This window comes from Streptomyces sp. NPDC048659 (assembly GCF_040650575.1).
In the GTDB taxonomy this organism is placed as follows: Bacteria; Actinomycetota; Actinomycetes; order Streptomycetales; family Streptomycetaceae; genus Streptomyces.
The window spans coordinates 138255-194690 of sequence record NZ_JBEZHM010000008.1; the positions used below are offsets into that span (position 1 = coordinate 138255).

Below are 56436 nucleotides of genomic sequence, written 5' to 3' on the forward strand. Positions count from 1 at the left end.
GGCCAGGTCTACCCGCGCTCGCTCGACTACGACGTGGTCACCACCCTGGTGCAACTGGCCGCCGCCCCGTCCTCGATCGCGAAGACGATCCGCCTGATGGCGGGCCACGAGCTGGTGACCGAGGGCTTCAAGCCCGGCCAGGTCGGCTCCTCGGCGATGCCGCACAAGATGAACACCCGCTCCTGCGAGCGCGTCAACGGCCTCATGGTCATCCTGCGCGGCTACGCGTCGATGACCGGCGAGCTGGCGGGCGACCAGTGGAACGAGGGCGACGTCTCCTGCTCGGTGGTGCGCCGGGTGGCCCTGCCGGACGCGTTCTTCGCCTTCGACGGCCTGCTGGAGACCTTCCTGACCGTCCTCGACGAGTTCGGCGCCTTCCCCGCGGTCATCGCCCGCGAGCTGGACCGCTACCTGCCGTTCCTCGCCACCACCAAGGTCCTCATGGGCGCCGTGCGCGCCGGGGTCGGCCGCGAGGTCGCCCACGAGGTCATCAAGGAGCACGCCGTCGCCTCCGCCCTCGCCATGCGCGAGCAGGGCGCCGAGCGCAACGAGCTGCTCGACAAGCTGGCCGCCGACGAGCGGATCCCGCTGGACCGGGCGGCGCTCGACGCGCTGATGGCCGACAAGCTGTCCTTCACCGGTGCCGCCGCCGACCAGGTCGCCACCGTCGTCTCCCGCATCGAGGAGATCGCCAAGCAGCACCCGGAGGCCGCCGGCTACACCCCCGGGTCGATCCTCTGACCGGAACCCCCCGGTTCTCCGCCGAGGAGCTCCAGGCCGCCCGCGACCGCGTCGTCCCCGACGTGGCCGCGGGCGGCCTTTCGGTGCTCCTGTGCGGGATCAACCCGGGGCTGATGACGGCCGCGACGGGCCACCACTTCGCCCGCCCCGGCAACCGCTTCTGGCCGGTGCTGCACCTGTCCGGCCTCACCCCGCGGCGGCTCGCCCCGGCGGAGCAGGACGAGCTCCTCGCGTACGGCCTCGGGATCACCAACGTGGTGGCGCGGGCGACCGCGCGGGCCGACGAACTGAGCGCCGAGGAGTACCGGGAGGGCGGCCGGATCCTCACGGAGAAGGTCGAGCGGCTCGCGCCGCGCTGGCTGGCGGTCGTCGGGGTCACCGCGTACCGCACGGCCTTCGGGGAGAAGAAGGCGGCGATCGGCCCGCAGGAGCGGACGATCGGCGCGACCCGGATCTGGGCGCTGCCCAACCCGAGCGGCCTGAACGCGCACTGGACGGCCGAGTCGATGGCGGAGGAGTTCGCCCGGCTCCGCGAGGCGGCGGGGCTGCCGGACCGGCGCGCGGCGGCCTGAGAACGAAGGCGCGGGGCCCTGGGCGGGCCGGGCGGTTCACGGCGGGTCCACCTCGGTGACGCAGACGAGCAGGGCGGGCGACTCCCCCTCGGCGCCCGTCAGGCCGAGGGCGATCCAGCGGCCCCCGACCCGCCAGAGCTCGACGTCCGGCACGGCGGTGCTCAGCAGGGCCCACGGCTCGGGCAGCGGCTCGCCCCGCTCCGCGCGCAGCGCCAGGGTGCCGAGGCCGAGGCGGTCGGGCGGGCCCCAGCGGGCGGCGAGCAGCCCGGCGAGGGCGGTGCGCTCCGCCTCCGCCTGCCCGGCGTCGGCGGGGACCGCGGTGGCTAACTCGGCCACGTGGTGGGCGCGGTCGCCGAAGGGGCGGTCGCGCAGCAGGTCGAGGGCGGCGAGGTGCCGGTCCAGGCTCATGGGTCCAGTAAAGCGGTCGGCACCGACAACCGACGGCCCGTCAGGCGGCCGGCGTCCGGTTCCGGGACGAACGGCACTCGCCCCGCCCGTGCCCCATTGAGTAACATCCGGGCAAAGAACGCGCACGAGCTGGGAGGACACACGGTGGGGCGGCTGACCGGCGGAGACCCGTCGCTGCTGCGGCGGATCAACTCCGCGGTGGTACTCCATGCGCTGCGGGGCTCCGACGCGCTCACACTCACGGATCTGACCCGGGTCACCGGGCTCTCCCGGCCGACGGTCGAGGGCGTGACCGAGGGGCTGATCGAGGGCGGTCTGGTCGTCGAGGCGGCGCCCGAGGAGGGCGAGGCGCGACGGCAGGGGCGGCCGGCCCGGAGGTTCCGCTTCCGGGCGGAGGCCGGGCATCTGCTGGGTGTCGAGATCGGCCCGCACCGGGTCGCCGCGCTCATCTCCGGCCTGGACGGGCGGATCATCGGCGCGGGCGCCCGCGAGGTGTCCGAGACGGCGCCCGAGGACGAACGGCTCGACCGGGTGCGGGCAGTGGTCGCCGACGTGCTGCGCAGGACCGGGGTGCCCCGGTCGAACCTGCGGGCGGTCGGGGTGGGTTCGCCGGGGATCGTCGAGGCCGACGGCACGGTCCGGCTCGGCACCGCGCTGCCCGGCTGGACGGGCCTGGCGCTCGGCGAGCGGCTGCGCCGCTCCTTCCGTTGCCCGGTGATCGTGGAGAACGACGCCAACGCGGCGGCGGTGGCCGAGCACTGGAAGGGCGCGGCCACCGACTCCGACGACATCGTCTTCGTCCTCGCGGGCCTGAGCCCGGGCGCCGGTTCGCTGATCGGCGGGCGGCTGCACCGGGGGTACGGCGGGGCCGCCGGCGAGATCGGGGCGCTGCACCTGCTGGGCCGGGGCGTCACCCCGGAGCACCTGCTGTCCACGACGGACGAGCCGCTGCACCCGCTGGACGAGCAGGCGGTGGCCGAGGTGTTCGCGCTGGCCCGGCAGGGCGACGCGCGGGCCGGGGCGGCCGTGGAGCGGTTCATCCAGCGCCTGGTGCACGACGTGGCGGCGCTGGTGCTCGCGCTCGACCCGGAGCTGGTGGTGATCGGCGGCTGGGCGGCCGGTCTGGACGGGGTGCTGCAGCCGCTGCGCGAGGAGCTGGCCCGTTTCTGCCTGCGCCCGCCGCGCGTGGTGCTGTCGATGCTGGGCGAGGCGGCGGTGGGCACGGGCGCGCTGCGGCTGGCGCTCGACCACGTGGAGGAGCAGTTGTTCGCCGTGGACGGCACGGTGTCGGCCCGCCGCTGACGCGGGCGCCGACGGCGCCGGGCCCGGGTCCGGCGCCGTGGGGACGGCGGCCGGACCCGGGCCCGGTGGCGCGCGCGGGGTGCGTGCGCGGGGTGGTGCGGGTGCGCGGTGGTGCGTGCGCGGGTGGTGCGGGTGCGGCGGGGTCAGGAGGCCATGACCAGGTCTCCGGAGTCGCCGAAGGTGAGCTTGCAGGTGTCCGCGCGGTACGTGGCGACGGAGACGGCGGCTGTGCCGCCCCCCGACAGGTAGCGGGTCGTGACGACGAGGACGGGCGCGCCCGGCAGGCGGTCCAGCTCCCGGGCGTCGTCGGCGCGCGCGGAGCCGAGCTCCACGGAGCGGTCCTGCCCGTCGAGGGCGAGGCGCTGGAGCTCGCGGAGCACGGAGCGGGCGCGGTCGACGCCGCCGGGCACGTCCACGGCACCGAGTCCGGGGACCGAGCCGGACGGCACGTACAGCAGCTCGGCGGCGACCGGCTGGCCCTCGGTCACGCGCAGCCGGCGCACCACGTGCACGGGCTCGTCGGCGGTGATCTCCAGGAGCCGGGCGACGGCGGCGGGCGCCGTGCCGGCGGCCGAGTCGAGGGACTGCCAGGTGGCCTCGCCGACACCGGGCCAGGTGTGCTGGGCGGTGGAGACGTCCACACCGACCCGGGGCGGGGCGACGGTGGTGCCGACGCCGCGGCGTCGCTGCAGGCGTCCTTCCAGCTCGAGCTGCTCCAGCGCCTGCCGGAGCGTGGCGCGCGCGACGCCGAAACGAGCGGCCAGTTCACGCTCGTTGGGGAGGATCTCCCCGACCGCGAAGTCCGAGTCGAGGGCTTCGCCGATCACGGTCTTGAGGTGCCAGTACTTCGGCTCCGGCACTGATTCCAGCTGCGTGGTCCCCACCCTGATCCTCCGCACATTCGCCGTGTCCCGCGGCGGTTTTCCGCGCCCTTGTTTATTAAAGGTTCCTGCACTAACTCTGCGACCATAAGGCGCCTCACACCCTTGGTCAAGACCAATCCTGCGCCGAACGAACCCGAATGTGACCCTCTGACCTAGATCGTTCACAGGACGTTCGCGTCGTGGAGAAGCCCCCGCAGCAAAACGGACCGCCCCGGACCGTTTTCGGGGTCCGGGGCGGGTCGGCGGGGGCGCGCGGGGCCTCAGTCGAGGATGAGGCCCTGGAGCTTGTCGGGGTTGCGCTGGATGTAGACGCAGGCGATCCGGCCGTCGCGGATCTCGATCTGGAAGACGCTGTCGACCTTGCCGTCGACCAGGGCGAGCAGCGCCGGGCCGCCGTTGACCTCCGCGAAGCGGAAGCCGAATTCCTCCTGGGCGCCCAGGGAGATCGCGACCAGGAAGCGGCCGACCTTGTCGGCGGTCTCCATGATCCGCAGCGGGGCCTTGGACTTGCCGCCGCTGTCGCCGACGAGCCGGGCGTCGGGCGCGAGCAGGGCGAGCAGCCCTCCGAGGTCGCCGCCGGACGCGGCGGCGAGGAACCGCTCGGTGAGCTCGCGCCGTTGGGCCGGGTCCACGTCGTAGCGGGGCCGGCCCTCGTCGACGTGCCGCCGGGCGCGCCCGGCGAGCTGGCGGACGGCCGCCTCGCCGCGGTCGAGGGCGGCGGCGATCTCGGCGAAGGGGAGGCCGAACGCCTCCCGCAGCACGAAGACCGCGCGTTCGAGCGGGGAGAGCTGCTCCAGGACGACGAGGAGCGCGAGGGAGACGGAGTCCGAGAGCAGCGCGCGCTCGGCGGTGTCGGGCACGGTGGGGCCGAAGTCGGTGACGATCGGCTCGGGCAGCCAGGGGCCGACGTAGGACTCGCGGCGGGACTGGACGTGGCGGAGCCGGTCGATGGCGAGCCGGGTGGTGATCCGGACGAGGAAGGCGCGGGGCTCGCGGACCTCGGAGCGGTCGTCGGCGGACCAGCGCAGCCACGCCTCCTGGACCACGTCCTCGGCGTCGGCGGCGCGGCCGAGCATCCGGTAGGCGACACCGGTGAGCATCGGGCGGTGTTCTTCGAAGAGATCGGTCGGGTCGGTGAGGATGTCGGTCGGCACGGCTCCATCCCAGCTCACGCGTCGGACCCTGTCCAGTCGGGGCTCCGGTCTTGAACTCGACTCTACCCACGGGTAATTGTTGCTGACAGGGTGTCTCACGGATTTCCACGACAGGAGCAGCCGATGACCGCACAGATCACCTTCCCCGTGGAGTCGCCCGGCGGGCCACGCCCGGTGACGGTCGCGTACGAGCGCCGGGGGCGCGGCGAACCGCTGCTGCTGCTCCACGGGATCGGCCACCACTGGCAGGCGTGGGAGCCGGTGTTCGACGTGCTGGCCACCGAGCGGGACGTCGTCGCGGTCGACCTGCCGGGCTTCGGCGCCTCCCCCGCGCTGCCCGAGGGGTACGGCTACGACCTGCCCACCGTCGTGCCGGTGCTCGGCGCCTTCTGCGCGGCCCTCGGCCTCGACCGGCCGCACGTGGCGGGCAGCTCCCTCGGCGGCCTGCTCGCCCTGGAGCTCGGCCGGGAGAAGCTGGCGCGCTCGGTGACCGCGCTGTCCCCGGCCGGCTTCTGGTCCGAGGCCGAGCGGCGCTACGCCTTCACCACCCTGCGCGCGATGCGGGCCGCCGCGCTCGCGATGCCCGTCCCGCTGATCGAGCGGCTGTCCCGCGGCGCCGCCGGCCGCGCCGTCCTCACCAGCACCATCTACGCGCGCCCCGGGCGCCGTTCACCCGAGGCGGCCGTCGCCGAGACGCTCGCGCTGCGCGCCTCGACCGGCTTCCACCAGACCCTCGCCGCCGGCCGGACCGTGCTCTTCTCCGACGACATCCCCGCCGTGCCGGTCACCGTCGCCTGGGGCACCCGCGACCGGCTGCTCCCGCGCCGCCAGGGCGTCCGCGCCAAGCGGACCCTGCCCGGCGCGCGCCTGGTCCGGCTGCCCGGCTGCGGCCACGTCCCCATGAACGACGACCCGGCCCTGGTCGCCCGGGTGATCCTCGACGGCAGCCGCGCCGTCTGAGCCCGCGCGGGAGGGGGTGACCGGGGCTTTGCGGGAGGAGGCATTTGGGGCTTTGTGGGAGGGAGCGTGCTGCCCCGCGCGGGAGGACGCGTCCGGGCCCTTGCGGGAGAACAGGCCCGTGCCCAATGCCGCCCCCGCCCCCACGAGGAGGCCGCCGGCGGCCTGGGGCAGGCCGAAGGAGCCGTGGGAGACCGCGACGGCGGTCAGCGCGGCGGCCACCGGGATCGCTCCCGTATAGAGCGTGGCCCTCTCCATGCCGATGCGCTGGACGCCCATGTAGAAGAGGACGAAGCCGACGACGGTCGCCAGGACCGCCTGCCACACCAGGGCCCCCGTCTCGACCGCCGTCGGCATCCTCAGGAAGGCGGTCCCGTCGACGGCCAGGCCGATCAGCGCCGACTCCACCGCCGCCACCCCGCACACCACCGCCGTCAGGAGCTTCGGCCCCAGCGGGCGCAGCACCGGCACCGCGAGCACCGTGAAGCCGACCTCGCCCGCGAGGGCCGCCACCGACCAGCCGAGGCCCGCGAGGTCCGTGCGGCCCCAGCCCTGCACGGTGAAGGCGCCGGCGGCGACCAGGAGGGCGCCGTACAGCACCGGGCGGGCGGGCCTGCGGCCCTCGGTCAGCGGGACCAGGACGGCGACGACGACCGGCGCGCAGCCCACCAGGACGCCGGGCACGGCGGGCTCGGCGGTCCGCTCGGCGGCGAGCACGGCCAGGTTGAAGCCGACCATCCCGACGGCGGCGATCAGGGCCAGCCGCCCCCACTGGCGCGCGGTCAGGGCCCGCAGCGGGGCGAGCCCGCCGCGCCCCAGCAGCGGCAGCAGGAGCAGACAGGCGGCGGCGTACCGCAGCGCCTGCCCGCCCGCGTACGGATAGGCCCCCAGCAGGGCGTTGGCGGTGAAGGAGGCCCCGACGAGGGCATAGGCGACGGTCACCAGGACGGCGCCGCGCAGGGAGTCGACGTTCATGGTCCCGACGGTAGGAAGCGGCGCTCTCCGCATTAAGGTCCACTTCCATGACGGCATCGGGGACCACTTGGGAGGACGGCCCGGCGGCGGCCCCCGGGGCGGCGCAGCCCGCCTGGGAGCTGCTCCTCCCGGCGGCGGGCGCGCCCGCGCGCGGGCGCGGGCGGGCGCTCCAGGAGGCCCTGCGGGAGGCGGTCCGCGCGGGACGGCTGGCCCCGGGCACCCGGCTGCCGTCGAGCCGCGCCCTCGCCGCCGACCTCGGAGTCTCGCGCGGTCTGGTGACCGAGGTGTACGAGCAGCTCGTCGCCGAGGGCTATCTGCGCAGCGACCGGGGCTCGGGCACCTGGGTGGGCGGCGCGGCGCGCTCGGCCGCGCGGGGTGCGCGGGGCGTACGGGACCTGGCGCCGGGCTCGTCGGGCGTGCCGGGTACGCCAGGCATCCGCGTGGACTTCCGCGCGGGGACGCCCGACCTGGCGCTGTTCCCGCGCGCCGCGTGGGGCGCGGCGCAGCGGGCGGTGCTGTCGGAGCTGGCCCACCGCGAGCTCGGCTACCCGGACCCGCGCGGGCTGCCGGAGCTGCGCGCCGCGCTCGCCGCGCTCCTCGCGCGCAGGCGCGGGGTGGTGGCCGGTCCCGAGCGCCTGGTGGTGTGCTCGGGGGTGGCGCAGGCGACGACGCTGCTGGGCTTCGTGCTGCGGGCGCGCGGGCTGCGCACCGTGGGTGTCGAGGACCCCGGCAGCCCGGAGCACGCCCGGCTGTTCGCCTCCACGGGGCTGGACACGCTCTGGCTGCCGGTCGACGGGGAGGGCCTGGAGCCGGGGCCGCTGGCCGCGTCGGGGGTGCGGGCGGTGGTGGCGACGCCCTCGCACCAGTTCCCGTCCGGGATCGCGTACTCGGCGGGGCGGCGGGCCGCGCTGCTGGACTGGGCGCGGGCGGTGGACGGCTACGTCCTGGAGGACGACTACGACGGCGACTTCCGCTACGACCGGGCCCCGGTGGGGGCGCTCCAGGGGCTCGACCCGGAGCGCGTCGCCTACGCGGGCTCGGTGAGCAAGTCGCTCGCGCCGGGGCTGCGGCTCGGCTGGATGCTGGTGCCGGAGGCGCTGCTCGACGAGGTGGTGGAGCGCAAGCGGACCATGGACCTCGGCAACCCCGCCCTGGACCAGGCGGTCCTCGCGCGCTTCGTCGCCGACGGCGGCTACGACCGGCAGCTCCGCCGCTGCCAGCGCGCCTACCGGGAGCGCCGGGACGCCCTGGTCGCCGCGCTGGAGCGGCACTTCCCCGGGAGCCGGGTGAGCGGCATCGCGGCCGGCCTCCACGTCATCGCCCACCTCCCCGAGGAGCACGGCCCGACCGACCGCTTCCTGGAGCGCGCCCGGGCGGCCGGGGTGGCCGCCCGCCCGCTGGCCGACTACGGCACGCGCCGCCCGCCGGACGGCACGGTCCGCCTGGTCCTCGGCTACGCCCACCTGACTCCCGGCGAGATCGCGCGGGGGGTGGAGCTGCTGGCGGCAACGGAAAGGCGGCCGAGGGCGACTGGCGGCGGATGACGGGGGCTGACAGCAGGCTGACAGCCACTCAGGATGGGGCCGGGCCCCGTCCCCGTACCGTTGTTCACACGGGGTTCGGCTGTGCGCCGTCCCCGGGCGCTAGGCATGGGGGCGTCCCTTTCCGCACGGTCCCCGGAGGCGCTCCGATGTCGCACCCCACGCCCGCTCCCTCTCCCGCACGCCGTACGGTGCTGCGCGGATCGCTCGCCGCCTCGGCCGCAGCGTTCGCCGTCGGCGGGGACGCGTTCGCGAGCCCGGCGCTCGCGCTCTCCGGGCGCCCGTCGGCCGCGTGGGGCGTGCAGGCCGGTGACGTGACGGCGAACTCCGGGCTCGTGTGGGTCCGTTCGGACCGGCCCGCGCGGATGATCGTGGAGACCTCGTCCGGGGAGTCCTTCCGGCGCGTCCGCCGCCACTACGGGCCGCTGCTCGGCCCCGGCACCGACTTCACCGGCACCACCGCGCTGCGCGGGCTGCCTGCGGGCGAGCAGATCCACTACCGGGTCACCCTCGCGGACCCGGACGACCCGCGCCGCACGGGCGCGCCGGTGACCGGCACCTTTCGCACCGCGCCCGAACGGCGCCGGGACGGCGTGCGGTTCCTGTGGTCCGGCGACATCGCCGGGCAGGGCTGGGGCATCAACCCGGACATCGGGGGCTTTCGCGCGTACGAGGAGATGCGCCGGCTCGACCCGGACTTCTTCCTGTGCAGCGGCGACACCATCTACGCCGACGGGGTCATCCAGCCCAGCGTGACGCTCCCCGACGGCCGGATCTGGCGGAACGTGACCACGCCCGAGAAGGCGAAGGTCGCCGAGACCCTCGCCGAGTACCGGGGCAACTTCCGCTACAACCTGCTCGACCACAACGTGCGCGCCTTCAACGCCCAGGTGCCGTCGATCGTGCAGTGGGACGACCACGAGGTGCGCAACAACTGGTACCCCGGCCAGATCCTGGACGACGCCCGCTACACCGAGAAGAGTGTCGACGTGCTCGCGGCCCGCGCCTCGCGCGCCTTCGCCGAGTACTTCCCCGTCTCCACCCTGCACGCGCGCGGCGCCGAGCGCCGGATGCACCGGGTGGTGCGGTACGGGCCGCTGCTCGACGTGTTCGTGCTGGACATGCGCTCGTACCGCAACGCGAACTCGCCGGGCCGGCAGGCCGACGACACCACCGGCATCCTCGGCGCGGAGCAACTGGAGTGGCTGAAGCGGGAGCTGAGCCGTTCGCGCGCGGTGTGGAAGGTGCTCGCCGCGGACATGCCGCTGGGGCTCGTGGTCACGGACGGCGCCACCGACTTCGAGGCGGTCGCGCAGGGCGACCCGGGCGCGCCGCTCGGGCGCGAGCTGCAGATCGCCGAGCTGCTCCGCTTCATCAAGCACCGCCGGATCACCGGCACGGTGTGGCTCACGGCGGACGTGCACTACACCTCGGCTCAGCACTACGCGCCGGAGCGCGCCGCCTTCCAGGACTTCGCGCCCTTCTGGGAGTTCGTCTCCGGGCCGCTGGCGGCGGGCGGCTTCCCGGCCAACGCGCTCGACGCGACCTTCGGACCCGAGCGGGTCTTCGTGCGGGCCCCGGAGCGGGCCAACCTGTCGCCGATGGAGAGCCCGCAGTACTTCGGCGAGGTGGACATCGACGGCGACAGCGGGGAACTGACGGTCCGCCTGCGCGCCGAGGGCGGCACGGTGCTGTTCAGCACGGTGCTCCAGCCGGGCCGGGTCGGGCAGCAACTCCGGTAGAACAGCAGGTCGGAGGCGGACCCGGCCGATTGTCAGTGCCGGGTCCTACGGTTTTTCCCATGACGCGATCCGTACAGGCGCTCGCCTACGCACGCCCTTCCGCACTGGAGTCCGGGGACTCCGGCCGGCTGCTCGGTCTGGAGACCTCGGGGGGTCTCACGCCGCGCGGCGCCGAGGCCCGGCCCCGGTTCTTCGCGGGCTTCCTCAGCTCCCCGCAGATCGCCGCGCGCGGTCTGCTCGCGGTCGCCGACGTGGCCGCCGCGCGCTACTACCAGCGGCTGCGCCCGGCCTCCCTTGACCCGGTGGTCACGGGGAACGGGGACCGGCTGAGGTTCGAGTCCTTCTCGGGCTGCGGCGGGGTGTACGCGCGACTCGACGTGCTGAGCGCGGGCCTGGACGGCGCGCAGACGGGCCACGGCACGACCAACGTGGACGTGAACAACCCGCTGCGCGAGGCGCTGTCCCGGCTCACCGGCGACGACCCGCTGCACCTGCGGGTCGGCCCCGAGGAGCTGGCGGTCACCACGATGGAGGGGCCCGTCGTGGAGAAGAAGGTGCCGCTGCCGGACCGCTGGCTGCGGGGCTTCGCCGAGGCGCAGGTCGCCTCCGCCGGTTTCGACCTGCGCGCCGAGCTGTCGGGCGCCGAGGCGGTGCGGTTCCTGCGCTCGCTGCCGCGCTCGCAGGCCCGGGGCGCCGCGCCGCTGTGGGTGACGCCCGCCGGCCGGACGCTGCGGCCCACCACCCGGCCGCTGCCCGGCTCCGTCTGCCTGGCCGGCCCGGACCGGCTGGTGGCCCTGGAGCGGGTGCTGCGGCACGCGACGGCGCTGCGGGTGTACGGGCCGGTGCCGGACGGCGCGCCCGCGCCGAGCGCCTGGGAGGTCGAGCTGCCGGGGATGCGGCTCACGCTGACGCTGTCGCCGGACCCGGCGCGCGGCTTCTCCGGCGAGGGCGGCGTCCTGGAGGCCCTGGCCACCGACGAGGCGGCCGGGGACGCGGAGCTGGTGTCGGTGCTGCTGGCCTGGGAGCCGCGCATCGACCCGGCCGACCTGGCCGAGCAGGCGGGGCTCTCCGTCGAGCGGGTGCGGGCGGCGCTGACGCGGCTCGGCACCGCCGGGCGGGTGGGGTACGACGTGGCCGACGCGGCCTACTTCCACCGGGAGCTGCCGTACGACGCGGACCGCGCCGAGCGGCACAACCCCCGGCTGGTCGACGCGCGCCGGCTGCTCGCCGAGGGGGCGGTCGCGCTGGACGGCGAGCTCGCCACGGTCGCCTCCGGGGAGCGGCGCTACCAGGTGCGGGAGTCGGGCGGGGGCCGGCTGCACTGCACCTGCGCCTGGTGGGCGGAGTACCGGGGGCGGCGGGGGCCGTGCAAGCACGCGCTCGCGGTCCGGATGGCCCGGCGCGGCGCGTCCGTCGGCGCGCCGGTCGCGGTGGGGGACGCGCGATGACGACGGCGACGGAGCGGGAGCCCGGGACGGACGGCGCGCCGGGGACGGGGACGGACAGGGGCAGGGGCGGGGACATGGGCACGGAGACAGGGGCGGGTACGGGGATGACGACGGCGACGGGCGGCACGACGGCCGCGGCGGCGGGCACCAGGGCCGAGACGGCGGGCGAGTTCGGCCTGCGGCGGCTGCTCGACGCCGTGCGGCAGGGGCGGCCGAAGGACGTGCCCGGACTGCTCGCTCCGCTGGACGCGGCGGCGCGCAAGGCGGCGGTGGCGGAGCTGAAGCTGATCCGCAAGGAGGTCCGGGGCTGGGACTGGGGCCGGTGGCGGGAGCAGCAGCGGGTGCGAAGCGCGCTGCGGCTCGCGGGCGCGGGCTGCATCACGGGGGCCGCGGCGGCGGCGGAGTGGATCGGCGGGCGCGAGTTCCTCGGGTGGGGCGATGAGAGCCGTCCGGTGCTCGGGGTGCTGGCGGGCCGTGACCACGCGTGGCTGACGGAGGTCGCCCGGCGGCTGGCCGAGCGCCCCACCGTGGCGGAGGACGAGTACGTGCTGGTCCACGGCCTGGTGCAGCTGACCGGCTGCCCCGCGCCCGCCACCGACGCCTACGTACGGGGCTGGACGGCGGCGATGAACGCGCGTGACCTGGCCGCGAGGCTGCGCGCCGACCCGCAGACACCGGTGCTGGTCGCGCGGCTCCTCGACATGACCGAGACGCCGGGCGCCATCGTCTGGCAGGCCGAGGCCCACGCCCAGGACCGGAGCGCCACGTGGCCGAGCGCGCTCGCGACGCTCGCGGGCGAGGGGCTGCTCGACCGGGCGGCGCTGGTCGACGCGTGCGCGGCCCGGCTGCTGCGCGGCGGCCGGGCGCGCGACCTGCGGCTGCCGCTGGCCGTCCTGCAGGCCGTCGGGACCACCCGCGAGGAGCGGCGGGCCCGGATCCCCGACTGGCTCGGCATGGTGGCCGACGGCCCCTCGCCGGTCGCCGGACACGCGCAGGAGGTGCTGGCGGAGCTCGCCCTGGAGGGGGAGCTGCCGGTGCGGGAGCTCGCGGAGCTGACCGGCTCGGCGCTGTTCCGCACCGAGAAGAAGCTGGTGCGGGCCCAGTTGACGCTGCTGACGAAGGCGCTGCGACGCGATCCGGGGGCGGCGGCCGAGCTGCTGCCGGCGGTGTCGGACGCCTTCGGGCACGAGGACACGGCGATCCAGGAGCGGGCGCTGAAGCTGGTGGGCCGCCATCTGGGCGCGGTCGACGAGCGGGTGCGCGAGGAGCTGGCGGGCGCGGCGGCGCTGCTGAGCCCGGTGCACCGGGCGGCGGCGGCCGGGCTGTTCGGCGCGGAAGCGGTCGGCGAGGACCTGCCGTACGAGGAGACGCTGCCGCCCGTGCCGGAGCCGCGCCCCGCGGTGCCCCCGGCCGCGTCGGTGGCCGAGCTGATCGAGGACCTGGTCACGGTCGTGCGCCGGGCGGACGAGCCGGAGGAGTTCGAGCGGGCCCTGGACGGCCTGGTGCGGCACGCGTACCGGGACCGGGAGGGGCTGCGGGCGGCGCTGCGCGAGACCTTCGGCGACGCGTACTGGATGACCGGCCCGCACCGCTTCACCCACGGGCCGGACGGGATCACGGTCGTGCTCGCCGCGCTGGCGGACACGGTGACCCTCGGGCGGCTCCACGAGGGGCGCAGGCTGGAGAAGGCGTCGTGCGGGCACCCGGGGCCGGGCGGTGTGGTGGAGGCGCGCCTGTGGGAGGCCGCGTGGCTGGTCTCCGACGGCGCTCCGGTGCCGTTCCTGCTGGCGACGCCGACCGCGCACACGGGCGTGATCGACGCGCCGGTGCTGCTGGAGCGGCTGCGGGGGTACAAGGACGCGGGGGCCGAGCCCGCCCCGGTCGACCTCGCGCAGGCGCTGCTGCGGGTGCGCCGGACGGGCCCGGGGGTGCGGGAGGCCGCCGAGGGGGCGGCGGTGCTGGGCACCCGCGCGGGCGACCGGCTGGCGGAGTGGCTGACGGCGGACGTCTCGCTCACCCCGGACGTGCGCTTCCTGAGCCGGGGCGCGGACGTCCGGTCCGGGCGGTGGTGGCTGGCGGACCGGCTCGTGGTGTCCTTCCGGGAGCGCCGGGCCATCCGGGAGGAGTTCCCGCCGGCGTTCCGCTGGCTGAGCGGCGCGTCCGGCGCGTCCCGGCACCGCTGCGACCACTGGTGGGGCCAGCAGCCGCACTGGCCCGGTGTGCTGCCGGAGGACCGGGAGGTCCTGGCGGTCTGGCTGCTGCCGAGCATGGTCAACGGGTCGGAGTGGGACTCGCGGGGCTCGACCTGGGGCCTGACACCGCTCGCCGAGGCCGGCGGGGCGGTCGGTCTCACGGTGCACACGGCGCTCGCGGTGGGGCTGGGCAGCCGGCACGCGGAGGACCGGCTCACCGCGGTCGACGCGCTCCTGGTGCTGGCCTCCCGAAGCGAGCTGGACGCGGCGCTGCTCGGGGAGCGGCTCGGCACGCTGATGGCGGAGGGGACGGTGAAGGCGAACCGGCTGGCGGACGCGGTGCGCACGGGGGCGGCGACCGGGGCGTACGGGACGGTCTGGGCGGTGCTCGCCGGGCTGCTGCCGGGGCTGCTCGCCGCGCCGAAGCCGCCGCACGGGCTCGGCGAGCTGCTGGCGGTGGCGGCGGAGTGCGCCGAGCGGTCCGGGGCCGGCCGGGGGCTGGGGCCGCTGCCCGGACTGCCGGAGGCGGCGGCGCGGCCGGGTTCCTCGCAGGCGGTGACGCAGGCGCGGCGACTGCTGAGCGCACTCGAACAGAAGGGCGATCAGAGCGCGACGTAATCGGTCGAAATCAGCCATAAGTCAAGCAGATCGGCACTTAACCCATCGGTCACAAAGCGTTTGTGATCACGCAACACCGCTGGGTCACAGTGAGGTCATGGATGCCATGACCCCCCGTAGGAACGCCCGCCCCGCCCACCGCTGGCGGCACGACGTGATCGAGCTGGCCGCGATGTTCACCGCCGTGGTGGTGGCGGACTCGATCGCCAAGACCATCGCCAAGGGCCCCGACGGACCCTACCTGCTGATCTTCTCGGCGATCGCGCTCGTCGCCACCGCCGGATTCCACACCTGGTGGGCCAGGAGGCACAGCCATGCGCCGCCCGCCGACGATCCCGGCGGCAGCGGGGGCTCCCCGCTGCCGCCGGACGCCGTCACCGGCACCGGCGCCGACACCGCTGCGGCGGACGGATCGACTCCGGTGGCCGGGGCGGCGGAGACGACGCTGTGGCGGATGCGGACCACCGTCCGCGACGCGCCGGGCAGCCTCGCCGCGCTGTGCACGGTGCTCGCCCGCCACGGCGTGGACATCCTGACCCTCCAGACCCACCCGCTCGCCGACGGGACCGTCGACGAGTTCCTGCTGCGGGCCCCCGCGAGCCTCCAGACAGGTGTGCTCACCCGGGCCGTGGCCGCCGCCGGCGGCAGCGACACCTGGACCGAGCGGGCCGACGCCCACGACCTCGTGGACACCCCGACCCGGGTCCTCGGCCTGGCCGCCCGTACCGCCCTCGACTCGGCCGAACTCCCGCTCGCGCTGCGCCAGCTGCTCGGCCGGTGCACGCTCCACTCCGTCCCCGCCGTCTCCCTCAGCGGGCGGCCCAACGGCGAGACCACGCCGGCGGAGGGGGTCCTGGAGGACACCACCATGCGGCTGCGCGACCCCCACGGAGGCACGCTGATCATCGAGCGGCCGTATCTGCCCTTCACCCCGACCGAGTTCGCCCGCGCCCGCGCGCTCGTCGAGCTCGACGCCCGGCTCGGCCCGCGCGTCCCGCGCGCCCACGACGTGCTCACCCTCCCCGAGGGCAACGCGATCACCGTCCGGCGCGCCGACCAGCGCGACCTGCCCGCGGCCCGCGCCATGCACGACCGCTGCTCCGAGCGGACCCTGCGGCTGCGCTACCACGGCCCCGTCGGGGACGCCGACCGCTACCTCGACCACCTGCTCAGCCCCCGCTTCGGCCGCACCCTCGCGGTCCAGACGGCCTCCGGCCGCGTCGTCGCCCTCGGCCACCTGCTCTGGGACGGCGACGAGACCGAGGTCGCCCTCATGGTGGAGGACGACTGGCAGCGGCGCGGCATCGGCGCCGAACTCCTCGGCCGGCTCGTCGCGATGGCCGAGGAGGCGGGCTGCGACAGCGTCTACGCGGTCACCCAGTCCTCCAACACCGGCATGGTCGCCGCCATGCGCGGCCTGAACCTGCCGCTGGACTACCAGATCGAGGAGGGCACCCTGGTCATCACCGCCCGCCTCGCCGGGCGCCCCGCCGCCCCGCGCCCGACCGCCCTCCACCCGGCCCAGGGGCGGACCGAGCACTGACAGCCCGGGGCACCCCGCCCCTCCGCACCGCCGCACCGCCGACCGGCCCCGTTCCCAGCCGCCCGGGGCCGGGCCGCCGCCGGGTCACCGCCTGGTCCGCACCGGGCCGCCGCCTGGTCCGCGCCGGGTCCGTGCCCGGTCCGTCCGGGTCCGTGCCGAACCGTGCCGCCGTCCCGCGCCGTGCCCAAGGCATGTTCCGTGCCGTCGGCATGTTCCGCGCCGGGCTCGTCACGTACGACTGGATCCGGCCAAACTCGGACGGGCTTCCGGAACTTCTCCGCCGCGCCCGGCGTGCCCCAGGCGGCGCGAACGTACCGGTCCGCTCTCCCCGCGCGCCCCGCCCCCGCGCGCGTCCCGGCGCCCGCCGGCCCCGGCCCGGACCGCCCGGCCGGTGCCGCGCCCGGCCCTCGCCGCCCCCGCCGACCTGCGACGTCCGACCCGTGAGCGGTCCGTACCACCGTCCGGTCCGTACCCCCCGCCGCCCCGGCCGCCCGCCCGCCGGGCCGCCCACGGCCCCCCGCACCCGCCCGCCCCCGGCGCTCAGTTGTCAGCCGCCCGAGATCGACTGAGGGTGACGCGGGGAGCGGGGACGGGCGAGGATGAGCCTCATGCCAGAGACTTCCAGCATCGTGCTTCCCCGTCAGGTCGCCGACGAATACGTCGACGCGCTCATCGAACTCGACCCGATCACCGGTACTTACCTGGGAGTCAAGGAGAGTTCGGGGCGTCTCCCCGACTTCTCCCCCGCCGGCCAGGAGGCCATGGCCGAGCTCGCGCGCCACACCCTCGCCCTCCTCGACGAGGCCGAGCGGCGGCCCGGCGCCGAGGACGAGGCGGAGCGGCGCTGCGCCCGGCTGCTGCGGGAGCGACTGGACGCCCAGCTGATCGTGCACGACGCCGGCGAGGGCCTGTGCGCGGTGAGCAACCTGCGCTCGCCCGCCCACAGCGTGCGCATCTCCTTCACCGTGCTCCCCACGGAGACCGAGGAGGACTGGGCGGCGGTCGCGCGGCGGCTGCGGGCCGTCCCCGAGGCCCTGGAGGGCTACCGCGCCTCGCTCGCCCTCGGCCTGGAGCGTGGGATGCCCGGCGGCCCCCGGGCCACCGCCACCTTCATCGGCCAGCTCACCGAGTGGGCGGGCGGCACCGGCGAGGACGGCGCGCCGCGCGGCTGGTTCGAGGAGTTCGCCTCCGGCGCGGGCGAGCGGGTCGACGAGAAGCTGCGCGGGGAGCTGGCGGCCTCGGGAGCGGGCGCCGACCTGGCCGTCGCCGCGCTGCGGGACTGGATGCGCGACGTGTACGCCCCGGCCGTGGCCGACGCCCCGGACACCGTGGGCCGCGAGCGCTACCGCCGCTGGTCGCGCTTCTTCAACGGCACCGAGCTGGACCTCGACCAGGCGTACGCGTACGGCTGGTCCGAGTACCACCGGCTGCTCGGCGAGATGAAGGGCGAGGCCGAGCGGATCCTGCCCGGCGCCGGTCCCTGGGAGGCGCTCGCCCACCTCGACGAGCACGGCACCCACATCGAGGGGGTCGACGAGGTCCAGGCGTGGCTCCAGCAGCTGATGGACGAGGCGATCAAGTCCCTGGACGGCACCCACTTCGAACTCGCCGACCGGGTGCGGCGGGTGGAGTCCAGGATCGCCCCGCCCGGCGGCGCCGCCGCCCCGTACTACACCGGCCCGTCCGAGGACTTCTCGCGCCCCGGCCGCACCTGGCTGCCGGTCGACGGGCAGACCCGCTTCCCCGTGTACGACCTGGTGTCGACCTGGTACCACGAGGGGGTGCCCGGCCACCACCTGCAGATCGCGCAGTGGGCGCACGTCGCCGACCGGCTCTCCCGCTACCAGGCCACCATCGGCAAGGTCAGCGCCAACACCGAGGGCTGGGCGCTGTACGCGGAGCGGCTCATGGACGAGCTCGGCTTCCTCGGCGACGCGGAGCGGCGGCTCGGCTATCTGGACGGCCAGATGATGCGGGCCTGCCGGGTGATCGTGGACATCGGCATGCACCTGCGGCTGGAGATCCCGGCGGACTCGCCGTTCCACCCGGGCGAGGTATGGACGCCGGAGCTGGCGCAGGAGTTCTTCCAGCGGCACAGCAGCCGGCCGCCGGCCTTCGTGGAGAGCGAGATGACCCGCTATCTGTCGATGCCGGGGCAGGCCATCGGCTACAAGCTGGGCGAGCGCGCCTGGCTGCTGGGCCGGGCCAACGCGCAGGCCGCGCACGGCGACTCCTTCGACGCCAAGGCGTGGCACATGGCGGCCCTGTCGCAGGGTCCGCTCGGCCTGGACGACCTGGTGGAGGAGCTGTCGCGGCTCTGAGCGCGGTGCGCCGGGCGGGCCGTCCACGGCGTGGGAAGTCCCCGGAAGCCGCTTGCGCTCCCGGGGTTTTCCCTGCAAGGTCACGCCCATGACCAGCGGATACATCCCGGACGCCACGGACTGGCGGATCCTCGACGCCCTTCAGGAACAGGGCCGGGCCAGCTTCGCCGAGCTCGCCCGCGCGGTGTCCATGTCGGCGTCGGCGGTGACCGAGCGGGTACGGCGGCTGGAGGAGGCCGGCGTCATCGCCGGCTACACGGCGGTGATCGACCAGGAGCGGCTCGGCCTGCCGATCCTGGCCTTCGTCCGGCTGCGCTACCCGCACGGCAACTACAAGCCCTTCCACGACCTCGTCGCGGCGACCCCCGAGATCCTGGAGGCGCACCACGTGACGGGCGACGACTGCTTCGTCCTCAAGGTCGCCACCCGGTCGATGAAGCACCTGGAGGAGATCTCCGGGAAGGTGGGCGCGCTCGGCTCGGTCACCACCAGCGTGGTGTACTCCTCGCCGCTCCCCCGGCGGGCCATCAGCCGCTGAGCGCCTCCGCGCCGGTGCGCAGCCGCACCGCGGAGCCGTGCCGGTCCTTGACGACCTCCAGCTGGGCGGGGACGCGGCGGCGCAGGTCGCCGACGTGGCTGACGATGCCGACGCTGCGGTCCCGTTCGCGCAGCGAGTCGAGGACGTCCAGGACCTCGTCGAGGGTCTGTTCGTCGAGGCTGCCGAAGCCCTCGTCGATGAAGAGGGTGTCGAGCCGTATCCCGCCCGCCTCGTCGGTGACGACGTCGGCGAGGCCGAGGGCGAGCGCGAGGGAGGCGAAGAAGGTCTCGCCGCCGGAGAGGGTGGCGGTGTCCCGCTCGTTGCCCGTCCAGGCGTCCACGACGTGCAGGCCGAGCCCGGCGCGCCGGCCGCCGCTGCGGGCGTCGGAGTGGACCAGGGTGTAGCGGCCGGAGGACATCCGCTGGAGGCGGGCGGTGGCCGCGGCGGCGACCTGTTCGAGGCGGGCGGCCAGCACGTACGACTCCAGGCGCATCTTGCGCTCGTTGTCGGCGGAGGTGCCCGCGGTGAGGGCGGCGAGCCCGGCCACCCGCTCGTACTCCTCGCGCAGCGGCCCGAGGCGGCGGGATTCGGTGTCGGCCTGCCGGGAGAGCCGGGCCAGCTCGGCGCGCCGCTCCCGGACGGCGGCGAGCGCGGCGGCGGCCCCGCGCAGCGCCCGCTCGGCGGTCGCGTGGGCGGCCGCGGCGGACGCCGGGTCGGCGGGCGGGAGTCCGGCGGCGGCGGCCGTGGCGGGCTCGGCGAGCCGGTCCGCGACGGCGGCGGCCTCGCCGTCCCACGCGTCCACCCGCTGCTGGAGCCCGCGCCGGGCGGGCTCGTCGAGGAGGGCGGCGGCGGCCTCGGCGGGGGTGGCGAAGCCGCCCCGGAACGCGGCGTCGGCCAGCCGGTCGTCGGCCCGCTTGAGGGCGGCGGCGGTCTGCTCCGCGGCCCGTACGGTGTCGGCGGCCTCGGTCAGCAGGGCGATGCGCCGCTCCAGGAGCGTGGCGTGCGCGGCGACGCTGCCGGAGGCGCCGCGGGTGCGGGCCAGCTCCTCCTCCAGCTCGGTGTGCCGGCGCTCCAGGGCCTCGCGGCGGGAGGTCCGCCCGGCGGCCCGCCGCTCGGCCTCGCGCTGGGCGGCGCGGCGCTCCTCGTACTCCCGCTCGGCGCGGTCCAGCGCCTCGCGGGCGGCGTGGGTCCGGGCGGCCAGGGCGTGGGCCTCGGCGTGCTCGCGGGTCAGCTCCTCGACGGCGCGGGCGAGCCCGGCGACGCTCGGCCCGTGCCCGGCCTCGTCGTCGGGGGGTGTCCCGGTGTCCGTGGCGCGGGCCTCCACGGCCGCCGCGTCCAGGGCGCGGGCGGTGCCCGCGACGGCGGTCTCGGCGGCGGTGCGGGCCTCGTCGGCGCGGGTGTAGGCGGCGTACGCGGCGTCCTCGGCGGCGCGGTCCACATGGCCGGCGGTGGTGCGGGCGGGGGCCGGGTGGGCGGCGGAGCCGCAGACCTGGCAGGGGGCGCCCGGTTCGAGCGCGGCGGCGAGCTCGGCCGCGATGCCGCGCAGGCGGCGGGACTTGACGTCCAGCCAGCTCTCGTGGGCCTCGTTGCGCCGCTCGCGGGCGGTGGTGAGGCGCTCGCGGGCGGCGGCGAGCTCGTGGGTCAGCTCCTCGCGGCGGCGGGCCGCGGCGAGGCGGCGGCGGGCCGGGTCGAGCCGTCCGGCGAGGTGCTCGGCGCGGGCCGTGGCGTCCTGGGTGACCGTCACCCGCCGCTGGAGCTCCGCGCGGTGCGGCTCCCAGTCGGCCAGCCAGGCGGCGGCGTCCTGGAGGGCCTCGTCGTCGGCGCGGGCCTCGCGCTCCAGGGTGGCGCGCTCGGCGGCGAGTTCGGCGGCGCGCAGCTCGGCGCGGCGGGCGGACTCCAGGCCGCCGAGCTCCTCGCGGAGCCGCCGCTCCAGGGCGGAGAGCTGGTCGGCGCCGGCCTCGGCGAGCTCGGCGGGCAGGCCCGCGCGGGCGCGGGCGAGGGCGGTGTCCGCCGCGCGGTGGGCGCGCTCGGCCTCCTCGCGCAGGTCGAGGGCGGGGGCGACCCGGTCGGCCTTGAGGGAGCGGTCCAGGGAGTGCTGCCAGGCGTCCCGCGCGGGGCGGCGGGCGGTGAGCTCCTCGCGGCGGCGGACCGCCTCGGCGTGCCGCCGCTGGAGCTCGGCGAGCTCGCGGGCCGTGTCGAGGGCGGTACGGGCGGCGGCCTCGCGGCGCTCGGCGGCGGCCAGCCGCAGGCCCGCGATGTCCAGGTGCTCGCGGGCCTCGCCGCGGGCGAGGGCGGCGCGGGTGCGGACGGCTTCGGCCAGGCCGGGCTCGCCGGGGCGCTCCTCGACGGCGGTGGTCCCGTCCCCGGCGGCCTGGGCCATCCGGTGGGAGAGGGCGAGGAGTCGCTCGTCGCCCTCGCGGACCTGGTGTTCGGCGGCGCGGCGCAGCTCGGCGAGGCGGTCCTCGACGGCGGCGAAGCGGCGGGTGTCGAAGAGGCGGCCGAGGAGCCGGCCGCGGGCCTCGGCGTCGGAGCGCAGGAAGCGGGCGAAGTCGCCCTGGGGCAGGAGCACGACTTGGCAGAACTGCTCGCGGCTCATGCCGAGGAGCTGGGTGATCTCCTCGCCGATCTCCTGGTGGGAGCGGCTGAGGCCGATCCACTGGCCGGTCTCGGGGTCGTGGTGGCGGAGCAGGCTCTGGGCCTTCTCGGTGGTGAAGCCGCCGCCGCGCTTCTTGGGGCGCTGCTGGGCGGGCCTGCGGGTGATCTCCAGGCGCCGCTCGCCCACGGTGAGGTCGAGGACGACCTCGGTGGGGGTGCCGGCGGGGGCGTGGTCGCTGCGCAGGCTGGTGCCGGGGTTCTGGCGGGCGCCGGGGACGGCCCCGTACAGGGCGAAGCAGACGGCGTCGAGGACGGAGGTCTTGCCGGCGCCGGTGGGTCCGTGGAGCAGGAAGAGCCCGGCGGCCGACAGGGCGTCGAAGTCGATCTCCTGGGTGGTGCCGAAGGGCCCGAAGGCGGTGAGGGTGAGGCGGTGGAGTCTCACCGGCCGTCCCCCTCCCGCTCGGCGGCGGCGGTGCGGACGGCGTCGAGGGCCCCGTACAGGACGGCCCGCTCGGCTCCGTCGGGGCCGCTGCCGCCGCGGACGTGGGCGACGAAGTCCTCGGCGATCTGCCGGTCGTCGCGGCCCCGGAGGCGCAGGGCGTAGGAGAGGAGCGGGTCGTCCTCGCCGCGCTCGGGGTCGAAGACCAGGTGGAGGGTGCCGGGGAAGCGTTCGCAGAGGCGGGCCATGGGCTCGGCGGGGCGGACCGGGTCGGTGAGGGTGGCCTCGACCCAGGAGTCCTCGTGGCGGGCGAGCGCGGGGTCGTCGAGCAGCTCGTCGAGGCGGCCCCGGATGCGGGCGAGCGGGCGGGGCACGGGGCAGTCGACGCGCTCGGCGGTCTCGACGGAGCCGTCGGCGCCGAGGTCGATCAGCCACATGGTCTTGCGGTGGTCGGCCTCGGAGAAGGAGTAGGCGAGCGGGGAGCCGGAGTAGCGGATCCGGGGGCTGAGGGTCTGGCTGCCGTGGAGGTGTCCGAGGGCGACGTAGTCGACGCCGTCGAAGACCCCGGCGGGGACGGAGTCGACGCCGCCGACGGTGATGTCGCGCTCGCTGTCGCTGGGCTCGCCGCCCGCGACGAAGGCGTGGGCGAGGACGACGGAGCGGGTGCCCTCAGGGCGGGCGGCGAGGTCGGCGCGGACCCGGTCCATGGCGGCGGCGAGCACCGCTTCGTGACCGGCCTTCTCGGTGCCGAACTCGGCGCGGACCAGGGCCGGTTCGAGGTAGGGCAGGCCGTAGAGGGCGACGTCGCCGTGCGTGTCGGCGAGGACGACGGGGGTGCCGGCGCCGGCCGGGTCGGTGCGCAGGTGGATGCCGGCGCGCTCGATGAGTCCGGCGGCGACGCCGAGGCGGCGGGCCGAGTCGTGGTTGCCGGAGATCATGACGGTCGGCACCCCGGCGTCGGCGAGCCGGTGCAGGGCGGTGTCGAAGAGCTCGACGGCGGAGAGCGGGGGCACGGCGCGGTCGTAGACGTCGCCCGCGACGAGGACGGCGTCCACCTCGCGGTCGAGCGCCGTCGCCACCAGGTGGTCGAGAAAAGCGGCCTGGGCGTCGAGCAGGGCGACCCGGTGGAACGCCCGCCCCAGGTGCCAGTCCGACGTGTGCAGAAGCCTCATGATCCCTGAGCGTATCGGTGGGGTGTGACAGCGGCGGCGGTCCGGCCCCGCGCGGGGTGCCGGGGCTCACGCATCGCCGTACGCCTCTCCCCCGAGCTCGAAGCCGGCGGCGCCGGCGGTGGCGTCGGCGAGCCAGGCCGTGAAGCGCGTCACGTCCGCGTCGGGGAGCCCGATCTCGATGGTGACCTCGGCCCCGTAGCGCACCTCGCGGACGGCCCGCCCGGTGGCCCGCAGGTCGTTCTGGAGCTTGCCCGCGCGCTGGTGGTCGATGGTGACGGTGGCGAGCCGGTAGCGGTGCCGGGTGACGGTGCCGAGCGCGTCGAGGGCTTCGCCGACGACGCCGCCGTACGCGCGGATGAGGCCGCCCGCGCCGAGTTTCACGCCCCCGTAGTAGCGGGTGACGACGGCGGCGACGTAACGCATCTCACGGCGCAGCAGCATCTGGAGCATGGGGACACCGGCGGTGCCGCCGGGTTCGCCGTCGTCGGACGCCTTCTGCACGGAGGCGTCGGCGCCGACGACGTACGCGAAGCAGTTGTGGGTGGCGGTGGGGTGCTCGCGGCGGATCCGGGCGACGAACTCCTGCGCCTCCGCCTCGGTGGCGACGGGCGCGAGCGCGCAGAGGAAGCGCGATCGGTTGATCTCGGACTCGTGGACGCCCTCGGCGGCGAGCGTGCGGTACTGCTCCTGCATCCCGCCAGCCTAAGCGCCCGGCCCGGGAACACCGTCCTGCCTGTCGTGGTTGCAGCCTGCGAAGACACCCGACGGCGAGCGGCACGGAGGCGGAGCATGTACGGCGACCCGGAGACCATCCGCAGGATCCTCACGGAGAGCGGCGACACCTGGGCGGTCGTGGGCCTGTCCAACAACGAGAGCCGGGCCGCCTACGGGGTGGCGGCGGTGCTCCAGCGCTTCGGGAAGCGGGTCGTGCCGGTCCACCCGAAGGCGGAGACGGTGCACGGGGAGCGGGGGTACGCGTCGCTGGCCGAGGTCCCGTTCCCGGTGGACGTGGTCGACGTGTTCGTGAACAGCGAGCTGGCGGGCGCGGTCGCGGACCAGGCGGTCGAGGCGGGCGCCAAGGCCGTGTGGTTCCAGCTCGGGGTGGTCGACGTCGAGGCGTACGCCCGGACCCGGGAGGCGGGCCTGGACATGGTCATGGACCGCTGCCCGGCGATCGAGATCCCCCGGCTGGGCTGAGGCGGGGCGCTCCCGGCCAGGCTGAGCGGGGAGCTCCCGCGGGGTGCCTCACTGCGGGGTGACGCCGAGGCCCTCCAGGATGACCGCGCCGGGGAGCTCGGCGAGCGCCTTGCCGGGGAGGATGAGCTTGCCGCGGCGGCGCCCGCTGCCGACGAGCACCCAGGGGAGGTCCACGACGGCGGCGTCGACCAGGACCGGCCAGTCGGCGGGCAGGCCGACGGGGGTGACCCCGCCGTACTCCATGCCGGTGTCGCCGGTCGCCACGTCCATCGCGGCGAAGCGCGCCTTGCGGGCGCCGAGCTCCCGGCGTACGACGCCGTTGACGTCCACCCGGTCCGCCGAGCGCACCACGCAGGCGGCCAGGGTCTCGGTCTCGCCGCGCTTGCCCGCGACGATCACGCAGTTGGCGGAGGTGCCGAGCAGCTCGCGCCCGTGGTGCTCGACGAAGACGGCGGTGTCGGCGATGGCCGGGTCGGTGTCCACGTAGAGGATCCGGTCGGCGGGGACGGCGCCGCCCCAGTCCCGGACGGCGGCGGCGACCGGCGGGGTGAGCAGGTCCAGGCAGTCGGGGGCGGGCCGGGCGTCGTCGAAGTCTCCGATGGGTGCGCGCATGGCGGGCACGGTAACAAGCGGGCCCAACCGCGCGGGCGTTCGTCTCAGCGTACGGGCGGGATGGAGACGGCCAGGGTCATCTGGACGGTCTCCTCGCCGTCGTTGCGGTACGCGTGCGGCACGTTGCCCTCGAAGACGGCGGAGGTGCCGGCCGGGAGGGCGTGCTCCGCGCCTTCGACGACGAGGGTGAGGGTGCCGGCCGTGACGTGCAGGAGCTCGGTGGTGCCGTCCGGGTGCGGGTCGGAGGCGGTGCCGTCGCCCGGCATCAGGGTGTAGGACCACAGCTCCAGCGGGCCGCGGGCCTCGGTGCCGACCAGGAGGGTGGTGTGGCTGCCGGTGGAGGTGGACCACATGCGGACGGCCTGGCCGGGCGGGACGAGGCGGACCTGGGGGCCCTGCTCGTAGTCGAGGAGGGTGGTGATGGAGACGCCGAGGGCGTCGGCCAGCTTCACGGTGGTGCCGACGCTGGGGTTGGTGCGGGCCTGCTCGATCTGGATGATCATTCCCCGGCTGACACCCGCGCGGGCGGCGAGGGCGTCCAGGGTGAAGCCGCGTTCGTTGCGCCAGCGCTTGAGGTTGCGGGCGAGCGACTGCGTGAGCTGGTCGAGGTCCGACACATTCCGTCCAATATTTTGGATGACAGAGTTCAATATGCTGCACTATCGTGTGGTGCACCCGATTGTTCACTGCACTGTACTGCGAGGAACCCCGCATGACCGCCCTGACGGCCGTCTACGCCCTGGCCACCAGCCTGCTCTGGGGCCTCGCCGACTTCGGCGGCGGGCTGCTCACCCGGCGCTTCCCGGCGCTGACGGTCGTCGTGGTCTCGCAGAGCCTCGCCGTACTGGTCCTCGGCGCCCTCGTGCTCGCCACCGGCGCCTGGCACGAGGCCGGACCCCTGCTCTGGTACGCGGTCGCGGCCGGCGTGGTCGGCCCCGCGGCCATGCTCGCCTTCTACAAGGCCCTCGCCCTCGGCCCGATGGGCGTGGTCTCGCCGCTCGGCTCGCTCGGCGTCGTCGTCCCCGTCTCCGTGGGCCTGCTCCTGGGCGACCGCCCCGGGCTCGCGCAGTTCGCCGGGATCGCGGTGGCCGTGCTCGGCGTCGTCCTCGCGGGCGGCCCGGAGCTGCGCGGCGCGCCCGTCCAGCGCCGCGCGGTGCTGCTGACGCTCGTCGCCGCCTTCGGCTTCGGCGCGGTGATGGCCCTGATCGCCGAGGCGTCCACGACCCTGACCGGCCTCTTCCTGGCGCTCTTCGTGCAGCGCGTGACCAACGTGGCCGTCGGCGGCGGCGCCCTGTGGCTCTCCGTCCGGCGCGGCGGCCGGGCGCTGCCCGAGGGCGGCGGCGGGCTCCGCGCGGTCCGCGCCGCGCTCCCGGCGCTGGCCTTCGTGGGCCTGGCCGACGTCGCCGCCAACGGCACGTACGCGCTGGCCGCGCGGAGCGGCCCGGTGACGGTGGCCGCGGTCCTCGCCAGCCTCTACCCCGTCGTCACGGCGCTCGCCGCGCGCGGGGTGCTGAAGGAACGCCTCCGCGCGGTCCAGGCGGCGGGCGCGGGGCTGGCCCTGGTGGGCACCGTGCTGCTGGCCACGGGGTAGCCGTGCGCCCGCGCGGGACCCGGACGTCGTCCCGCGCGGGGCGGCGCCGCCCGTCCGGGTCCTACGGCCAGAGGAGCTCGCGCTCCCAGCCGCCCGCCGGGTCCCGCCGGTAGCGCAGCCGGACGTGGCGGCGCTGGGCGTCGCCCTGGAAGAACTCGACCTCGGCCGGCTCCACCACGTACAGCGTCCAGCTCTCCGCGTGCGCCTCGGGCTCGCGCAGGGCGCGGTCCCAGGCGGCGGCGCTCGCCTCCGCCAGCTCGTCCAGCGACCCGAGCGGCTCGCTCTGCCGGCCCACCAGCGCGGAGGCGAGGGCCCCGGCGGTGCGGTGGTGCAGGTCCGCGTACGCCTCCTCGGGCGTCCCGGTGACGACCGTGCCCCGGACCCGTACGGCACGGCCGCGCACCGGCCAGTAGAAGCCGAGGGCCGCCTCGGGCCGGGCCGCGAGCTGACGGCCCTTCGCGCTGCCCGCGTGCGAGGCGAAGTGCCAGCCGCGGGCGTCCGCCCCGTGCAGCATGACCGTGCGCAGGTCGGGCCGCCCGTCCGCGTCCGCGGTCGCGAGCGTCATGGTGTGCGGCTCGACCGCCTTGGCCTCCACCGCGTCCGTGAACCAGGCGCGGAAGAGCGCCACCGGCTCCTCGGGCACGTCCGCCGGGTCGAAGGCGGGCAGCTCGGTGTCCCACACGCGGAGAGACCGCAGGGCCTCCTGAAAACGCCGTTCGTCGTCCATGGCGTCCATCATGAGGCCCTGCGGCGCCGGTCCGGGAACCGGCGGGTGATCAGTCGACCAGGCGATCAGGCGATCGAGTGATCGGGGATCAGTCGGTGTAGTAACCCGTCACGTCGGCGATGAGGTCCACCGAGCCGTTGTGGTTGTAGAAGGTCACCTTGCCGTCCTTGACCGGCACGATCACGCCGTTCGGCACGGTCTGCCCGGCGACGACGTTCAGGTTCGACGCGGACGGGCGGGCGGTGCCGTACGGGTAGACGGAGACGAAGCTCGACGCGGTGACGTTGGTCGCCGTCACGTTGAGCACGACCGCCTTGTACTTCGTGCCCACGGTCAGGCTGACCGTCTGGCCCGCGCCGACCTTGGCCTTGGCCACCCCGGTGCCGTTGCGGGTGTCCATCAGGCGCTTGGGCTGCATCCCGGTGAACAGCGCGCCGGAGCCCTCCTTGAAGTACCCGGCGACGTCGGCGAGCACGTCGACCGAGCCGGCCCGGTTGTAGAAGGTGATCTTGCCGTCCTTGACCGGCACGACCGCCATGTTGGGCACGGTCCGCCCCGCCTCGAAGTTGACGTTCGAGACGTTCGGGCGGGCGGTGCCGTACGGGTAGGCGGAGACGAAGCCCGCCGCCGTGGCGTTGGTCGCCGTGATGTTGAGCGCGACGGCGGTGACACCGGGCTCGGTCACCGCGAGGGTCACCGTGCCGCCCGCCTGGATCGCGCCCTTGGCCACGCCGGTGCCGTCGCGCGTGTCCATCAGGCGCTTGGGCGAGACCGGCTGGTACGTGGACCCGGAGGTGCCCTCGGCGTAGTAGCCGGCGATGTCGGCGAGGAGGTCGACGGAGCCGTTCTTGTTGTAGAGCTCGACGTAGCCGTCGGTGACCGGGACGGTCACCAGGTTGGCCGCCGTCTTGCCCGCCTTGAAGTTCAGGCTGGAGGACGAGGTCCGCAGGGTGCCGGACGGGTAGACGGAGACGAAGCCGTCGGCCGTCGCGTTGGTGGCGGTCACGTTGAGCACCACGGAGGTGAGGCCCTCCGCCGGCACCCCGGCCGCGCCCGCGACCTTCAGCCGGACCGTGCCGTTCGGACCGACCTTCGCCTTCGCCGCGCCGAGACCCTCACGGGTGTCGAGCAGGCGCGTCGGGGTGACGGGGGTGTAGGTGCCGGGGAGCGTGCTGAGCGAGCTGCCCTTGACGTCGAAGACGCCCTGGGCGCCCCGGGCGGGGCCCACACCGTCCAGCGGACGGACGGTCAGCTCCCAGCGGTACTGGTTGGACTCGATGGCCCGGCCCTTGGCGTCCTTGCCGTCCCACTGCACGCGGACGGTGCTGCCGTCGCCGCGCGTGCCGCTGAAGGTGCGGACACCCTCGCCGTCGCCCTTGGCGATGCGCAGCTCCCAGGAGCCAACCGCCTTCGAGAAGCGCCATTCCGGCGCCCAGACGGCGGCGGCGGGCTCGACCCCGGAGCCGGTGAAGGTCAGCGGCTCGACCGAGTGCTGAAGCGCCTTCAGCGGCTGGGCGTCCACTCCCGCGCTCTTGACGTGCACGTTCTTGGCGCCGTCGACGAACGCGACGCCGCCGCCGAACTTGTCGACCGTCCAGGTGGAGCCCCGGCCCGAGCCCACGCCGGCCGGGAGGTCGGCCAGGTCGCGGGTCTGCCCGGAGGCCGCCTCGGTGAGCTTCAGCAGGTCGCCCTCGTGGCGGACCACGAAGCCGTCGCCGAGCAGGGCCTCGCCGGCCGGGACCGCGACGCTCTTGCGCAGCTCCTGGTCGTAGACGCCCGCCCCGTCGGCGCCGCAGGACCAGTAGAGCCAGCGGTCGACGGCCTGGAGCTCGGTGGGCGTGCAGTGGGAGCCCAGGTCGACCGGGGCCGAGGTGGTGCCCGCCGCCAGGTCGTACGCGACGACCTGACCCTCGTTCGCGCCGGCCTTCCAGACCTGGGAACCCCACAGCGCCGCCGCGCCGTCGACCGTGTACCGGACGTCGGTCGCCGTGCTGCCGTCGTTCTCCAGGTCCGCGACGTAGGAGACGCCGTCCCGCCGGGCCAGCACGTAGCGGCCCGCGCCGTCGACCGGCGTGGCGTTCGCGACCGGGAGGTCGGCGGTGCGGCGGGTGGTGGCGCCCGTGGGGACCGTGATCCGCCGGTTGTCCACGTACGCGGAGTCGCCGTCGCCGAGCGCCACCAGACCGGGCGAGCTCGGCGCGATGACCCGGGCGCGCAGCCGCGCGTCGCCCGCGGTCGGCGGGGTCGCGGCCAGGTCGGTGTCGACGTCGTACAGGCCGAGCGTGTCGATGCCGGACACGCTGTCGCTGAGCAGGTTCAGCCGGCCGCCGCCCAGGGCGAGGCCGCCGTAGCGGGCCTTCGCGGCCGGGACCGCGGCGACCTTCACGAGCTTCGGCGCGCCGTCCTCGCCGACGGTGACGCGGTGCACGCCCCACGCGTCGGCGCCGGTGCCGCCGACGGCGAGGACGCTGCCGTCGGGGGCGGTGGCGAGCTGCGCCGCGGCGTGCGGGAGCAGGTCGCGGACCTCGCCGGTGCCGACGCGGACGGCCTTCAGCGGGTGCCCGGTGGTGGTGGCCTCCACCTTCTGGGAGGGCTGCTCGGCGATGAGGAACCAGTCCCCGACAAGCGCCACCTTGGCGTCCCAGGTGTCCTGGAGCGAGGGCGCGTTCGTCTCGGTGGTCTGCTTCGGCTCCGTGCGCGGAGCGGTCCGGATCTTGTAGCCGAGGGTGTCGTAGTACGCGATGCGGTCGGCGCCCAGGGTGACGAGCACGCCCTCGCCGGCCGGCGCGGTCGGCTTGAGGGACGCGGTCGCGTAGTCGAGGAGGTACTCGACGCCGAACTGGCCGGCCTCGCGGTTGAAGCGGAGCAGCGCGCCGCGGGAGTCCTGCTGGAGGACCTCGACCTCGGCGAACGCCTCGGGCAGCGCGGGGAGCGCCTGCTCGGTGGGCGTGCCGTCGACGACCCGGATGAGCTGGAGGGCGTCGAGGTAGGCGCCGCCCGGGCGGGTGGTGGCCGTGACAACGGTGTCGGCGGCGAAGGCGCCGGTGAACTTCCGGCCCTGCGGGACGGCCACGTCCAGGCGCTGCTGCCCGGTCGCCAGGTCCTTGACCTTGACGCGGTCGACGGTCACGGCCGGGTCGGTCTCGACCGACGCGTACAGACCGGAGTGGCCCTTGGTGGCCTGCTCCTGGGTGATCTGCGCGTCGGTGCCGCTCGCGGTGTCGGTCCACACCCAGCCGTTGCCGCCTTCCTGGCGGTGCGCGTAGCCGGTGGCGCCGACCTGGCCGAGCTGCTCGCTCCGGGGCACGAAGCGGCCCGGGTTCGGGATCACGACCTCGCCGGCGGTCTGGGTGCCGGTCGCGTAGGCGGGCGTGGTGAGAGCGGTGCAGAGACCGGCGGAGACTGCGGCGGCGGTGGCCAGAGCCAGCACGCCGCGGGTACGTATGTACAAGGAACTACCCCTCCATGAGCCTGTCGGGCGGCAATGGGGGGCCATCGTTCCGCGCGGAAACCCGCGTGGCCCCCTCCGGCCGCCCCCGCCCGGAATCGGATCGTAACAGGATCATCGGGCGTCGACGCAACCGAATTCGAACCTGTTCAGTCCTTCATGACGGAGCTTCAGGTCTCCAGCTCGGCGAGGTCGTTCAGCTGGTCGGGGTCGAGTGCCGCGAGGGCCGCGAGCTGCCCGGCGGTCATGCCCGCGGGTATCGCGCGCGGCGCGGGCGTGCGCAGCGGCGGCTGCCAGCCCTTCTCCGGGTCGTACGAGCGGACCACCCGCGCGGGCGCGCCCGCGACCACCGCGTGGTCGGGCACCTCGCCCCGTACGACGGCCCCGGCGGCCACCACGACGTTGCGGCCGATGCGGGCGCCGGGCAGGATCACGGCACCGGTGCCCAGCCAGCAGCCCGGCCCGATGACGACGGGCTCGGAGCGCGGCCACTGGCGCCCGACGGGCACGTCCGGGTCGTCGTAGCTGTGGTTGGTCGAGGTGATGTAGACGTACGGCCCGCAGTAGGTGTCGGAGCCGATGGTGATGGGCGCGTCGGCGATGACGTGGCTGCCGCGGCCCAGCACGACCCCGTCGCCGAGGGTCAGCACGGTGTCCTCGCCGAGGTCGAGGTCCGGCAGCATCCCGGCGGTCAGGGTGACCTGTTCGGCGATGATGCAGCAGCCGCCGATCTCGATCCAGCGCTCGCCGAAGACGGTGCCCTGCGGGAAGGCGAGCCGGGTGCCCTCGCCGATCCGGCGGAAGCGCAGCCGCCCCGGGTGCTCGGCGGTGACGGCGCCCGCCTGCTGGATCCGTCGCCAGGCGCCTTGGAGGGCGCGGGCGACGGTCCGGCGGCGCCAGGCGCCGAGCGAGGAGAACGTGTTTCTGTTCCGGGGCACCCGGACACCGTAGTAGGCGGTGTCGTCGCTGATCAGTGCGGTGCGCTGTGATGTCCGTCATGGGCCGCGGCTACGCTTCCGGGCAAGGCGCGACCGACGGAGCGAGCGAGCAGGAGCGAGTCATGACAGAGGCGTTGATCAGGGGCGTGGGCGGCAAGGAGCCGCGGGTGGACCCGACGGCGTTCACCGCCCCGACCTCGGTGGTGCTCGGCGAGGTCACCCTCGGGCCCCGGGCCAGCGTCTGGTACCACGCGGTGCTGCGGGCGGACTGCGGGCCGATCGAGATCGGCGAGGACGCGAACGTCCAGGACAACTGCACGGTGCACGTCGACCCGGGCTACCCGGTGTCGGTCGGCGCGCGGGTGACGATCGGTCACAACGCGACCGTGCACGGCTGTGTGATCGAGGACGACGTGCTGGTCGGCATGGGCGCCACCATCCTCAACGGCGCCCGGATCGGCGCCGGTTCCCTGGTCGCGGCGCAGGCGCTGGTGCCGCAGGGCATGGAGGTGCCGCCCGGTTCGCTGGTGGCCGGTGTCCCGGCGAAGGTCCGGCGCCCGCTGACCGATGAGGAGCGGGCGGGCATCCGGCTCAACGCGGAGATGTACCTGCACCTGGCGAAGGCCCACGCGGAGACGTTCGGCGAGGACTGAGCGGGCGGCGGCGGGGCGGGGGCCGCGTCCGGCGGACGGGCGGGGACCCAGGGTCCCCGGGTCCGGCTCAGACCCGCCCCGGCCGCTTCTTCCGCCCCGTGCGGCCCGCGACGAGGGCCTGGCGGATCTCGGCGGCGGTGCGGCGCGCGTACTCGCTGGTGGCGGTGGTCTCCGCGGTGCCGGGGACGAAGCGGTGCTCCGGCTGCCGGCAGTAGCCGCAGGGGCCGCCGTCGTGGATCAGCCGCCCGTCCTCGCACGCCGGGTTCGGGCAGGGCCCGCGTCCCACGAGGAACTCGGCGATCTCCTGCGGCGCCCAGCGGCGCCGGTTGTCCTCGTCGCGCTCGTGGATGGCGTGGGACCAGCGGGTGTGCCAGCGGCGCTCGACGCGGTCGAGGAGCTGGGCCGGGGTCCGGTGGCCGAGCTCGTCGGCGAGGATCTCGGGCAGGCTGCGCGGGAGGCGGTGGCCGAGCGCCTGGAGCAGCGGCTGCGGGAAGCCCTGCATGATGAAGCCGATCGGGTCGGTGCCCGGGCCCCGCTTCCAGGTGCGGCAGCGGCAGGCGCCGTCCGCCGGGAGGGGGCCGCCGCAGCGCCCGCACCGGCCTCGGCAGTCGGCGCACAGCCCGTTGTCGAGCCCGTCGAGGTGCGGGGCGGGCGCCCGCCCGCAGTCCACGCAGCAGGCGGCGCACATGCCGCACAGCCGCTCGTCGCCGATCCGGGTCGACCAGGGGCGCTGCTGGCAGCGGCAGCACAGGTGGGACCGGCAGTGGTCGCCGTGGGCACCGTCGTACCTGTCGAGCACGGCGCGGCTCCTTTCCTCTCGCCTGCGGGGGGGCTCCCCCCGTAGGTCAGTCCGCGACGGCCGGCGCGGCCTCGGCGCGCGCGGTGGCGTCGGCGGCGGCCTTCTTGGCCCGGTTCTTCAGGATGAGCATCGAGGCGAGGCCGATGAGGACCGCGAGGACCAGGCCGAGCCAGGAGAAGCGCTTGAGCCACGCCTCGGCCACGATGCCGACGGAGTAGATGACGGCGGTGGTGCCGCCGGCCCAGAGGATGCCGCCGAGGACGTTGGCGACGAGGAACTTCCAGTACGGCATCCGCAGCACGCCCGCGAGCGGTCCGGCGAAGATCCGCAGCAGGGCGACGAAGCGGCCGAAGAAGACCGCCCACATGCCCCACTTCTCGAAGGAGCGCTCGGCGAGCCCGATGTTGGCCTCGCTGAAGTGCTTGGGGAATCTGCGGCCGAGCTTCGCGAGCAGCGGCCGGCCGCCCTTGCGGCCGATCGCGTAGCCGATCGAGTCGCCGATGACGGCACCGGCGCTGGCGCAGGCGCCGAGGACGTACGGGTCGATGTGGCCGTGCTGCGAGGCGAGCAGGGCCGAGCTGACGAGGACGATCTCGCCGGGCAGCGGGATGCCCAGGCTCTCCAGCCCGATCACCACCCCGACCAGCGCGTAGACGGCGACCGCGGGGATCGTCTCCAGCCACTCCTGGACGTGCACGCGGGTTCCTCTCCCTGCCGGCTTCCGAACCCCGGCACTCTACCCGGTCACGGGGTGCCGACCGGGGCCTCGGTCCGCAGCCGCAGGTCTCGGGAGGAGGCGCCGGCCCACAGCGTCCGCCGGCCGGTGCCGAGGACCCAGCCGTGCCGGGCGGGGTCCCAGGAGGAGAGGGTGCGGGCGGCGATCCGCAGGGTGACGCGGCGGCTCTCGCCGGGGGCGAGGACGAGCCTGCGGTAGCCGGCCAGCAGGCGGCGCGGCTGGTCGACGCCGAGGGCGGCGAGGTCCGGGGAGGGGCCCGCGTAGACCTGGGCCACCTCGGTGCCCGCGCGGGCGCCGGTGTTGGTGACGGTGAAGGAGACGTCCAGCGCGTCGCGGGCCTCACCCGTGGGGGTGACGCGGAGGCCGGTGTAGTCGAAGCGGGTGTACGAGAGGCCGTGGCCGAAGGGGAAGAGCGGGGTCACGTCGTGGGCGTCGTACCAGCGGTGGCCGACGTGGACGCCTTCCGCGTACGTCTCGGTGCCGTCCTTCCCGGGGTAGCGCGCGGGGTCGCCCGCGGTGGGGTGGCGGTCCTCGGCGGCGGGGAAGGTCTGGGTGAGCCGGCCGCCGGGGTCGGTGTCGCCGAAGAGCACGGCGGCGGTGGCGGCGGCGCCCTCCTGGCCCGGGTAGTACATCTGGAGGACGGCCGCGGTGTCCGCGAGCCACGGCATGGTGACGGCGGAGGAGGTGTTGAGGACGACGGTGGTACGGGGGTTGGCGGCGGTGACGGCGGCGATCAGGGCGTCCTGGCGGCCGGGCAGGGCGAGGGTGGCGCGGTCGCGTCCCTCGGTGGCGTCCTCGTAGGCGAAGAGCACGACGGCGTGGGCGGCGCGGGCGGCGGCGACCGCCTCGGCGAGGTCGGCGGCGCGGCTGGTGTCGTGCGCGGCGCGGAGCCGGAAGAGCTGCCCGTCGGCGCCGCCGCGGGCGGTGACGGTGAGCCGGTGGGGTCCGGGGGCGAGGCGGCGGTCGGCGCGGCGCAGGCTCAGGCCGTCGGCGGCGCGGGAGACGAAGCCGCCGGTGAAGTACTCGGCGACGCCGGTGCCGGCGGGGAAGAGTTCGGTGCCGTCGAGGGTGACGCGGGGGCGTTCGCCGCCGTGGTGGACGAAGAAGCTCCAGTCCCGGTCGGCGGCGGTGGTGGTGAGGGTGCCCTCGTAGTGCCAGGTCTCCCCGGCGGCGACGGCGACGGCGTCCAGGTTCCGGGCGGGGGCGGTGGCGGGCAGCGGGCGGCCGTAGGGGTCCTCGCCGAGGGCGTACGTGACGGTGGCGCCGGGCCCGGCGCGGTCGCGCAGCGCGTCGAGCGGGGCGGCGGCGGTGTCGGGGACGACGTGGGCGCTGCCGCCGCCGCTGACGAAGGGGACGGCGGCGGTGGGGCCGATGACGGCGAGGGAGCGGGCGGCGGCGCCGGTCAGCGGCAGGGCGCCGGCCTCGTTGCGCAGCAGGGTGGCCCCGGCGGTCGCGACGCGCAGGGCGAGGCGGGCGCCGGCGGCGGCGTCGCGCTCGGGGCGGACGGAGCCCTCGTCGAGGAGGCCGAAGCGTTCGCGCACGGAGAGGATCCGGGCGACGGCGCCGTCGACGACGGAGCGTTCGACCCGCCCGTCGTCGACGGCACGCCGCAGGGCGGCCCCGTAGTGGGTGCCGCCTGGCATCTCCATGTCGCAGCCGGCGGTGAGGGCGGCGGTGGAGTGGACCGCCTCCCAGTCGCTCACGACCCAGCCCGTGAAGCCCCAGCGGGTGCGCAGGACGTCGGTGAGCAGGGCGCGGTTCTCGGTGGCGTGGACGCCGTCGACCTTGTTGTACGCGGCCATGACGGCGCCGGCCCCGGCGGCGACGGCGGCCTCGAAGCCGCGCAGCTCGGTCTCGTGCAGGGCCTGTTCGCCGGCCCGGACGTCGACGGTCTCCCGGTCGCGTTCCTGGTTGTTGAGGGCGAAGTGCTTGACGGTGGCGATGAGGCCCTCGTCCTGGATGCCGCGGATCTCCTCGGCGACGAGGTCGGCGCAGAGCAGCGGGTCCTCGGCGAAGGTCTCGAAGTTGCGGCCCGCGTAGGGGGTGCGGATCAGGTTGACCATGGGCGACAGGAGCACGTCCTGGCCGAGCGCGCGGCCCTCGTGGCCGATGACCCGGCCGTAGGCGCGGGCGAGTCCCGGGTCGAAGGAGGCGGCGAGCATGACCGGGGCGGGCAGCGCGGTGGCGGGGCGGGCGACCCGCACGCCGGCGGGTCCGTCGGCGAGCCGGAGCGGCGGAATGCCGAGGCGGGGGACGCCTGGCACGTGACCGGCCTGGCCGAGGCTCGCGGGGTCGGCGGCGCCGTGCAGCAGGGCGGTCTTCTCGTCGAGGGTGAGCTCGGCGAGGAGCTCGCGCACCCGGGCGCTGGGCCGGGCGGGGGCGGCGGGGCCGGGCGGGGCCGGGGCGGCGAGGGCGCGGGCGGTGCCGGGGGCGACGGCGGTCAGGGCGGCGGCTCCGGCGAGGGCGACCAGCAGGCGCCGCCGGGAGACCGCGCGGGGGCCGCGCGCTCCGTCGTGGCGGGGTGAGGGCACGGCGGCGCTCCTTCGGGCCGGCACGATTCCTGCGATCATGCGCTGATCGCAGGATGCGTGACGGTGCGCCCGATTCCACGCCGCCGTGCCGGGGTTCCGCCGGACGGGCGGCGGCTCCCCGGGGGACCTCCGACCTGGGGCGGTGCGCCCCCGGGAGCCTCAGCCGCCGGGGCGGAGGGTCGCCGGAGCCCTCAGGCGCCGGAGCCCTCAGGCGCCGGAGCCCTCAGGCGCCGAGGCGGCGGCCCCCCGGAAGAAGCCTCAGCCGCTGGGGCGGAGGGTCCAGACGACGGTCATCTCGCCGGTGACGGCGCCGTCCTCGCGCGTGAGGTCGATCCGTACGGGGAACTCGGGGCGCTGTCCGGCGTCGAGCTCGGCGACGACCTCGGCGGCCGGGCGGCCGAGGGTGGCGGTGGCGGTGACGACGCCCATGGCGAGCTTCTTGTAGCCGATCTCGGCCTTGACGGCGAGCGGCACGGCCCGGCCGAGCTGGTCGCCGAAGGCGGCGAGGACGATCGCGCCGCTGGCGGACTCGGCCAGGGTGAACATGGCGCCGGCGTGCGGGCCGCCGACGTGGTTGTGGAAGTCGGCCTGGTCCGGCAGGCGCACGACGGCGCGCTCGGCGGTGGTCTCCAGGAACTCCAGGTTGAGGGTCCGGGCCATGGGCACCGTGGCGGCGAGCATCTCGCCGACGGTCATCTGGTCTGCGCTCATGACCCGTGATGTTACCCACGAGTAGTAGTCTTCGCCATCCCCGCACGGGGGCGGCCGTAGCCGGGCCACCGCCGCCCCTCTATCGTTACCAGCCATGTGGCCAGGACAGCAGCCGCCCGGGGGCGAGCAGAACCCGCAGGACCAGAGTCAGAACCCGTACGCGCAACCGGGGCAGCCCGGCTACGGGCAGCCGAACCCCTACGCGCAGCCGGGGTACCAGCAGCCCAACCCGTACCAGCAGCAGCCGCCGGGGCAGCCCGGCTACGGCCCGCAGAACCCGCCGTACGGGCAGCCGCCGCAGCCCAACCCGTACCAGCAGCCGACCGCGCCGCAGTACGCCGTGCCCGGCCCCGTCCCGCCCGGCGGCGGTGACGGCGGCAAGAAGAAGCAGACCACCGTCGTGGCGATCGTCGCCGCCGTGGCCGTGCTCGCCGCCGCCGGAGTCGCCGGCTACCTGGTCCTCGGCAAGGACGACGGCAAGAAGAACCAGGCGGACGACCCGAAGCCGGCCCCGTCCAGTTCCTCGCCCGCCACCCCCTCGTCCCCGCCGCTCGACAACCCGCGCGGCGGCGCCGACCACCAGCCCGTGATCCCCGGCTGGAAGGTCGTCTACAACCCGAAGTACGGCACCCTCTTCGACGTACCGCCCGAGTGGGAGGTGTCGAAGCCCGGCATCGTCACCTTCTTCGAGGACGAGAAGAAGGGCGACGGCTCCCCCGTCGTCACCATGTCCTCCCCCGCGCACTTCAAGCGCAACTGGTGCTCCTTCGACACCGACAAGAACGGCACCCCGGAGACCTGGGGCCTGAGCTCCGCCGGCACCAAGGGCGGCCAGGGCGCCAAGAACACCGACGAGGCCGCCTACAACGAGGCCGGCAACTGGGTGTGGGCCGGCTACGCCCAGCACATGCCCAAGGGCACCATCAAGATCACCAAGTCGGTGCCGTACACCACCAAGTCCGGCCTCCAGGGCAGCATGTCCACCGCCACGGCCCCCGGCATCACCAAGCGCAACAAGTGCGAATCGGACGGCAAGTCGATCGCGTTCTCCTTCAAGAACAGCAAGGGCGACTTCTCCTCCTTCGTGCTGTACGCCGCGGCCGGAGTGAAGGAGGAGCTGCCCGACACCACGATCCAGCAGATCCTCACCACCGTCCGGCTCGCCCCGGAGCCCCCGGAGTCGTCCTGAACCGCGCGCGCATCCCCGGCTGGGCCGGGCGGAACTACCTGCTGCTGACCGCCGCCGCGATCATCACCAACCTGGGCACCCACGGTGCCCTGATCGCGGCGGCGTTCGCCGTCATCCAGTCCGGCGGCGACGGCGGCGACGTCGGGCTCGTGGCCATGGCCCGCACCCTGCCGCTGGTCCTCTTCCTGCTCATCGGCGGGGCCGTCGCCGACCGGGTGCCCCGGCACCGGGTGATGGTCGCGGCCAACGCCCTCAACTGCGTCTCCCAGGCCGTCTTCGCCGTGCTCGTCCTCACCGGCGAGGCGCGGCTGTGGCACATGATGCTGCTGACCGCCCTGTGCGGCACCGGGCAGGCGTTCTTCAACCCGGCCGCCGAGGGGATGCTGATGTCCAGCGTCAGCGGCGAGCAGGTCAGCCGCGCCTTCGCGCTCTTCCGGATGGCGATGCACGGCGCCGGCATCGGCGGCGCCGCGCTCGGCGGCGCGATGATCGCCGCCATCGGCCCCGGCTGGGTGCTCGCCGTCGACGCGGTCGCCTTCGCCCTCGCGGGCGCCCTGCGCGCCTTCCTCGACGTCAAGCACATCCCCGAGCGCGGGGCGGGCGGCGGGCTCCTCGCCGACCTGCGCGAGGGCTGGGACGAGTTCGCGAGCCGCCCGTGGCTGTGGGCGATCGTCGCGCAGTTCTCCATCGTGGTGGCGCTGGTCGGCGCCGCCGAGTCGGTGTACGGGCCGCTGGTCGCCCAGGACGAGCTCGGCGGGGCGCGGCCGTGGGGCCTGGCGCTCGCCGCGTTCGGGGTCGGGACGGTGGCCGGCGCGATCCTGATGATCCGCTGGAAACCGCGCCGGATGCTGCTGGTGGGGACCGTGTGCGTGTTCCCCATCGCGCTGCCCTCGGCGGCGCTCGCGGTGCCCCTGGACGTGGTCGGCCTGTCGGTGGCGATGTTCGTCAGCGGCGTGGCCATCGAGGTCTTCGGCGTCTCGTGGATGACCGCGCTGCACCAGGAGATCCCGGAGGACAAGCTGTCCCGGGTCTCCGCGTACGACTGGTTCGGCTCGACCGCGATGCTCCCGCTGTCCACCGCGCTCGCGGGCCCGGCGGAGGGCGTCTTCGGACGGAGCAACGCGCTGTGGGGCTCGGCGGCGCTGATCGTCGTGGTCACGGCGCTGGTGCTGCTCGTACCGGACGTACGGCATCTGACCCGCCGGACGAAGCGGATATCGGGGTCGGCCGAGGCGGGGACCGGGTCGGGGTCCGATGCGGGGACCGGGCCGGGGACCGAGGCTGGCACCGGGCCGGGGACCGAGGCTGGCACCGGGCCGGGGGCCGAGGCGGTGCCGACGGCGGCGGCCGTGCCGACCGTGCCCGCGGGGACGCCCGAGCGGCACGAGGCCGGCTGAGGTGACGAGGGGGTCGGGACACCGGCCCCCTCCGGCGTCCCGGGGGCCGGTGGGGTCGGGACATCGGCCCCCTCCGGCCCCCGGGGTGGCTCTCACCCGATCCCGAAGGCCCCCTCGGGCGGTACGGGCGACGGGACCGCGTCCGCGTCGAGGACCGGGCGCGCGTCGCCGGTCAGGCGGGCCAGGGACTCGCCCCACTCCACGCGGGCGGGGAAGGCGTCGGCCGCCGCGCGGCGGGCCAGGCGCGCGGTGTCGACGGGCCGGTCGGAGGCGACCAGCACCGCGTTGCCGAAGCGGCGCCCGCGCAGGACCGCCGGTTCGGCGATGAGCGCGAGCTCGGGGAAGACGGCCGCGAAGGTGGCCAGCTGGGAGCGGAGGAAGCCGAAGGGCGCGCCGTCGGCGAGGTTCGCCGCGTAGGTGCCGCCCGGCCGCAGCACCCGCCGGGCCTGCCGGGCGTACTCGACCGAGGTCAGGTGCGCGGGCACCCGCGAGCCGCCGAACACGTCCGCGACCAGCAGGTCCGCCGAGGCGTCGGGCGCCGCCTCCAGCCACGCGCGGGCGTCCGCCCCGTGCACGGCGATCCCCGAGCCCCCGGGCAGCGGCAGGTGCTCCGCGACCAGGGCGAGCAGCCCCCGGTCGAACTCGACGACGTCCTGCCGGGAGCCCGGCCGGGTCACGGCGACGTACCGGGGCAGGGTGAGCGCCCCGCCGCCGAGGTGCAGCACGTCGAGCGCGGCGCCCTCCTCGGCGGCGTGGTCGACGACATGGGCGAGCCGCTGCGTGTACTCGAACTCCAGGTGCGCCGGATCGTCGAGGTCGACGTACGACTGCGGCGCCCCGTCGACCGTGAGCAGCCATCCCCGCTCGGTGTCCACGTCGGGCATGAGCCGCGCGAGGCCCTGATCGACCTCGCGCACCACGGGAATCTGCTCGTTCACGCCCTCATTGTGCACGCGGGGTCCGGACCGGCCCGAACCGGCCCGGACCGCACCGGCCATGGCCGGGCCGGGCCGGGCCGGGCGATGGCCGACCCGGTCGGGACGGGCGACGGCCGACCCGGGCCGGGCCGGTCCGGCTACGCCCGTCGCCGGTCCGGCCCCCGGGTCCTCCCGTCACAGCACCTCCGTCACCGTCCCCGCGCCGATCGTCCGGCCGCCCTCGCGGATCGCGAAGCCGAGGCCGGGCTCCAGGGGCGTGTCGCGGCCGAGCTCGACGGTCATCGTGACCGTCTCGCCGGGGCGGGCCGCGGGCCGGTCGCCGAGGTCGACGGCGCCGACGACGTCGGCCGTGCGCAGATAGAACTGCGGGCGGTAGCCGCTCGTCAGCGGGGTGCTGCGGCCGCCCTCGCGGGCGGACAGCACGTACACCCGGGCGGTGAAGCGGCGGCGTGGGTCCACGCTGCCGGGCGCCGCCACGACGTGACCGCGTCGGACGCCGCCGCGCGGCACCCCGCGCAGCAGCAGCGCCACGTTGTCGCCCGCCTGCGCCGACTCCATCGGCTTGCCGAAGGTCTCGACGCCGGTCACGACGGTGTCGAGCCCGGTGCCGGGCACCTGCACCCGGTCGCCGACCCGCACCGTGCCGCGCTCGACGGCGCCGGTGACGACCGTGCCCCGGCCGGTGATGGTGAGCACGTTCTCGACCGGCAGCAGGAACGGCGCGTCCACGTACCGCTCCGGCACCGGTACGTACGTGTCGACCGCGTCGAGGAGCGCCTCGACCGAGGCGGTCCAGCGCGGGTCGCCCTCCAGCGCCCGCAGCCCGGAGACCCGCACCACGGGGACGGAGTCGCCGCCGTACCCGTGCGCGGTGAGCAGCTCGCGGACTTCCAGCTCGACCAGGTCGGCCAGCTCGTCGTCCGCGCCGTCCGCCTTGTTGAGCGCGACGACGATGTGGTCGACGCCGACCTGCCGGGCGAGCAGGACGTGCTCGGCGGTCTGCGGCATGATCCCGTCGAGCGCGGACACGACGAGGATCGCCCCGTCGAGCTGGGCGGCTCCGGTGACCATGTTCTTGATGTAGTCGGCGTGACCGGGCATGTCGACGTGGGCGTAGTGGCGGGTCTCGGTCTCGTACTCGACGTGCGTGACGTTGATCGTGATGCCCCGGCGCGCCTCCTCGGGGGCGCGGTCGATCCGGTCGAAGGGGACGTACGCGGTGGGTCCGCCGGAGGACCGCTCGCTGAGGACCTTGGTGAGGGCGGCGGTGAGCGTGGTCTTGCCGTGGTCGACGTGGCCCATGGTGCCGATGTTGAGGTGCGGCTTGGTGCGCGTGTACGCCTGCTTGGGCATGGCTGAGTCGCTCGTTTCGGTGCTCGAAGCGTGTGCGGGGACCCCGGGGCCGGACCGACCCTCCCCCTGTGGGGTCCGCCGGACGGTCCGGGGAGGGTCAGCTTCGGTAGCAGCCGGGCGTCGCCACGAGCACGGCAGCCTTCGGCGCGTCCGCGACTGCGGACGGCGCTGCGGGGAAGGCGTACCGGGACATGCCCCCGATGATGACGGCCCGAGGTCTCCGGGTCGACCGAATTTCGTCTTGCTCAGAGGTTCTTGAGGGCTTCGCGCACGGAGAGCGGGGAGAGCCGGGAGGTGTTCTGGGCGACGAAGGCGCGCACCTCGGCGGGGTCGGTCTTGGCGTACTCGCGCAGGCTCCAGCCGATCGCCTTGCGGATGAAGAAGTCGGGGTGTCCGGAGCGGAGCAGGCAGTAGGAGAAGAGGCGCTCGGTGTCGGTCGCCTCCTTGAAGCGGAGCTGGTGCAGGATCGCGGTGCGCGCCACCCACAGGTCCTCGTCGGCGATCCACTCGTCCATCCGCTCCGCGAGCGCGGGGTCGGCGGCGACGAGCGGCCCGACGACGTGGGCGGCGAGGTGGTCGACGGTGTCCCACCAGGAGACGGTGGTGACGAGCGCGCGGGCGACCGGCAGGAAGCCGGAGGAACAGCGCCGCACGTGGCGGCGCAGGTAGTCGACGGCGAAGTAGTGGTACTCCCGCTCGGGCAGCGCGAAGCAGCGCAGCGCGACGGCGGCGCAGTCGGCCTCGCCGGGCGCGGGGGTGCCGGCCAGGACGGTACGGGAGAGGGCGCGGCGCTCGGGGGTGCGCAGCCCGAGGAAGGGGGCGACGCCCTTCATGTACGCGATCATCTCCTGCGCCCAGAAGGGGTCGCCGCCCGTGGGGTAGAGCTCCGTGAGCCGGCCGAGGAGGGTGTCGGCGAGGGCGCTGCCGGGGACGGCGGGGGCCGCGTCGGGGGTCACCGCCTCACTGTACGGCTCGCGTTCCCGTTCGGGGCATGACGCTCGTTACGGCGATCACACGCGGGTTTCGGTTACTCTCCCCGGATGTTCGAGCCCGTGTCCGTCCGCCGCTCCAGGGTGCTGTTCGCGCCCAAGGCCCGGCTGGCGTATCTCGCCGTGATCCTGCTGGCCGCGGGGTCGTCGGTGCTGCTCTTCGAGCCGCAGCGGCTGCTCTCGGCGGGCTGGCCGCCCCAGTTGAGCGGCGCGGGCGCGGTCGTGGTCTTCGCCGTGGCGTACGGGGTGTGCACGGCGGCGCTGGTGCCGCGCCCGCTGCTGAACCTGGCGGCCGGGGCGCTCTTCGGCGCTCCGGCCGGCTTCGCGGCGGCCCTGGCCGGCACGGTCCTGGGCGCGGGCCTCTCGTTCACGCTGGGCCGGGTCCTGGGCCAGGAGGCGCTGCGTCCGTATCTGCGCGGGCGCTGGCTGCTGGCGGCGGACGGGCAGCTCAGCAGGCACGGCTTCCGGTCGATGCTGGCGATCCGGCTCTTCCCGGGGATGCCGTTCATCGTGGCGAACTACGGCGCCGCGATCTCCCGGATGGGGTACGCGCCGTTCCTGCTCGCGACGGCGATCGGCTCGATCCCGAACACGGCCGCCTATGTGATCGCGGGCAGCGAGGCCACCTCGCCGACCTCGCCCGCCTTCCTCATCTCCTCGGCCTTCATCGTGCTGTCGGTGCTCGCCGCCGGGGTGGTCGGCTGGCGGAAGCGGCACCGGCTGCGGGGCGCCGGGGAGGCGCCGGCGGAGGCGGGAGCGGAGCGTCCGGTGGAGTCGGTGCCGGCCTGATCGGTCTGATCGGCCGGTGAGGGCGCTTTCGGCCTGGTCAGCCGGTCGTCACCGTCGCCGTGCCGATCACCGGGAGGTGGTCGGAGAGGGCGGCGAGCGCCGGATCGGTCAGCACCTCGCAGGAGCCGAACGAACTCTTGGTGAACAGATAGTCGTACTTCCTATCGGTCCGCTGGTCCTGGGCGACGTCGTCCCACATGGTGCCCGAGCCCTTGCGCGCGGTGCCGCTCGCGCCCTGCTCGCACTCGCGGTACTTCGCGTACAGCGGGGCGAGGACGGTGCTGTCCTCGGGGCTCTTGGTGTCGTCCGGCGGGCGGCTGTTGAAGTCGCCGCCGAAGACGGTGTCGTGGCCGTCGCCGACCAGTTCGCCGAACCGCAGGACCTGCTCGGCGCGGTACGAGAAGCCGGCCCGGGGGTCCTGGTCCTCGCCCTTCGGGGTGAGGTGACCGGTGCACAGGCGCACCGGGGTGCCGCTCGTGCGGCGCACGCAGAGCGCCTTCACGAAGAGGCCGGGCTTGGGCGAGTGGAACTCGTAGTCCTGGCGCTCGCCGAAGGTGCCCTTCACCGCGACGGCGATCCCCTGGACGCCGATCAGGTCCTTCCCCCGGCAGCGGAAGTCGGAGGTGGCCTGGGCGGCGGGGTACCGGGGCGGGTACGGGACGGTGGCGCCGGGAGCGACCGGGACCTCGGTGCCGAAGCGGCTCTCGGCGGGGCGGGTGTACGGCAGGAAGGCGACGCTCCAGCCGGGCAGCTTCTCGCCGAGCAGCGTGACCAGGCTCTTGTCGGCGGTCTTGTTGGGGTCGTGGGCCTTGTCGTTCTCGGCGTCGTTGCCGCAGACCTCCTGGAGGAAGACCGCGTCGGCGCCCTTGGCCGTCGCCAGGCCCGCGATCCGGGCCGCCTGGGTGTCCGGCTGGTTCTGCGCCCGGCAGCCGCCGGACTCGCCGCAGACGTTCCAGGTCAGCACCTTCACGGTGCTGGTGGTGGCGGCCACGCTCTCCTCGCGCGGCGCCGGGCCGGCGGAGTCCCGCACGACCGCTCCCGTGTAGACCAGTCCCGCCACGGCCGCCACGGCCAGCGCGGAACCGATTCCCCGACGTATCACGTTTCCCTCCCCGTCCCCCGATGATCATCCGGAGTATAGGGTGCCGAACGAACACGTGATCGAAGGGGGAATCGTGGCGGGAGTGACGGCGGCCGGGCGCCGGGACCGATGGGCGATGGCACTGCTGATGACGGTCGCGGTGACGGCGGCGGTGATGCCGGAGTCCGCGGGCGCGGCGGTCGTCCAGCGGGTCCGCATCACCGATCTGAACGGGGACGGCGCCTCCGATGTCGTGGTGGCCTCGTCGGCCCGCCTGACCCGCTGGTCCGACGGCGCCGTGGGCGCCGCCGACCTGGGCGGCTCCGTCTACCTGCTGCCCGGCGGCCCCGGCGGGTCCCGCCCCGCGGCCGCGCTGGTCGGCCAGGACAGCCCGGCCTCCGTGCCCGGCGACTCCGAGCTCGGCGACACCTTCGGGCAGGCGGTGGCCACCGGCGACTTCGACGGCGACGGCAAGGCCGACGTGGCCTTCGGCAACCCCCACGAGGCGATCGGCACCGTCCCCGACACCGGGGCGGTGACCGTGCAGTACGGCCAGAGCGCGGCCCCCTACCTGGGCGCCGGGCGGGGCGGGCTCACCTGGATCGACCAGAACGCGGCGGGCATCCCCGGCGACAACGAGCCCGAGGACCGCTTCGGCACCAGCCTGATCACCGGCTACTTCAACGGCGACGGCTACGCCGACCTGGCGATCGGCGCCCCGGGCGAGGCCGTCGGCACCGCCTTCGAGGCGGGCCGGGTCACCGTCCTGTACGGCGGGCCCACCGGCCTCACCGCGACCGGCGCGCAGTCCTTCGACGGCTCGGTGGCCGGCGCCGCCGAGCCCTTCGACCACTTCGGCGCCTCGCTCGCCGCGGCCGACCTGCGGGGCGACGGCAAGGACGACCTGGCCGTGCTGGCCTCGGGCGAGGCCATCGGCGGGGTCGACGCCGCCTGGGGCGCCGCCATCGTCCTCACCGGCGCCGCGGGCGGGCTCGACACGGCCTCCCCGGCGGTGGTCAACGTCCAGGGCACCGGCACCTCCGGCCACGTCCGCGCGCTGGTCGCCGGCCGCTTCCACGGCTCGGCCTACGCCGACCTGGCCCTCTTCGCCGACCAGCGCCGTGGCGCCGCGCCCGGCTCGGGCGCGGTCGTCGTGGCGCCCGGCGGCTCGTCCGGCATCGGCACCGCCCCGCTCGTCGCCCTCCCCAATCCGGCGGCCACCGCGGGCGCCTGGTGGGGCGGGTCCCTGGCCGCCGGTGACGTCGACGGCGACGGCCGCGACGAGCTCGCCGTCGGCGCCCTGCGCGGCGCGGGCGGCAAGGGCAGCGTGACGCTCTTCGTCGGCGACCCGGCCGGCCCGACCGCCCGCCCCGCCGTCACCCTCACCGAGGACACCGCTCCGCTCGCGGCGACGGCCAAGCCGGGCGAGGGCTTCGGCTACGCCGTCTCGCTCCAGGACCACACCGGCGACGGCCGCGCCGAACTGCTGGTCAGCGCCCCCTGGGAGGACGCCGTCGCCCCGGTGGCCCGGATCTCCACCACCGGCTCGGTGCTCTTCGAACTCGGCCTGACGGTCCCGGCCACGGGTCCCGCCGCGATCAGCTCGGTCCTCACCACCCGCGCCTCGGCCCCCTCGGCCTTCGGTCCGGGCGGGGTGGGCCTGGCGGGCGGGGTCACGGCCCTGACGGAGAACGGCGTCGAGCCCTCGCCGTGGCTGGACCGGCTGCCGCCGTTCGCGTGACGGCGGGGCGGGCCGGGAGCCGGGGCCTCACAGGGCTTCGACGATCATCGCGTTGGCCAGTCCGCCCGCCTCGCACATCGCCTGGAGCCCGTACCGTCCGCCCCTGGCCCGCAGGGCGTGCACCAGGGTGGCGGTGAGGCGGGTGCCGCTCGCGCCGAGGGGGTGGCCCAGCGCGATGGCGCCGCCGTGGACGTTGACCCTGGCCGGGTCGGCGCCGGTCGCGCGCTGCCAGGCGAGGACGACGCTCGCGAACGCCTCGTTGATCTCGAAGAGGTCGATGTCGTCGAGGCCGAGCCCCGCGCGGCGCAGCACCTTCTCGGTGGCCGGGACGACGCCGGTCAGCATGAGCAGCGGATCGGAGCCGGTCACGGCGAAGGAGTGCAGCCGGGCGAGCGGGCGCAGCCCGAGGCGGCGCGCGGTGGCCGCCTCCATGACGAGGACGGCGGAGGCGCCGTCGTTGACCGGGCTGCTGTTCCCGGCGGTGACGGACCAGTCGATCGCCGGGAAGCGGGCGGCGAAGCCCGGGTCCTCGAAGGCGGGGCGCAGCCCGGCCAGGACCTCGGGGGTGGTGGCCGGGCGCACGGACTCGTCACGGCGCACGTCCCCGTACGGCACGACCTCCGTGTCGAAGAGCCCGGCGGCCCAGCTCCGCGCGGCCTTGGCGTGCGAGGCGGCGGCGAACTCGTCCATGGCGGCGCGCGAGAGGCCGTACTCGGCGGCGATGAGCTCCGCGCTGATGCCCTGCGGCACCAGGCCCTCGGGGTAGCGGGCGGCGACGCCGGGGCCGAAGGGGTCGGCGCCGGGCGGCACGTTCGACCACATGGGGACCCGGCTCATCGACTCGACCCCGCAGGCGACGGCGATGTCGTAGGCGCCGGAGAGCACGCCCTGGGCGGCGAAGTGGACGGCCTGCTGGGAGGAGCCGCACTGCCGGTCGACGGTCGTGGCGGGCACGGTCTCGGGGAGTCCGGCGCCCAGCCACGCGTACCGGGTGGTGTTCATGGCCTGCTCGCCGACCTGGTCGACGGTCCCGCCGATGACGTCGTCGACGAGGGCGGGGTCGAGGCCCGCGCGGTCGACGAGGGCGCGCAGGGTGTGGGACAGCAGGGCGACGGGGTGGACGCCGGCGAGGGCGCCGCCGGGCTTGCCCTTCCCGATCGGCGTACGGACGGCTTCGACGATGACGGCGTCGCGCATGACTCGGCTCCGAGGTGGTGAGTAGGAAATCCGGACCTACACCTGCCGGTAACATAACCCAGTAAGTTGGATTCTCAAACCCACCCCTCCCGGCTGCCTTACCCTTGCCCCATGAAGGCCGCTCCCCGCCCCTGCTCGATCGCCGACACCCTCGCGCTCGTCGGCGAGAAGTACGCCCTGCTCGTCCTGCGCGAGGTCTCGCTCGGCGTCCGGCGCTTCGACCGGATCGCGCGCAACACGGGCGCGCCCCGCGACATCCTCACCGCCCGCCTCAAGCGGCTCGTCGAGGCCGGGATCCTGGAGAAGGTCGAGTACAGCGAGCGCCCCCGGCGCTACGAGTACCGGGCGACCCCGGCGGGCGAGGAGCTCCAGCCGGTGCTGGTGACCCTGATGGACTGGGGCGACCGGCACCTCAACGCGGAGCGGCGCCCGACGCTCCTGGAGCACCGCTGCGGCGAGGTGCTGAGCCCGCGCCTGATCTGCGCGAGCTGCGGCGGCGAGGCGGACACCGCGAGCCTCACCCCCCTCGTCCAGGCCCCGGGCTGGACGGCCGCCGGCCCCGTCGACGACTGAACGGGGCCCCGGCGCGCCCTGGGAACGGGCCTGTCACCTTGGGGCTGTAGGGTGCGCAGCGACCTTCTGACCGCACACGTACATACGGGACGGCCCTGGCCCCATGAGTTGGTTCGAATCATTCATCCTCGGACTCGTCCAGGGGCTGACGGAGTTCCTTCCCATCTCCTCCAGCGCGCACCTGCGGCTGACCGCCGCGTTCGCCGGCTGGGAGGACCCCGGGGCGGCGTTCACGGCGATCACGCAGATCGGCACCGAGACCGCCGTCCTCATCTACTTCCGCAAGGACATCGCTCGGATCGTCTCGGCCTGGTTCCGCTCGCTGTTCGACAAGTCGATGCGCTCCGACCACGACGCCCAGATGGGCTGGCTGGTCATCGTCGGATCGCTGCCGATCGGCATCCTCGGCATCACGCTCAAGGACCAGATCGAGGGCCCCTTCCGCGACCTGCGGCTGATCGCCACCACCCTCATCGTGATGGGCATCGTGCTCGGCATCGCCGACCGCCTCGCCGCCCGCGACGAACTCGGCGGACGCCACCGCGCCATCCGCGAGCGCAAGTCGCTCAAGGAGCTCGGCGTACGCGACGGCCTGATCTTCGGCTTCTGCCAGGCGATGGCCCTGATCCCGGGCGTCTCCCGCTCCGGCGCCACGATCTCCGGCGGCCTGTTCATGGGCTACACCCGCGAGGCCGCCGCCCGTTACTCGTTCCTGCTGGCCATCCCGGCGGTCCTCGCCTCCGGCGTCTTCGAACTGAAGGACGCGGGCGAGGGGCACGTCTCCTGGGGCCCGACCATCTTCGCCACGGTCATCGCCTTCGGCGTGGGCTACGCGGTGATCGCCTGGTTCATGAAGTTCATCACCACGAAGTCCTTCATGCCGTTCGTGATCTACCGGATCCTGCTGGGCATCCTGCTGTTCATCCTGGTCGGCACGGACGTCCTCAGCCCCCACGCGGGCGAGTCCGGGGGCTGAGCGGCCTTGGCCCTGGGGGCTGGCAAGAGATGAACCGAGCCCGACAGAGCGGTTCATCTCCCACAGCTCTCCCACAGGAGCTGGGCCGACAGTAACTGCCCCGCCGCCCCGGCCGGCCGTGGGGGAACGGATACCGACCGGGGCGGTCTTTCGGGGTGCGGCTACAACGCGGGGGCGCCGGAGCCGGGGCACGTCTCGGTGCCGGTTCCGTTGCGCTGGTGCTGGGCCACGGGCTGGCCCTTCTCGGCGCCCACGGTCGCGCCGCACATGGGGCAGTTGCCCTGGACCTCGGCCGGGTCGAATCGCTTGCTCACGTTCCAGTCCTCCTTGGTGTAGGTGGTGCTGAAGGTGGTGCGACGCGCCCTCCCCGGCCGTCGGCCGGAGAGGGTCTAGATCTGGCGCGCGAAGATGCGGGCGCCGTTGTGGAACGAGACGGTCACGCCGCGCTGCGAACCCGGCTCGGGCCGGGTCGACCAGCGCTCGACGGCAGCGACCTCGGGGCTCTCGGCAGCCGCGATGACGGCGGCGAACCACGCCTCCGGAGTATCGGCTGACGCCGGGTCACCAATCGCGGGGGCCGGGGTACCGGTCACCGGCTCGTCCGTGAAGCCCTCGTGCTTGGCGCCGTCCGGGAGCTGCCCGGTGAACTGCCACCGCGTTTCGCTGCCCTGTGCGGAGATGGCGAGCCCGAACGGACAATTCGTGTCGCCCGCCTCGGCGAGGGTCTGCACGCGGGTCACGCCGGGCGTGTTCTTGGCGAGGTCGAGGACGTAGTCGGTGAATCGCTGGGGGCGCATTTGTGATCATTTCCTCTCGTGGCGGCCCACCCATCCTATGGACTGGGGAGGACGGCTGCGGGCCGTCAGTGGGTGACGCCGATGACGATGAGGCCGAGCAGGGTGACGGCGATCAGGACGTAGCAGATCTGCCGCCCGAGCTCCGTCACGGCGACTCCACCGGGACGGGCGGCAGCTCCGTACGGCCGACGAAAGCGGCGCGGCGGCGGCTCGTGCGCCGGTGCTCGCGGAGCTCCTGGAGCAGGGTGCGGCCGGTGATGCCGAGCTGGCGGGCGTAGCTCCAGTTCCCGAGCGGTCCGTCCTGCGGTCCTGTCTCGACGAGCTCGGTCCACATCCGCACGGCGGCCAGCCCGCGCTCGGGCCGCTCGGCCTCCGGGATCAGCATGACGCCCTGGGCGAGGGACGAGCAGTGGGTGAGGAGGTCGTTGGTGAGCTGGGCGATGGCCGCGTCGCTCGGGCAGTGGTGCTCCAGCCGGACGGCGAACGCGATGTGTCTCTCGGCCTCCGCCTCGACGTGTTCCTCTATGCCGTCGGCCGCCGTGGCGAGCGCGGCTCCGAGGTCGACCGCGACCAGCGTCTCGGCCGGCCTGTCGTGCTGGGGCTCCTCGTCCATGCTCCGCTCCCTACCGTCGTGACCTGCGGTGTCTGCGACGGTAGGCCGCGAAATCTCATGGCTGCCGGAGGATTGCGCGGAATTGTGCGGAGTGCTCGACGGCGTGCGCCGGGTTGCTCAAGCGGCGCCGAGGAGGCTGCGAACGCGGCCGATCAGCCGTTGGGCCTTCTCGCCGTGCACCGCGGACTCCGTCAGCCAGTCCCACGATCGCTCGTACAGTTCGACGGACGCCTCGTCGGCGAGCCACATCTCGGTGCCGATCGTCTCGACGATGACGAGGCGCCGGTCGTAGATCCAGAACCCGTGGGACGGCGCGCGGCGGAGCTGCGCGCCGAGGGGGATGATCCCGAGCCGTACGGTGTCGAGGCCGATCACTCCCATGAGCCGGTCCAGCTGAGCAGCATGAACGGCGGCCGGGCTCGTTCGGGCGTGGAGCGCGGTCTCGTGGATCACGAACTCGAACCGCTTGTCGGGGTCGTAAAGCGCCTCCTGGCGTCGTACGCGGGCCCGTACGGCAGCGTCGACATCGCGGGGCGTCTGCCGGAACTCGGCAGCCTGCTCGAAAACCCGTCGGGCGTAGTCGGGTGTCTGGAGCAGCCCCGGTACGCGGACGACCTCGACGCCACGGATGAGCCGCGTGGCAGCGGTCTCGGCGATGCCCTGCTCTTGGCGGGCACGGTGGCCTTGGACGAGCTGGCGCTTCCAGGAGCGGTAGGTGGTCTCCAGCCCGGCCACGCGGGCCTTGAGCTCGCCCACGGCTTCCGGGCGGCCGGCCGCAGCGGCCCATGCCTCCAGGTCGGCGTGGGACGGGGTCTGTTTGCCGCCCTGGAGGCGGGAGACCTTGGAAGGAGGCCAGCCGACGCACTCAGCGAACTCCTTGCCGCTCAGGCCCGATTCGACGCGCAGTTCGCGAAGGCGCGCGCCGAGGGCCTCACGTCCAGACTGAAAGTCCGTGCTCACCCGGTGGACCGTACCCGGTCCGCGTACTCGACAGTCGGGACCGCATAGTGCCAGGCCGCATCACGGGCCTGGCAGGCTGCGGCGATCTCCGCCGGGTCCTCGGAGAGGATTACGCCGAGGGTGACGTCGTTCTCGTCGAAGACGAAGCGGGCGAGGAGCCGGGAGTCGAACAGCCAGAAGTCGTGGTCGGGCAGCCGTAGCCGTTCGGCCTCGGCGCGGGTCAGGTTGCGGATGTCCTCGCCGGCCGCGACGTTGCCCAGCCCGGAGGCCAGGAGGAACGCCTGTCCCTCCGTCAGTGGCTCGTCGACCAGACGCACGCGCTCGAACCGCTTCCCTGCGGTGATCTGCTTCCGTACGTTCTCGCGCCAGGCGTCGACGGGCTCCGCCGCGATGTCGGCGCCGGCCTTCCAGCGGGCCCACTTCGCACTGTTGCGGTCGGTGGCATAGCTGCGGCGGGTCTCCAGCCGCCACGCGGTGTGCTTGAACTCGGCGAAGAGCTCTCGGATGTCGGCGAACGGGACCAGCTCTCGGGCCTCGGTGCGCGGGGCGAACCGGGTGAGGAGGTCGCGCGGCACGGTCACGAAGGTCTCGGTGGGCTTGACGTCTCGGAGCCGGGCGAGCTGGGCGGGGTCGGTGACGCGGTCGCCCTGGACGAGGATGTCGCCGGTGGCCTCGACCTCGTAGAGGGTGGGGCAGTCGCCGTCGTCGCTGGTGGTGCCGAGGAACCTGAGCGGCATCGGGGCCTCCCGTTGTGGTGGGTGAGGCATCCAGGATGCGCGGTTGTGCGGCCCGGCGGGGCGGGATTGCAGCGGATTGCTGACCCGGACACGACGGGGGCGCCCCCTCCTCCTCAGCCCCTTACGCGGGCGCGCCCGGCGGCCGACGCCTGCGCGGATAAGGCGCCGATAAAAGTCCCATAGGCGGTGGACTCGGATTTCGGGCAGTCTCGGGGTCCGCCCGGTCCACTCGGTCCGGGCGGTGGCGGACCCGAGAGACCTGGAGTGTGCGATGGGCGAGGCCGTGGGCATCGGCGTGCGGGCGAACGAGACGGCGGTGCCGGTGATGCCGTGTGTGTCGGTGGACGAGACGCTGGAGTTCTACCAGGCGCTGGGGTTCGCCGTGATCCACGAGCAGCGGCGGCCGTACGTGTACCTGGCGTTCGAGTGGAGCGGCTTCCAGCTCCACTTCGGCGCCGCCCCCAAAGGCTTCGACCCGACTACGGAGGACGGCGGGGGCTGCCTGGTCGTCGTGGACGACGTCGCCGCCTACCACGCCGAGTTCACGCGGGCGATGCGGGCCGCGTACGGGAAGGTCCTGGCCAAGGGGCGGCCTCGGATCACCCGGTTCCGGCCCGGTGCCAGCCGGTTCACCCTGGTCGACCCGGCCGGCAACGGCATCATCTTCATCCAGCGCGACGAGCCGAAGGAGCTGGAGTACGGCGGGGCGAAGAGCCTGACGGGCCTGGCCAAGGCGGTGGACAACGCCCGGATCTTCGCCGAGTTCAAGAACGACGACCGCACCGCCCTGCGCGTCCTGACCACGGCGCTGCGCAAGCACGGGGACACCGCCCCGGCCCCCGAGGTCGCCGCCGCGCTCGCCACTCTGATCGAACTGGCCACCGCCCTGGAGGAGACCGGGCAGGTCGCGGAGTGGCGCGAGCGGCTGGCCGCGCTCGACCTGACCGACGCCGAACAGCGGGAGGTCGAGGCCGGGCTGCGCGGCGCGGCCGACCTGGACCTGTGGCGCACCACCACCGGCCCGGACCCGGACCCGGACCCCGCTTCCTGAACACCCCCGCCGGGCCGGGGTCCCGGCCGCGTACGCGGGAGTGAATGTGGGTCCCGCGCTGGCCTGTCGGCGCGGGCGGGCCGAACACGGGTGCCGATACTGCCGGGACCCGGGTACCGCAGGGGTGGCCCGCGCGTTCCCGCACCCGAGGTGTCCCGTGTGCCCGTCCCGCAGTGCCGCGTACCGCCGTCTGCGCGCGTCGGCGGTCGCCGTCGCCGCCGCCCTCGTGCTGCCCCTCGCGGGCATCGCCTCGACCACGCCCGCCCACGCCGCCGCCCCCTCGGTCGAGATCCTGCCCGGCGACCCCGGTACCCTCTCCTTCACCCCGTCCAGGCCCTCGGTCAAGCCGGGCGGGAAGACCACGGTCGAGGTCACGTTCAGGGCCGACCAGGACCTCCAGCGGGTCGTCATCACCCTACGGCCGCAGGCCGGTCTGACGCTCAGGCCGTTCGGTTCGGGGCTCCTCTGCTCCGCCAGCCAGAGCACGTACGAGTGCAAGACCCTGCCCACGGGACAGTCCGTGAAGATCAGCCTGGAGATCATCGCCGATGCCTCCGCCGCCCCGGGTTCGGACCTGGGCGTCACCATCGACCCGTACACCGACCAGGGCCCCGCCCTTCCGCTGAACGTACCCGTGCACATCCAGGGCGCGCCCTCCCCCACGAGCCGGTTCGTGCCCGTGCAGCCGACCCGTCTGATGGACAGCCGCACCGGGCTCGGTGTACCCAAGGCCAAGATCGGCCCCGCAGGCACCGTCACCCTCCAGGTCGCGGGCCGGGGCGGGGTGCCCGCCGTCGGTGTCACGGCCGTCATTCTCAACGTCACCGCGACCGGCCCCACGGCGGGGACCTTCGTGTCCGTCTACCCGGACGGAACCACCCGCACCGGCGCGTCCAACCTCAACGTCACCGCGGGCCAGACCCGTCCGAACCTGGTGGTCGTGCCCGTGGTCAACGGCAGGGTGGACTTCTACAACCACGCCGGATCCGTCGACCTCCTCGCCGACGTCTCCGGCTACTACACCGGCTGACCCACCCAGCACTCCACGGGCCCCGCCGGACTCAGGCCCGGTACGGCACCCGGGCCAGGTCCCTGATCTCGCCCGTGGTGCCCCACTCGTTCTTGCCGAGGCGGGACAGCGGGCGCAGCAGCGTCATCTCCGGGTGTCCGTCCACGAGCACCGCCTCGTCCACCGCCGCGTGCACCACCCGGCCGAAGACCACCGTCGAGTCGCCGATCCGCACGGTGCTGTGCAGCACGCACTCCAGCGCCACCGGCGAGCCCGCGACCCGGGGCGGGCGCACCCGCAGCGCCGGTTCCCGCTCGATGCCGCAGGCGTCGAACTCGCTCGTGCCGCGCGGGAAGTCGGTGGCCGTCGCGTTGATCCGCTCGAAGAGTGCCTCGGGCGCGAAGTTCACCGTGAACTCCCCCGTCTCCTCCACGTTGCGCAGCGAGTCCTTGCGCCCCACCGAGGTGAACTGCACGACGGGCGGCACGACCGAGGCGATCGTGAAGAAGGAGTGCGGGGCCAGGTTGTCCGTCCCGTCGGCGGCCGTCGTCGACACCCAGGCGATGGGCCGGGGCACCACGGTGGCGGTGAGCAGCCGGTAGAAGGCGTTCGGGTCGGTCAGTTCGGGATCGAAGTGCGCGCGCATGGCCGAAAGTATGACGGATCTCGTACCAGGCCCCTCGCGCACGCCCCTTGGCCCCCGGCCCGCGCTGCCCGACACTGAACCGATGACGCAGCGCGTGGATCTCGCGACCGTGATGGACCGGCTCGCCATCGACGACCTGATCACCGGCTACGCGGTGGCCGTGGACGACTCCGACTGGACGGCGTACCGCGCGCTGTTCGCCCCCGACGGGCGCGCGGACTACCGCGGCTCCGGCGGGATCGAGGGCCCCGCGGCGGAGGTCGCCGACTGGCTCGCCGAGACGATGCGCCTGTTCCCCGTACGCCAGCACCTCATCGTGAACCGGCGGGTGCGGATCCAGGACCTCGGCGGCTATCCGGGCGACACGGCGACGGTGGCCGCCGACTACGTGAACCCGATGCGTTTCGAGTCGGGCGAGGACTTCGTCTGCGGCGGGCGCTACGCCTTCGCGCTGCGGCGCGCGGGGCGGGGCTGGTTGCTGCGTTCGGTCGTCGTCGAGGAGAAGTGGCGCCGCCTGTGACACCAGGCGGCCGGGCCGCGCGCACACTGGTGGGGGTCCCCCCGGGCGACGTCCGGGGGAGCGGCACCGGGAGGCACCGTATGCGCAATCCGTTCGCGCGCCCGGGGCTCCGGTCCGGGCTCGCCCGGTCCGCCCTCGCGGTGCCGCTGGGCGCGCTGCCCGCGCTCGCCTTCCCCGCGCCGTCGCTGTGGTGGTTCGCGTACGTGGCCCTGGTCCCCTGGCTGCTGCTGATCCGTACGGCGCCGAGCGCGCGGCGGGCCGGGCTCGACGGCTGGTGCGGCGGCATCGGCTTCATGCTCGGCGTGCACCAGTGGCTGCTGCCGAGCCTGCACGTCTTCCTGCTCGTCCTCGCCGCGCTGCTGGGGCTGCTGTGGCTGCCGTGGGGGTGGCTGGTGCGGGCGATGCTGGGCGGGCGGCCGTCCGGCCGGCGGGCCGCCGCCGCGCTGGTCGTCGTCCCGTCCGGCTGGCTGCTGGTGGAGCTGGTCCGCTCCTGGCAGGGCCTCGGCGGGCCGTGGGGGCTGCTGGGGGCGAGCCAGTGGCAGGTGCCGGCGGCGCTGCGGCTCGCCTCGGTCGGCGGGGTCTGGCTGGTCAGCCTGCTCGTGGTGGCGGTGAACACCGCCCTCGCCCTGCTCCTCGCGGTGCGGGAGGTGCGCCGTACCGCGCTGGTGGGGCTGGTGGGCTGTGCGCTGCTGCTGGGGCTGGTGTGGTGGGGCGTCGCCCCGCCCCGTACCGACGGCACGGCGCGGATCGCGGTGGTCCAGCCGGGCGTGTTCGACGGGCCGGGCGGGGCGGACC

At 75.0% G+C, this 56436-nt stretch carries 50 protein-coding genes and 1 pseudogene (2 of these 51 running past the window's edge); 24 read left to right on the forward strand and 27 right to left on the reverse strand.

All coding sequences use genetic code 11. The features are described 5' to 3' along the window. A protein-coding gene (gene purB, locus AB0C99_RS09105; protein WP_362471604.1) for an adenylosuccinate lyase crosses the window boundary here: on the forward strand, positions 1–741 show its 3' portion. 702 nt of this gene lie to the left of the window's left edge; the window shows 741 of its 1443 coding nt (coding positions 703–1443); its start codon lies beyond the left edge, outside the window; it ends in the stop codon at positions 739–741. Further along, entirely contained in the window at positions 738–1313 is a 576-nt protein-coding gene (gene mug, locus AB0C99_RS09110) for a G/U mismatch-specific DNA glycosylase (RefSeq protein WP_362471810.1), read from the forward strand. Before purB ends, mug begins: the two co-directional genes overlap by 4 nt. 36 nt (positions 1314–1349) lie before the next feature. On the opposite strand, the gene AB0C99_RS09115 is transcribed toward mug, so the two are convergent. Further along, positions 1350–1721, reverse strand: a complete 372-nt coding sequence (locus AB0C99_RS09115) for a hypothetical protein (protein ID WP_362471607.1) — start codon at positions 1719–1721, stop codon at positions 1350–1352. A 144-nt stretch (positions 1722–1865) separates the two neighbouring features. Between AB0C99_RS09115 and AB0C99_RS09120 the strand changes: the two genes are divergently transcribed. After that, positions 1866–3023 (forward strand): ROK family transcriptional regulator, encoded by a 1158-nt coding sequence (locus AB0C99_RS09120; protein WP_362471610.1) that lies wholly within the window; start codon positions 1866–1868, stop codon positions 3021–3023. 143 nt (positions 3024–3166) lie between these two features. Here the strand turns inward: AB0C99_RS09120 and AB0C99_RS09125 are convergent, their stop codons facing one another. Together AB0C99_RS09125 and AB0C99_RS09130 are read right to left on the reverse strand one after the other, a co-directional pair. After that, positions 3167–3907: a GntR family transcriptional regulator gene (locus AB0C99_RS09125; protein ID WP_362471613.1), complete on the reverse strand. Its 741-nt coding sequence runs from the start codon at positions 3905–3907 to the stop codon at positions 3167–3169. A gap of 260 nt (positions 3908–4167) precedes the next feature. Next, on the reverse strand, positions 4168–5049 hold the full coding sequence (locus AB0C99_RS09130; RefSeq protein ID WP_362471813.1) for an RNA polymerase sigma-70 factor: 882 nt from the start codon (positions 5047–5049) through the stop codon (positions 4168–4170). A 135-nt stretch (positions 5050–5184) separates the two neighbouring features. Between AB0C99_RS09130 and AB0C99_RS09135 the strand changes: the two genes are divergently transcribed. Then, positions 5185–6021, forward strand: coding sequence for an alpha/beta fold hydrolase (locus tag AB0C99_RS09135; protein WP_362471616.1), 837 nt, complete (start codon positions 5185–5187; stop codon positions 6019–6021). A 135-nt stretch (positions 6022–6156) separates the two neighbouring features. Here AB0C99_RS09135 and AB0C99_RS09140 read toward each other — a convergent pair. Continuing rightward, a pseudogene (locus tag AB0C99_RS09140) lies at positions 6157–7050 on the reverse strand (EamA family transporter); the annotation flags it as partial. Here AB0C99_RS09140 and AB0C99_RS09145 point away from each other — a divergent pair. The 7 genes from AB0C99_RS09145 to AB0C99_RS09175 all read left to right on the forward strand — a co-directional run bounded on the left by AB0C99_RS09145 (position 7041) and on the right by AB0C99_RS09175 (position 18936). Next, positions 7041–8537 (forward strand): PLP-dependent aminotransferase family protein, encoded by a 1497-nt coding sequence (locus tag AB0C99_RS09145; RefSeq protein ID WP_362471619.1) that lies wholly within the window; start codon positions 7041–7043, stop codon positions 8535–8537. The pseudogene AB0C99_RS09140 and the gene AB0C99_RS09145 sit on opposite strands and share 10 nt — an antisense overlap. Before the next feature lie 146 nt (positions 8538–8683). Further along, on the forward strand, positions 8684–10276 hold the full coding sequence (locus AB0C99_RS09150; RefSeq protein WP_362471622.1) for an alkaline phosphatase D family protein: 1593 nt from the start codon (positions 8684–8686) through the stop codon (positions 10274–10276). A 59-nt stretch (positions 10277–10335) separates the two neighbouring features. After that, complete coding sequence (locus AB0C99_RS09155) at positions 10336–11724, forward strand: SWIM zinc finger family protein (RefSeq protein ID WP_362471625.1); 1389 nt, start codon at positions 10336–10338, stop codon at positions 11722–11724. A gap of 74 nt (positions 11725–11798) precedes the next feature. Further along, on the forward strand, positions 11799–14534 hold the full coding sequence (locus AB0C99_RS09160) for a DUF6493 family protein (RefSeq protein ID WP_362471628.1): 2736 nt from the start codon (positions 11799–11801) through the stop codon (positions 14532–14534). A gap of 106 nt (positions 14535–14640) precedes the next feature. Then, positions 14641–16077 carry a GNAT family N-acetyltransferase gene (locus AB0C99_RS09165; protein ID WP_362471816.1) on the forward strand — a complete coding sequence of 479 codons (1437 nt, stop codon included), beginning with the start codon at positions 14641–14643 and terminating at the stop codon, positions 16075–16077. A 608-nt stretch (positions 16078–16685) separates the two neighbouring features. Beyond that, on the forward strand, positions 16686–18398 hold the full coding sequence (locus AB0C99_RS09170) for a DUF885 domain-containing protein (protein ID WP_362471631.1): 1713 nt from the start codon (positions 16686–16688) through the stop codon (positions 18396–18398). 88 nt (positions 18399–18486) lie between these two features. After that, a complete protein-coding gene (locus tag AB0C99_RS09175; protein WP_362471633.1) occupies positions 18487–18936 on the forward strand; it encodes an Lrp/AsnC family transcriptional regulator in 450 nt (149 codons plus the stop codon). Here AB0C99_RS09175 and AB0C99_RS09180 read toward each other — a convergent pair. The 3 genes from AB0C99_RS09180 to AB0C99_RS09190 all read right to left on the reverse strand — a co-directional run bounded on the left by AB0C99_RS09180 (position 18926) and on the right by AB0C99_RS09190 (position 23835). Then, on the reverse strand, positions 18926–21973 hold the full coding sequence (locus AB0C99_RS09180; RefSeq protein ID WP_362471636.1) for an SMC family ATPase: 3048 nt from the start codon (positions 21971–21973) through the stop codon (positions 18926–18928). The two genes, AB0C99_RS09175 and AB0C99_RS09180, sit on opposite strands and share 11 nt — an antisense overlap. Further along, positions 21970–23142: an exonuclease SbcCD subunit D gene (locus tag AB0C99_RS09185; protein ID WP_362471639.1), complete on the reverse strand. Its 1173-nt coding sequence runs from the start codon at positions 23140–23142 to the stop codon at positions 21970–21972. Before AB0C99_RS09185 ends, AB0C99_RS09180 begins: the two co-directional genes overlap by 4 nt. Positions 23143–23208: 66 nt before the next feature. Beyond that, positions 23209–23835 carry a YigZ family protein gene (locus tag AB0C99_RS09190; protein ID WP_362471642.1) on the reverse strand — a complete coding sequence of 209 codons (627 nt, stop codon included), beginning with the start codon at positions 23833–23835 and terminating at the stop codon, positions 23209–23211. A gap of 96 nt (positions 23836–23931) precedes the next feature. On the opposite strand from AB0C99_RS09190, the gene AB0C99_RS09195 reads away from it, so the two are divergent. Beyond that, complete coding sequence (locus AB0C99_RS09195) at positions 23932–24339, forward strand: CoA-binding protein (protein ID WP_362471645.1); 408 nt, start codon at positions 23932–23934, stop codon at positions 24337–24339. Between the two features lie 48 nt (positions 24340–24387). Here the strand turns inward: AB0C99_RS09195 and AB0C99_RS09200 are convergent, their stop codons facing one another. Both AB0C99_RS09200 and AB0C99_RS09205 read right to left on the reverse strand, forming a co-directional pair. After that, the gene (locus AB0C99_RS09200; protein ID WP_362471648.1) at positions 24388–24951 is read right to left on the reverse strand and encodes a YbaK/EbsC family protein; all 564 of its coding nucleotides are present in this window, start codon (positions 24949–24951) and stop codon (positions 24388–24390) included. A gap of 44 nt (positions 24952–24995) precedes the next feature. Then, a complete protein-coding gene (locus tag AB0C99_RS09205; RefSeq protein WP_362471651.1) occupies positions 24996–25568 on the reverse strand; it encodes an XRE family transcriptional regulator in 573 nt (190 codons plus the stop codon). Positions 25569–25672: 104 nt separating this feature from the next. On the opposite strand from AB0C99_RS09205, the gene AB0C99_RS09210 reads away from it, so the two are divergent. Continuing rightward, positions 25673–26542 (forward strand): DMT family transporter, encoded by an 870-nt coding sequence (locus tag AB0C99_RS09210; RefSeq protein WP_362471819.1) that lies wholly within the window; start codon positions 25673–25675, stop codon positions 26540–26542. Between the two features lie 61 nt (positions 26543–26603). Here the strand turns inward: AB0C99_RS09210 and AB0C99_RS09215 are convergent, their stop codons facing one another. From AB0C99_RS09215 to AB0C99_RS09225, 3 genes are all read right to left on the reverse strand, one after another. Further along, entirely contained in the window at positions 26604–27269 is a 666-nt protein-coding gene (locus tag AB0C99_RS09215) for a pyridoxal 5'-phosphate synthase (protein WP_362471654.1), read from the reverse strand. Between the two features lie 88 nt (positions 27270–27357). Next, on the reverse strand, positions 27358–30720 hold the full coding sequence (locus AB0C99_RS09220; protein WP_362471656.1) for a hypothetical protein: 3363 nt from the start codon (positions 30718–30720) through the stop codon (positions 27358–27360). Between the two features lie 167 nt (positions 30721–30887). Further along, positions 30888–31655, reverse strand: coding sequence for an acyltransferase (locus tag AB0C99_RS09225; protein WP_362471658.1), 768 nt, complete (start codon positions 31653–31655; stop codon positions 30888–30890). Between the two features lie 122 nt (positions 31656–31777). Here AB0C99_RS09225 and AB0C99_RS09230 point away from each other — a divergent pair, with 122 nt between their 5' ends. Beyond that, positions 31778–32308 (forward strand): gamma carbonic anhydrase family protein, encoded by a 531-nt coding sequence (locus tag AB0C99_RS09230; RefSeq protein ID WP_362471661.1) that lies wholly within the window; start codon positions 31778–31780, stop codon positions 32306–32308. 67 nt (positions 32309–32375) lie between these two features. On the opposite strand, the gene AB0C99_RS09235 is transcribed toward AB0C99_RS09230, so the two are convergent. From AB0C99_RS09235 to AB0C99_RS09250, 4 genes are all read right to left on the reverse strand, one after another. Further along, on the reverse strand, positions 32376–33107 hold the full coding sequence (locus AB0C99_RS09235) for a hypothetical protein (RefSeq protein WP_362471664.1): 732 nt from the start codon (positions 33105–33107) through the stop codon (positions 32376–32378). A gap of 46 nt (positions 33108–33153) precedes the next feature. Beyond that, a complete protein-coding gene (locus AB0C99_RS09240; RefSeq protein WP_362471666.1) occupies positions 33154–33804 on the reverse strand; it encodes a DedA family protein in 651 nt (216 codons plus the stop codon). Positions 33805–33851: 47 nt separating this feature from the next. Further along, entirely contained in the window at positions 33852–36374 is a 2523-nt protein-coding gene (locus AB0C99_RS09245; protein ID WP_362471668.1) for a glycoside hydrolase family 3 C-terminal domain-containing protein, read from the reverse strand. A 258-nt stretch (positions 36375–36632) separates the two neighbouring features. After that, positions 36633–37070, reverse strand: a complete 438-nt coding sequence (locus AB0C99_RS09250; protein ID WP_362471822.1) for a DUF4442 domain-containing protein — start codon at positions 37068–37070, stop codon at positions 36633–36635. Positions 37071–37179: 109 nt separating this feature from the next. Here AB0C99_RS09250 and AB0C99_RS09255 point away from each other — a divergent pair, with 109 nt between their 5' ends. Together AB0C99_RS09255 and AB0C99_RS09260 are read left to right on the forward strand one after the other, a co-directional pair. After that, positions 37180–38274, forward strand: coding sequence for a hypothetical protein (locus AB0C99_RS09255; protein WP_362471671.1), 1095 nt, complete (start codon positions 37180–37182; stop codon positions 38272–38274). Beyond that, a complete protein-coding gene (locus AB0C99_RS09260; protein ID WP_362471825.1) occupies positions 38271–39671 on the forward strand; it encodes an MFS transporter in 1401 nt (466 codons plus the stop codon). Before AB0C99_RS09255 ends, AB0C99_RS09260 begins: the two co-directional genes overlap by 4 nt. A gap of 92 nt (positions 39672–39763) precedes the next feature. Here AB0C99_RS09260 and AB0C99_RS09265 read toward each other — a convergent pair whose 3' ends face one another. The 3 genes from AB0C99_RS09265 to AB0C99_RS09275 form a co-directional block, all read right to left on the reverse strand. Further along, positions 39764–40609, reverse strand: a complete 846-nt coding sequence (locus AB0C99_RS09265) for a fused MFS/spermidine synthase (RefSeq protein ID WP_362471673.1) — start codon at positions 40607–40609, stop codon at positions 39764–39766. Between the two features lie 174 nt (positions 40610–40783). Next, the gene (tuf, locus tag AB0C99_RS09270) at positions 40784–41962 is read right to left on the reverse strand and encodes an elongation factor Tu (protein ID WP_362471676.1); all 1179 of its coding nucleotides are present in this window, start codon (positions 41960–41962) and stop codon (positions 40784–40786) included. 245 nt (positions 41963–42207) lie between these two features. Continuing rightward, positions 42208–42918, reverse strand: coding sequence for a DNA alkylation repair protein (locus AB0C99_RS09275; protein ID WP_362471679.1), 711 nt, complete (start codon positions 42916–42918; stop codon positions 42208–42210). Between the two features lie 84 nt (positions 42919–43002). Between AB0C99_RS09275 and AB0C99_RS09280 the strand changes: the two genes are divergently transcribed. Then, complete coding sequence (locus tag AB0C99_RS09280) at positions 43003–43740, forward strand: VTT domain-containing protein (protein ID WP_362471681.1); 738 nt, start codon at positions 43003–43005, stop codon at positions 43738–43740. Positions 43741–43777: 37 nt separating this feature from the next. On the opposite strand, the gene AB0C99_RS09285 is transcribed toward AB0C99_RS09280, so the two are convergent. Beyond that, the gene (locus AB0C99_RS09285) at positions 43778–44842 is read right to left on the reverse strand and encodes an endonuclease/exonuclease/phosphatase family protein (RefSeq protein WP_362471683.1); all 1065 of its coding nucleotides are present in this window, start codon (positions 44840–44842) and stop codon (positions 43778–43780) included. A 73-nt stretch (positions 44843–44915) separates the two neighbouring features. On the opposite strand from AB0C99_RS09285, the gene AB0C99_RS09290 reads away from it, so the two are divergent. Next, the gene (locus tag AB0C99_RS09290; RefSeq protein ID WP_362471686.1) at positions 44916–46562 is read left to right on the forward strand and encodes a hypothetical protein; all 1647 of its coding nucleotides are present in this window, start codon (positions 44916–44918) and stop codon (positions 46560–46562) included. A 27-nt stretch (positions 46563–46589) separates the two neighbouring features. On the opposite strand, the gene AB0C99_RS09295 is transcribed toward AB0C99_RS09290, so the two are convergent. Continuing rightward, on the reverse strand, positions 46590–47759 hold the full coding sequence (locus AB0C99_RS09295; protein ID WP_362471689.1) for a thiolase family protein: 1170 nt from the start codon (positions 47757–47759) through the stop codon (positions 46590–46592). Between the two features lie 111 nt (positions 47760–47870). On the opposite strand from AB0C99_RS09295, the gene AB0C99_RS09300 reads away from it, so the two are divergent. Together AB0C99_RS09300 and AB0C99_RS09305 are read left to right on the forward strand one after the other, a co-directional pair. Next, positions 47871–48332 carry a helix-turn-helix domain-containing protein gene (locus AB0C99_RS09300; protein ID WP_362471691.1) on the forward strand — a complete coding sequence of 154 codons (462 nt, stop codon included), beginning with the start codon at positions 47871–47873 and terminating at the stop codon, positions 48330–48332. Between the two features lie 103 nt (positions 48333–48435). After that, positions 48436–49308, forward strand: coding sequence for an undecaprenyl-diphosphate phosphatase (locus tag AB0C99_RS09305; protein ID WP_362471694.1), 873 nt, complete (start codon positions 48436–48438; stop codon positions 49306–49308). A 161-nt stretch (positions 49309–49469) separates the two neighbouring features. Here AB0C99_RS09305 and AB0C99_RS09310 read toward each other — a convergent pair whose 3' ends face one another. The 5 genes from AB0C99_RS09310 to AB0C99_RS09330 form a co-directional block, all read right to left on the reverse strand. Further along, positions 49470–49622, reverse strand: coding sequence for a hypothetical protein (locus AB0C99_RS09310; RefSeq protein WP_362471697.1), 153 nt, complete (start codon positions 49620–49622; stop codon positions 49470–49472). 75 nt (positions 49623–49697) lie between these two features. Beyond that, positions 49698–50105, reverse strand: coding sequence for a hypothetical protein (locus AB0C99_RS09315; RefSeq protein WP_362471700.1), 408 nt, complete (start codon positions 50103–50105; stop codon positions 49698–49700). Positions 50106–50250: 145 nt separating this feature from the next. Continuing rightward, complete coding sequence (locus AB0C99_RS09320) at positions 50251–50718, reverse strand: hypothetical protein (RefSeq protein ID WP_362471702.1); 468 nt, start codon at positions 50716–50718, stop codon at positions 50251–50253. 117 nt (positions 50719–50835) lie between these two features. After that, positions 50836–51678: a helix-turn-helix transcriptional regulator gene (locus AB0C99_RS09325; RefSeq protein WP_362471705.1), complete on the reverse strand. Its 843-nt coding sequence runs from the start codon at positions 51676–51678 to the stop codon at positions 50836–50838. Then, a complete protein-coding gene (locus AB0C99_RS09330; protein ID WP_362471708.1) occupies positions 51675–52415 on the reverse strand; it encodes a DUF6879 family protein in 741 nt (246 codons plus the stop codon). The genes AB0C99_RS09325 and AB0C99_RS09330 overlap by 4 nt, the downstream gene beginning before the upstream one ends. A 271-nt stretch (positions 52416–52686) precedes the next feature. Here AB0C99_RS09330 and AB0C99_RS09335 point away from each other — a divergent pair, with 271 nt between their 5' ends. Next, the gene (locus tag AB0C99_RS09335) at positions 52687–53466 is read left to right on the forward strand and encodes a glyoxalase (RefSeq protein WP_362471711.1); all 780 of its coding nucleotides are present in this window, start codon (positions 52687–52689) and stop codon (positions 53464–53466) included. 157 nt (positions 53467–53623) lie between these two features. Then, the gene (locus tag AB0C99_RS09340) at positions 53624–54496 is read left to right on the forward strand and encodes a hypothetical protein (protein WP_362471714.1); all 873 of its coding nucleotides are present in this window, start codon (positions 53624–53626) and stop codon (positions 54494–54496) included. A gap of 31 nt (positions 54497–54527) precedes the next feature. On the opposite strand, the gene AB0C99_RS09345 is transcribed toward AB0C99_RS09340, so the two are convergent. Continuing rightward, positions 54528–55121 carry a flavin reductase family protein gene (locus AB0C99_RS09345; protein WP_362471717.1) on the reverse strand — a complete coding sequence of 198 codons (594 nt, stop codon included), beginning with the start codon at positions 55119–55121 and terminating at the stop codon, positions 54528–54530. A gap of 82 nt (positions 55122–55203) precedes the next feature. Between AB0C99_RS09345 and AB0C99_RS09350 the strand changes: the two genes are divergently transcribed. Next, the gene (locus AB0C99_RS09350) at positions 55204–55641 is read left to right on the forward strand and encodes a nuclear transport factor 2 family protein (RefSeq protein WP_362471720.1); all 438 of its coding nucleotides are present in this window, start codon (positions 55204–55206) and stop codon (positions 55639–55641) included. 80 nt (positions 55642–55721) lie between these two features. Further along, positions 55722–56436 carry the start of an apolipoprotein N-acyltransferase gene (lnt, locus tag AB0C99_RS09355; RefSeq protein WP_362471723.1) on the forward strand. The gene runs 887 nt beyond the window's last position, so 715 of the gene's 1602 nt are visible here — the first part of the coding sequence; the start codon lies at positions 55722–55724; its stop codon lies off the right edge, out of view.

Excerpts from the sequence above, each read along its gene's own strand:
- AB0C99_RS09115 (WP_362471607.1), bottom strand. The coding sequence starts at position 1,721 with ATGAGCCTGGACCGGCACCTCGCCGCCCTCGACCTGCTGCGCGACCGC.
- AB0C99_RS09135 (WP_362471616.1), top strand. The coding sequence starts at position 5,185 with ATGACCGCACAGATCACCTTCCCCGTGGAGTCGCCCGGCGGGCCACGC.
- AB0C99_RS09145 (WP_362471619.1), top strand. The coding sequence starts at position 7,041 with ATGACGGCATCGGGGACCACTTGGGAGGACGGCCCGGCGGCGGCCCCC.
- AB0C99_RS09150 (WP_362471622.1), top strand. The coding sequence starts at position 8,684 with ATGTCGCACCCCACGCCCGCTCCCTCTCCCGCACGCCGTACGGTGCTG.
- AB0C99_RS09155 (WP_362471625.1), top strand. The coding sequence starts at position 10,336 with ATGACGCGATCCGTACAGGCGCTCGCCTACGCACGCCCTTCCGCACTG.
- AB0C99_RS09160 (WP_362471628.1), top strand. The coding sequence starts at position 11,799 with ATGGGCACGGAGACAGGGGCGGGTACGGGGATGACGACGGCGACGGGC.
- AB0C99_RS09165 (WP_362471816.1), top strand. The coding sequence starts at position 14,641 with ATGACCCCCCGTAGGAACGCCCGCCCCGCCCACCGCTGGCGGCACGAC.
- AB0C99_RS09170 (WP_362471631.1), top strand. The coding sequence starts at position 16,686 with ATGCCAGAGACTTCCAGCATCGTGCTTCCCCGTCAGGTCGCCGACGAA.
- AB0C99_RS09175 (WP_362471633.1), top strand. The coding sequence starts at position 18,487 with ATGACCAGCGGATACATCCCGGACGCCACGGACTGGCGGATCCTCGAC.
- AB0C99_RS09185 (WP_362471639.1), bottom strand. The coding sequence starts at position 23,142 with ATGAGGCTTCTGCACACGTCGGACTGGCACCTGGGGCGGGCGTTCCAC.
- AB0C99_RS09190 (WP_362471642.1), bottom strand. The coding sequence starts at position 23,835 with ATGCAGGAGCAGTACCGCACGCTCGCCGCCGAGGGCGTCCACGAGTCC.
- AB0C99_RS09195 (WP_362471645.1), top strand. The coding sequence starts at position 23,932 with ATGTACGGCGACCCGGAGACCATCCGCAGGATCCTCACGGAGAGCGGC.
- AB0C99_RS09200 (WP_362471648.1), bottom strand. The coding sequence starts at position 24,951 with ATGCGCGCACCCATCGGAGACTTCGACGACGCCCGGCCCGCCCCCGAC.
- AB0C99_RS09215 (WP_362471654.1), bottom strand. The coding sequence starts at position 27,269 with ATGGACGACGAACGGCGTTTTCAGGAGGCCCTGCGGTCTCTCCGCGTG.
- AB0C99_RS09230 (WP_362471661.1), top strand. The coding sequence starts at position 31,778 with ATGACAGAGGCGTTGATCAGGGGCGTGGGCGGCAAGGAGCCGCGGGTG.
- AB0C99_RS09250 (WP_362471822.1), bottom strand. The coding sequence starts at position 37,070 with ATGACCGTCGGCGAGATGCTCGCCGCCACGGTGCCCATGGCCCGGACC.
- AB0C99_RS09255 (WP_362471671.1), top strand. The coding sequence starts at position 37,180 with ATGTGGCCAGGACAGCAGCCGCCCGGGGGCGAGCAGAACCCGCAGGAC.
- tuf (WP_362471676.1), bottom strand. The coding sequence starts at position 41,962 with ATGCCCAAGCAGGCGTACACGCGCACCAAGCCGCACCTCAACATCGGC.
- AB0C99_RS09280 (WP_362471681.1), top strand. The coding sequence starts at position 43,003 with ATGTTCGAGCCCGTGTCCGTCCGCCGCTCCAGGGTGCTGTTCGCGCCC.
- AB0C99_RS09295 (WP_362471689.1), bottom strand. The coding sequence starts at position 47,759 with ATGCGCGACGCCGTCATCGTCGAAGCCGTCCGTACGCCGATCGGGAAG.
- AB0C99_RS09300 (WP_362471691.1), top strand. The coding sequence starts at position 47,871 with ATGAAGGCCGCTCCCCGCCCCTGCTCGATCGCCGACACCCTCGCGCTC.
- AB0C99_RS09305 (WP_362471694.1), top strand. The coding sequence starts at position 48,436 with ATGAGTTGGTTCGAATCATTCATCCTCGGACTCGTCCAGGGGCTGACG.
- AB0C99_RS09315 (WP_362471700.1), bottom strand. The coding sequence starts at position 50,105 with ATGCGCCCCCAGCGATTCACCGACTACGTCCTCGACCTCGCCAAGAAC.
- AB0C99_RS09320 (WP_362471702.1), bottom strand. The coding sequence starts at position 50,718 with ATGGACGAGGAGCCCCAGCACGACAGGCCGGCCGAGACGCTGGTCGCG.
- AB0C99_RS09330 (WP_362471708.1), bottom strand. The coding sequence starts at position 52,415 with ATGCCGCTCAGGTTCCTCGGCACCACCAGCGACGACGGCGACTGCCCC.
- AB0C99_RS09335 (WP_362471711.1), top strand. The coding sequence starts at position 52,687 with ATGGGCGAGGCCGTGGGCATCGGCGTGCGGGCGAACGAGACGGCGGTG.
- AB0C99_RS09345 (WP_362471717.1), bottom strand. The coding sequence starts at position 55,121 with ATGCGCGCGCACTTCGATCCCGAACTGACCGACCCGAACGCCTTCTAC.
- AB0C99_RS09350 (WP_362471720.1), top strand. The coding sequence starts at position 55,204 with ATGACGCAGCGCGTGGATCTCGCGACCGTGATGGACCGGCTCGCCATC.